Origin of the sequence: Achromobacter sp. Marseille-Q4954, from assembly GCF_943737025.1 — a bacterium.
In the GTDB taxonomy this organism is placed as follows: domain Bacteria; phylum Pseudomonadota; class Gammaproteobacteria; order Burkholderiales; family Burkholderiaceae_B; genus Achromobacter; species Achromobacter bronchisepticus_A.
Map to the genome: position 1 here is coordinate 855,369 of NZ_CALSFQ010000001.1, position 55,331 is coordinate 910,699.

Below are 55,331 nucleotides of genomic sequence, written 5' to 3' on the forward strand. Positions count from 1 at the left end.
CACCCGGCGGCGCTTCTCCGCCGCGGGCATGTCGTCCAGCATGCGCAGGCCCTCTCCCACCAGCTGGCCGATGGTCATGCGCGGGTCCAGCGAGGAATACGGATCCTGGAACACCATCTGGCAGTTCAGCCGGTAATCGCGCCAGGAGGCCGAACGGCGGTTCACGGCCTGGCCGCGGAACAGGATCTGGCCCGAAGTCGGCGCCAGCAATCCAGCGATGGCCCGTCCCAGCGTGGTCTTGCCCGAACCGGAGCCGCCCACCACCGCCACCACTTCGCGCGGCTTGACGTGCAGGTCGATGCCGTTGAGCGCGCGCTTGGCGCCGGTGCGCGAGAACAGCCGCTGATGGCCGGCGTAGTCGACCACCAGGCTCTTGACCTCGACGATGGGCGGCTCCTTGCCCAGCTGGCGCGCCGGCAGCCGGCGCGGCATGGCGTCCAGCAGCTTGCGGGTGTAGGGGTGCTGCGGCCGCTCCAGAATGCTGGCGGTGGCGCCTGTCTCCAGCACCTTGCCGTGCTGCATCACCACCATGCGCTCGGTGTAGCGCGCGACCATCGGCAGGTCGTGGCTGATCATCAGCACCGCCGTATGGTGTTCGCGGGTCAGGTCCACCATCAGCTCCAGCACGTCGCGCTGCACCACCGCGTCCAGCGCGGTGGTGGGCTCGTCGGCGATCAGGAGCGCGGGCTCCAGCAGCATCACGGACGCCAGCATCATGCGCTGGCGCATGCCCCCGGAGAACTCGTGCGGCCAGGCTTCCATCGCGCCCTTGGGATCGCGGATGCCCACCCGACGCAGCATTTCCAGGATGCGTTCGCGGCGCGCGGCGGCGGACAGGCCCTTGCGGTGCAGGCGCAGGCCCTCCTCCAGCTGGCGGCCGATGGGCATGGACGGATTCAGCGAGGTCATCGGCTCCTGGAACACCATGCCGATGCGCGCGCCGCGCAGCTTGCGCAGCGCGGCCGGGGACGCCTGCGTCACGTCCACGCCTTCGAACTTGATGGAGCCGCCGGCCACCACCAGCGGCGATGGCGTCAGGCCCATGATGGCGCGCGCGGCCTGCGTCTTACCGCTGCCGGATTCCCCGACGATGCCGACCATCTCGCCAGGCGCCACCTCGAAGGACACGCCGCTGACGATTTCGCGCCCGCCCGGGCCAACGGTCAGCGACAGATTCGATACGGATACCAATGCGCTCATTACACGCCCCTCATGCGGGGATCGAAGCGGTCACGCACCGCGTCGCCCAGCAGATTGATTCCCAGCAGCGCGAGCGCGATGGCCAGGCCGGGAAGTATGGATAGATAGGAAGCCTGCGCCATGAACGGCCTTGCGGCGGCCAGCATGTTGCCCCAGGTGGGCGCGGGAGGCGGCACGCCCAGGCCCAGGAAGGACAGCGCGCTTTCCGCCAGGATCACCCAGCCGAACATGGAAGTGGCCAGCACCGTCAGCGGCGCCACGCAATTGGGCAGCACGTGGCGGAACATGGTGTAAAGCTCGGAGTTGCCCAGCACGCGCGAGGATTCGATGAACTCCTTCTCGCGCAGCGACAGCACCGTGCCGCGCACGATGCGCGTCACCGAGGGCGTATAGGCCAGGCCCAGCGCCAGGATGATGCCGTACTTGTTGGCGCCTACTACTGCCAGCAGGCCCAGCGCCAGCAACAGCCCGGGAAAGGCCAGCAGCGCGTTGTTGAAGGCCATGATGATGCGGTCGGTCCAGCCCCGCACAAAGCCGGTCAGGGTGCCGACGATCGTGCCCGCGACGATGGCGAAGCTCACCGTCAGCAAACTGATCCAGACACTGCTGGAGGCGCCGGCCAGCAGGCGCGACAGCTCGTCACGGCCGAATTCGTCCGTGCCGAGCAGGAACTCGCCGCCCGGCGGCTTCAGGCGCGCCACGAAGTTGATCTTGAGCGGGTCATGCGGTGTCCAGAAGGCGCCCATGATGGCCGCCACCAGCATCAGCGCCACGATGACGCCGCCCAGTAGCGCGTTGGCTGCAATTCGCTTTTTCATTCGGCGGTCACTCTCGGGTCAAAGAGGGGATAGCAAAGGTCGATGAACAGGTTCACGATCACGTAGACCACGCCCACGAACAGCAGACAGCCCTGGATCACGGGGTAATCGCGGGCGAAGATGGAGTCCACCAGCAGACGTCCCAGGCCGGGGATGGTGAACACCGTCTCCACCACGGCGATGCCGCCCAGCAGGTTGCCCAGCACCAGGCCGATCAGCGTCCAGGTGGGACCGAAGGCATTGCGGAAGGCGTGGCGCATCAGCACCGCGGATTCCGACAGGCCCTTGGCCCGCGCATGGGTGATGTAGTCCAGCCGCAGCACTTCCAGCGTGCTGGCCCGCGCCATGCGCATCAGCACGCCGATCTCATGCAGGAACAGCGTCAGGATGGGCATGGCCAGGTACAACAGGCCGGCCTTCCAGTCTTCGCCGATGGACACGTAGCCCACCACCGGCAGCCATTGCAGCTTGAGGCCGAAAAAGATCAGCAGCAGCAGGCCCAGCCAGAAGGTCGGAATCGACACCAGCAGCGTGGCCGTGCCGACCAGGAACAGGTCGGGCGCCTTGTTCTGCTTCCAGGCGGCGATCATGCCGGCCGGCACCGCCACCAGCGCGGCGAACAGCACCGCCACCACCACCACGCGGCCGCTGATCAGGAAGCGGTCCCACACCAGCGGCAGCACCGGCTGGCCGGTATTGATGGACGAACCCAGGTCCCCGTGCAGCATGTTGCCGAACCAGATGCCGAACTGGGTAAGCCAGGTCTGGTCCAGCCCCAGCCGCTCCCGCAGGTCGGCCAGCGCGGCCGGCGTCGCCAGGTCGCCCAGCAGCAGTTGGGCTGGGTCGCCCGGGATGAGCCGGATCATCACGAACACCGCCACCGCCACAATCAGCAGCGTCGGTATGGCCATGACGATCCGGGATAGCGCGAAACGCAGCATGCCCCTCTCCTATTCCTGGTCGCGGACTCGCGGATGCCCGCAAGCGCCGCGTCCGCCGGTCTCAGTTGTCTTCATGCCGCAGCTTGCGCAGGGCGGCGGCCAGGAAGTCCTGCACCTGGCCCACGCACTTCAAGCCGTCATGCGGCACGTTTTCCACCACGTCCAGCACCGCGTTCACGCCCTGCGCTTCGAACGAACGGCGCAGCGACTCCAGGCGCTCCGGGCGGGTACTGCCGGCGGAGTTCGCGCCAGGCATGAAGAACTTGCCGCCTTCGCGATGGGTGATTTCCCAGGTTTCCAGGTCAGCCTTGCCCACGATCATGTGGACCGCCACCTGCTTGAGCGCTTCGATGTCGATGCGCTTGCCGAAACGGGCCTCGGCATCGCGCACGCCCACCCACCAATCCTGGCTGGGATCCAGCAACGTGACCGAGCCCGGCGCGCCGATCGACACGGCCCACAGGCTTTCGGGGTGCAGGTAGGCGAACCGGTTGACGAACTGGCCGCCGCCCGAATAGCCGAACAGGCCGAACTTCTTGAAGTCGCAGCCGAACTTCTCGCCCACTTCCGCCACCATGTCCAGCAGGATCTCGTCGTAGCGGATGTCGCCTTCGCGCAATTGCTTGAAACCGTCGCGGTTGCCGTCGCCCAGCGGGCTTACGGGGAACAGCGGGCACAGCACGATGCAGTCGTTCCAGCGGGCGAACTCCGCGAACGCGTCGCGGTATTCCACGAAGGCGCGGCCGGTGCCGTGCATGATCACCACCAGCTGCATGGGATGCCTGGCGCTGTCGATGTGCGGCGGGACATAGGTGCAGTAGGAAAAGCGCGGGTCGGAGCGGGCGGCGAAGACGGTGCTGTGGCCCAGGTCGTACATAGCCCGCGCGCGGGCGGCGTCGGGCTGGATGGCGGGTGCTGCGTTGGACTGCATGATTTCCTCGTTTCCATGGCCGCGGGGCCGATGGTCTATGCCGGTGGTCGAAATAATGATCACATAAATTGGCGCCAATTTTAGGCGCACGTATTCCGGCGCAACAAGGCAGGGGATTCCCTAGGAACGTAAAAAGGGAGCGCCGCGGCGCTCCCCTGGATGGCGCCGGCGCCCCCGCTCAGCGGGCCGGCGCCAGTCCGCCTCAGCCTTTCTTGAACAGCCGCTTGGCGAGGCTGACCGCCCCCAGCACCACGGCTCCGGCCACGATGCCGAACAAGGCATTGAGCAAGGTGGCCGTGAGCGCCTGCACCACCCCGCCCCCGCCCACCGCGGCGGCGGCCTGGTCGACCGCAGCCTGCACCGGCGCAATGCCGTGCGTCAGGATGGCGCCGCCCACCATGAACATGGCCGCGGTGCCGACCACCGAAAGGGTCTTCATCAGATAGGGCGCCGCACCCACGATGCGCCGGCCCAGCCAGGCCACCGCCTGGGACGATTTCTGGCTCAGGTATAGGCCCAGATCGTCCAGCTTGACGATGCCGGCCACCAGGCCGTAGACCCCAACCGTCATCGCGATGGCGATGACCGACAGCACCAGCACCTGCCGGGTAAAGTCGGCGCCCGCCACCGCCCCCAGGCTGATGACGATGATTTCCGCCGACAGGATGAAGTCCGTGCGTATCGCGCCTTTGATCTTGTCGCGCTCGAAGGCCACCATGTCGACCGTATCATCCTGCAGGGCCTGGGCGCGCGCGGCGTGGTTGCCTTCGTCCGAATCGCCGTGCGGCAGGAACTTGTGCGCCAGCTTCTCCACGCCTTCGTAGCAGAGAAAGGCCCCGCCCACCATCAGCAGGGGCGTCACGGCCCAGGGCGCGAAGGCGCTGATCAGCAGCGCCGCCGGCACCAGGATCAGCTTGTTGATGAAGGAGCCCTTGGCCACCGCCCAGACGACCGGCAGTTCCCGGTTGACCGGCACGCCCGTAACCTGCTGGGCGTTCAACGCCAGGTCGTCGCCCAGCACCCCGGCCGTTTTCTTGGCCGCGACCTTGGTCATGACGGACACGTCGTCCAATATGGTCGCGATATCGTCAAACAGTGCGAAGAAGCTGCTTCCCGCCATCAAGAATCCCCTGTGCCTCGAAAGGATTTTCGAGTGTACAGGCGGCCGGCGTCCGCCAAGCGTCGCCCGCCTGGCCGTTTTCACTTCTTTTCTGTCCGTAACCCCGATGGCGCGGCCGGGCAGCCCGGCCTACCCTGGCGGCTGGACCCGACTATTGCCCCCAGGAGGCCACATGCTTGCCTTGCGACCCAGCTGCGAACACTGCAATGCGGCGCTGCCGCCAGACTCCGCCGCCGCCCGCATATGCAGTTTTGAATGCACCTTCTGCGCCGCTTGCGCCGAAGGATTGCTGGGCAATGTCTGCCCCAATTGCGGCGGCGGCTTCGCGCCCCGGCCGGTCCGCCCCGCCAGCGACCGCAAGGGCGGCAACTTCCTGGGCAAGTACCCGGCCAGCACCGAGCGCAAGCATCGTCCGGTCGACCTGGCCGCGCACGACGCCTTGCGCCGCAGCCTGGACGGCGTTCCGCCGGAACGCCGCTAGCGGCTGCAACGCCCGAACGCGGGCGCTAGCTGTGCGCGTGCGCCGCCGGGCTGGCCGCGTTCTCGAACAGGATGTTGTTTTCCAGGTGGATGTGCGCCATCAGGTCTTCCTTGAAGGTACGCAATCCCAGGTACAGCGCCCGCCACGTGTTGCATGCGGCGCGCGGCAGCGTGATGTCGTGGGTCAGCGCCAGCAGCCGTTCCAGCGCCACGCCGTGGTCGTCGTGCTCGGCGCGCATGACCATGATGGGCATGCCGGCCATGGCGCCATGGCCGCGGGCCAGCATCGGGAACAGCACCTGTTCTTCCTTCTGCATATGGCTTTCCAGCTCCTGCTGCATCACGCGCAGGTGATCGGCCAGGCCGGTCGGGCAGTCAGGGCTGTCGGCGTGCACCTGCTCCACCTTCAGCGCCAACCGGATCAGCTCGGGCAATTGCTGGCGGTGCACCTCGTGGTAGCGCGCCAGGATATGGTCGACCAGTTCGGCCGGCGAGGCCAGCCCCCAATCCGTTTCGTGGGACGGGCTGCGCGCCAGCTCCATCAGGCGCGCCTCGATCTGCGCCGCGTCCAACGAACGCTCGGCCGCCGCCTCGGCCAGGCTTTTCTTGCCGCCACAGCAGAAGTCCAGCTGGTACTCATGAAACACCTGCGTGGCGCCGGGGATGCTGCGGGCCAACTGGCCCAGGGATTGCTCAACCATGCTCATCGCGTCTCTCCATAGTTCGTGACGGGTACTGGAAGCAATGCGAAATCCGTGCCAGGAAAAACTTGCTATTTATCAATGAATTGCAAATTAAAGGGTGAATATCACCCTGGCAGGTCGAGGTTTTATCCACCCCGAACGGTAAAATTCACCCCATGCAAAACCTCCTGCTCGCCGATCTGGTCGCCGACCTGCCCCCCGCCGTCCGCCTGCAGCGGCTGGTGTCCAGCCTGCGCACGCACTTCCGCTGCGGCGCGGTGGCGCTGCTGCAACTGGAGGAAGACCATCTACGCCCCATCGCGGTGGATGGCCTGACGCAAGACGCCCTGGGCCGCCGTTTCGCCGTGCAACAGCATCCGCGGTTGGCGGCCATCCTGGCGCGGCGCGGCGTCACCTGTTTCCACCACGACAGCACCCTGCCCGATCCCTATGACGGCCTGATCAACGGCATGGCTGGGGAACCGCTGCCGGTGCACGACTGCATGGGCACCAGCCTGCACATCGAGGGCCGCCCCTGGGGCGTGCTGACCCTGGACGCCCTGGAAGTCGGCACCTTCGACGCCGAGGCCCAGTCCGACCTGCGCGACTACATCGTGCTGCTGGAAGCCGCTTTGCGCACCACGCGCCTGGAAGCCGAAATCCGCGCGCTGCGCGTGGCGCGCGGCGCCGAACCGGCCGACAGCGCCGTCGCCGACAACAGCGAGATCCTGGGGCAAAGCGTAGCCATCGGCCGCCTGCTGCACGAAATCCAGGTGGTGGCGGATTCCGAGCTGCCCATCCTGCTGCTGGGCGAAACCGGCGTGGGCAAGGAACTGTTCGCGCATCGCGTGCATCGCCTCTCGCGCCGCCGCGACAAGCCGCTGGTGCACGTGAACTGCGCCGCCCTGCCCGAATCGCTGGCCGAAAGCGAACTGTTCGGCCACGCCAAGGGCGCCTTCTCGGGCGCCGTGGCCGACCGCCCCGGCCGCTTCGAGGCCGCCAACGGCGGCACGCTGTTTCTGGACGAAGTGGGCGAACTGCCGCTGCTGGTACAAGCCAAACTGCTGCGCACCTTGCAGAACGGCGAAATCCAGCGCCTGGGCGACGACCGGCCGCGCCGCGTCGACGTGCGCATCCTGGCCGCCACCAACCGCAGCCTGCGCGACCTGGTGCGGGTCGGTGATTTCCGCGCCGACCTCTATCACCGGCTATCGGTCTATCCCATCCCGATTCCGCCGCTGCGCGACCGCGGCAACGACGTGCTGCTGCTGGCGGGCCGCTACCTGGAACTGAACCGCGCGCGCCTGGGTTTGCGCAGCCTGCGGCTGTCGCCGGAGGCCGAGGACATGTTGCGCCGCTACCGCTGGCCCGGCAACGTGCGCGAACTGGAGCACGTCATCAGCCGCGCCGCCATCAAGGCCGTCAGCCACGGCGCCACGCGCAACGAGATCGTGACGCTGGGCGCCAAGCTGCTGGACCTGTCCGACGGCGACATGCCGCTGGCCGCGCCTCAGGAGGACGCCGACGCGCCCGCCGGTCCCGACCAGACGCTGCGCGAGGCCGTGGACGCCTGCCAGCGCCAGGCCATCCGCCGGGCGCTGGAGACGCACCAGGGCAACTGGGCCCATGCCGCGCGCGCCCTGGGCGTGGACTCCAGCAATCTGCACAAGCTGGCGCGGCGCATCGGGCTGAAGGGCTGATGCGCCTCGCGGGGCGTCGGCACTCCCCGCAGCCCTGCCCAGGCCAGACCGCTATTCGATCTTGATGCCGGTGTCCTGGATCAGTTTGCCCCAACGCTGCGATTCGGCCTGCACGCGCTGTTGAAATTCCTCCGGCGAGCTGGACACGATGTTGAAGCCGCCCTGCTCCATGCTGTCTTTGACCTGCGGGGTCGCCAGCGTGTCGCGCAGCGCCTGCTGCACACGCTTGCGCACCTCGGGCGGCAGGCCCGCCGGCGCCAGCATGCCGACCCAGGAATAGGCTTCGAAGCCGGGCACCAGCGTGGCGATGGGCGGCACATCCGGCAGCGCGGGCGCGGGCTGCGCCGTGCCGATCGCCAGCGCGTTCAGGCGCCCGCCCTGCACGAAGCCGACGATGGTCGGCAGGCTGGCGATCACCACGTCCACTTCGCCGCCCAGCACCGCGTTGAACATCGGTCCGCCGCCGCGGTAAGGCACGTGCGTCACCTTGATGTCCGTGCGCGCCGCCAGGGCGGCCAGGTTCAGGTGATTGGAGCCGCCCACGCCGGATGAGCCATAGTTCACCTGGCCCGGATGCGCGCGGGCATAGTCCAGAAATTGCTGCAGGGTGGTGATGCCGGTCTTCTTGGCCGTCAGCAGCACCGCGGGCATGGTGCCGATCAGGCTGATGTAATCAAAGGACTTGATCGTGTCGTACGAAAGATTCTTGTACAGCGAACCGTTGACGGCGTGCGAGTCGAACGCCAGCATCAGCGTGTAGCCGTCGGCCGGCGCGCGCGCCAGCTCGGCGGTGCCGATGGTGCCGGACGCGCCGCCCTTGTTGTCCACCACCACGGTCTGGCCCAGCTTCTGCGACAACACGGGCGCGATGTTGCGCGCCACGTAATCCACCGAACCGCCAGGCGGAAACGGCACGATCAGCCGCACCGGCCTGTCCGGATACCCCTGTCCCCATGCCGCGCCGGCGGTGGCGCAAAGCGCCGCCGCAGCGATGACGGAACGCCATCGTTGCTTCATCATGCCCAGTCTCCTTTGGTGGTATGCGGGCCGCTATGCTGCGGCCCTTATCGATTCACATCGACGACGATGCGGCCGCGTATCCTGCCCTCCAGCAACGGCGCGGCGGCGGCCGCGATTTCCGACAGGCCCAGCTCCTGCGTGTTGGCCTCCAGCATGCCGCGCGGCATTTCATCGGCCAGCCTGCGCCAGGCCTCAGCGCGCAGCGCCATGGGCGCATACACGCTGTCCACGCCGATCAGCGTCACCCCGCGCAGGATGAACGGGGCCACCGTGGCCGGCAGATCCATGCCCTGGGCGAGTCCGCAAGCCGCCACGGGCGCGCCGTACCGCATGCCGGCCAGCACATTGGCCAGCGTGTGGCTGCCGACGCAATCGACCGCCGCCGCCCAAGCCTCTTTCTGCAGCGGCTTGCCCGGCGCCGACAACGCGGCGCGGTCCAGGATGCCGCTGGCACCCAGGCCCCGCAGGTAGTCCGCTTCCTGTGGACGTCCGGTGCTCGCCGTGACCGTGTACCCCTTGCCCGCCAGCAGCGCGATCGCGACGGTGCCAACGCCGCCGTTGGCGCCTGTCACCAGCACCGGCCCGCCTTCCGGCGTGGCGTTGTGGCGTTCCAGCGCCATCACGCACAACATGGCCGTATATCCGGCCGTGCCGATGGCCATGGCCTGGCGGGCATCCAGACCCGCCGGCAAGGGCAGCAGCCAGTCGGCCGGCACCCGCACGGCTTGCGCCAATCCGCCCCAGCGCGTCTCGCCCAGGCCCCAGCCATTGAGCAGCACCGCGTCGCCCGGCTTGAAGCGCGGATCGGCGCTGCCGCGCACGGTACCGGCGAAATCGATGCCCGGCACCATGGGGAAACTGCGCACCACCGGCGACTTGCCGGTGATCGCCAGCGCGTCCTTATAGTTCAGCGACGAATACGCCACCTCCACCAGCACTTCGCCCTCGGGCAGCTCGTCTTGCACGATCTGCGTCAGGCGCGCCTGCGTGCCGCCGTCCTCGCCTCGCGTCAGCTTCAAGGCCTGATACGACATTCCTGCCTCCCTGTGCATCGTGGCGCCGGCCGCCGTGGCAGGCGCCGCCCCTGCGAACCGCAAAGCCAGGCCGGCCGCAATACGCTCGTTCATCATTTCGGTGGTGCCGTCGGCAAAGCACAAGGCCTTGGCCGCCAACAGCCTCCGTCCCATGCCCTGCGCCGGCAGCAAGCCGCTTGCGCCCAACGCCTGGATGCAGGCGGAAACGGCGTCCAGGCATTCCTCGCCGGCGTACTTCTTGGCCATGGCCGCGGCCGGGACCGCCTCGTCCGAACCGGCATCGATCAGGCCTGCCGCGCGGTCCGTCAACATGCGCAGGATCTGTAGCCGCATCGACACGTCCGCCAGCGACCAGCGCAAACCCTGCTGTTCGATGATGGGGCGGCCGAAAGCCTGGCGCGTGGACGCGTGGCGCACCGCCAGCCTCAACGCGCTGTCCAGCAGGCCCGCCGCCATCGCCGCGATGTGCGTGCGCGCCTTGTTCACGCCGGCCAGCGCCATTGGGAAACCCTGGCCCGGCGCATACAGCATGTCGCTGTCCTCGGCCGGATAGCCCTCCAGGCGGATGCCGGCGATGCCGGCCGCGCCCAGCCCCTCCAGCGCCACGCCCGTCAGGCGCTGGCATTGCCGCGCGCGCAGGTCGACGATGAAGCAGGCAATGCCGGCCGGCCCGCGCGCCGGATCGGTCTGCGCGAATACCAGCGCCAGTTCGCCGCCCGCGGCATTGGCCACCCAGGCCTTTTCGCCGTCCAGGATCCACCCGCCGCCATCCTGCCGCCGCGCCCGCGTGGCGATGGCGGCGAAATCGCTGCCCGCGCGCGGCTCCGACATGGCGGTGCCCCCGATCAGGTCGCCCGCCAGCAGCCCCGGCAGGTAACGCTCGCGCGCCGCGGCGCTGCCATGCTCGGCAATGCGCAAGGCCACGTTGTGCTGATTGATGAACGCGAAGGCGAAGGCGAAATCCGTCGCCGCCAAAGTCTCCGCCGCCCGGGCCCGCATGCGGTAGGACAGTCCCAGCCCGCCGTCACGCGCCGGGATCTCGATGCCGCCAAATCCGCGCCGGCAGGCATCGCGGATTTGCGTGCCGGCCCAATCCTGCGCGCCGCTGCCGGCTGCGGCCAGCGGCGCCACCGCCTCCTGCGCAAACGATGCCAGGCCGCGCAGCAGCGCGCGCTCGTCCTCTCCCAGGTCCGCGTCGCGATCGTGCTCTGCGGCGTTCATTGCAATGCTCCCGCCGTCCCGGCGTCAGTCCGGATCACGCCTGCCGCCTGCAAGGCGGCCAGGCTGGCGTCGTCATAACCCGCCATGGCGCGCAGCAACGCCTCGGTGTCCTGCCCCAGCGCCGGCGGATAATCCAGCCGCGGCTGGCCCGCGAACTTGAAGGGGTTGCCGAGCATGCGCACGGGCTCGCCGCCTTGCGGCCTGGCCACCTCTTCCACCATGCCGCGCGACGCCGCCAACGGATGCGCCAGCGCCTCGTCCACGCCCAGGACCAATGCGGCGGGCACACGCCGCGCCTCGAAGATATCCAGCCATTCCTGCGCACTGCGCGCGTCAATGGCGCCTGACAAGGCCTCGGTCAGCGCATCCACGTTGGCCACGCGCGCCGCGGGCGTGGCGTAGCGGGCATCCGTGGCCAGTTCCGGCAGCCCGATCGCAGCGCACAAAGCCTGCCAGAACGCATCGCCGCTGGGCGCCAAGGCGATCCAGCGCCCGTCCGACGTGCGGTAGATGTCGCTGGGCGCGATCATGCCGTGGCGCGCCCCGCTGGCGCGCGGCACGGGGCCGCCCTGCAGATAGCCCTGGGCCTGCCAGGTCAGCATGGCCATCTGCGCATCGAACAGCGACACCTGCACCTGCTCCCCCACACCGCTGGCCTGCGCCTGCACCAGCGCGGCGGCAACCCCCAGCGCAAGGTACAGCCCGCCCGCCAGATCCGCCACCTGATAACCGACGCGCACCGGCTTGCCGCCGGCCTCCCCCGTGATGCTCATCAAACCCGACATGGCCTGCAGCATCAGGTCGAACGCCGGCGCGCCCGCGTAGGGGCCGCGGTCGTCCAGCCCGATCAACTGGCCGACCACGATGCGCGGATTGATTGCGGCCAGCGAGTCGTGATCCAGTCCCAGCCGTGCCGGCACGTCCGAGGCGAAGCCATAGATCACCGCGTCCGCCTCGCGCACCAGATCCTGGAACGCCTGGCGGCCCAAAGGATGCTTCAGGTCCAGCGCCACGCTGCGCTTGCCCCGGTTCACCGACAGGAAGAACGGCGAATCCTGCGCGTCCGACACGGGGGGCACCGAGCGCGCGTAATCGCCGCCCACCGGTTCGACCTTGATGACCTCGGCGCCCAGTTGCGCCAGCAATTGGCCGGCGAACGGCCCGCCCAGCACCCACGTCAGATCCAGTATGACCTTGCCCTGCAGCATGCCTGCTCCCTTTCCGGTGAGTTAAATTCACAGCGTTCTCCGGCACGGCATCCGCCGCCCGATTTCCCGGTATGCAACCTTGCGGCGTATTCCAGCACGGGGCGGACGCCGGGGCCAGGCATCATTTCTAGCGACTGTTGTGAGGTAATTTCACAATGAAACCCAGACTGCCGCCGCTGACGTCCATCCGCGCCTTCGAATCGGTGGGCCGTCAGCTGAGCTTCACCCAGGCCGCGGACGAGCTGTCCGTCACGCATGGCGCCGTCAGCCATCAGATCAAGGCGCTGGAAGACTGGTTGGGTGTGAAGCTGTTCCGCCGTCTAGGCAAGAAGATCGAACTGACGGATCAGGGCCGGCTCTATCTGGACACCATCAGCCCGGCACTGGACGCCATCGCCTCGGCCTCGCGCAGCCTGCGTTCGCGCGAGGTGCTGCGAGTCAATGCCCTGCCCACCTTCACCATGCGCTGGCTGTTTCCCCGGCTGGCCCGGTTCCGTGAGCAATACCCCGAGGTGGAGGTGGAGATCTCCACCGGACTGGAGCCCTTCAGCCGCCTGCCCGCGAATCTGGACGTGGTGATCCGGCGCGAGGCCGAGCCCACCCCTGGCCTCTATAAGCGCCGCGTGCTGAACGAGAGCTTCTTTCCCGTATGCGCGCCCGGCCTGCTGCAACGGCTGCCGCTGGAACGCATCACCGACCTGTCGCGCCACACCTTCCTGCACTGCCGCGCACGGCGCAGCGCCTGGAACGACTGGCTGGCCAGCGTGCAGCACAGCCGGGTCGTGCCAGCCGAATCGCTGGAACTCGAACACCTGTACTTCGCCCTGCAGGCCGCGCTCGACGGCCTGGGCATGACCATAGGCTATTCATCGCTGGTGGCCAGCGACATCGAGGACGGCCGGCTGCTGGCGCCCTTCGGGCCGCTGACGGTACAGTCGCCGGGCTATTTCCTCATCATCCGCGAAGAGCGCCGCCACGACCGCTTGCTGAAGACCTTCTGCGACTGGCTGATGGTGGAAGGCGAGCGTTTCAACAAGCATATGGAGACGCTGGTGCCTGGCGGGTGACAGCCTCCAGCACGATATCCGCCACCAGCTTGCCGGCCTCCCATTGCGGCATGTGGCCGGCATCCGGCAACAGGTGCAGCGCGGTCCTGGCCGGTGCGTTCAGTGCGTGGCGCCAGGGGATGACGGCGTCGCGCCGGCCGTGGATCAACGTGCAGCGGCATTGCAGGCTGATCAGGTCCGCGGCGATGCTCAGTTGCTGCACGCCGTTCCAGCCCACTTCCCGGCATAACTCGATCAGGGGCTCGCGCCGCGCCTGCGTGCTCTGGCGCAAGGCATCGATGAAATTTCCCGACGGAGTCATGCCGGAGACGGTGAGCTTCTGCAGCTCGCGCTGCGCCGCCTCGTTGGTGCCGGCATGCGTCATGCCCGTCAGAAAGCTCTGGTCGATTTCAGTGCCCAGCCCGACCGGCGCGATCAGGACCAGGCTATCCACGGCCATGCCGGGGCGGGATGCCGCCCGGGCCGCCACCGCCGCGCCAAAAGAATGGCCGATCAGGTTCACGGGCCCGATGCACTGGGACGCCACCGTGTCGGCCACCGCATCGACGATATGTTCGAAGCGCGTGGCCTGCGAACGCGTGGCGCCATGGCAAGGCAGGTCCATCGCCAGCACGCGCAGTCCGGCGCGGCTGAGCGCATGCGCCAGGCTGGCCCAGGCGTCGCGGTCGCCGAACATGCCGTGGATCAACACCGCCGTCTGGCTACCCGGGCGCCCCCCTTCCCACACCGTGAACCGGACTTCGCCGTGGCGGGTGTTCGCCCAGGCCTCGCGCTTTTCTCCTGGCGCGCCGCGGGCCTGCATGCTGCCCTGTCCGCCGGCGCTTGCCTGACCGACATCCGCCACGGTCACGCGGCCGTTGGGCCCGGTCCCCGCCACTGCGTCCAGTGCGATGCCGCGCTCGGCCGCGACGCGGCGGGCGGCGGGGGTGGCGAACTTGCGGTCTACCGAAGGCTGCGCGACAGGATGCGCCAACGACGGCGAGGCCGCCGGCGTCCGCGCGGCAGGCGGCGCGGCTGGCGGCGCGACAACGGCCGCCGCGGCAACGGCCGCCGCAGCATCCGCAGGCTTTGCCGCCGCGGATTGCGCCGCCGCGCCGCCCGCGCTCGCCGCCACAGCCTCGCCTTCCATCTGTACCCGCGCGATCACTGTATCCGCGTTGACGAGGCCGTCCACCGCGACCAGATGTTCCACCATGACCCCGTCGTCGTGCGCGGGCACCTCGATGATGGATTTGTCGGTCTCGATTTCGACCAGCACGTCGCCCGTCTTGAAGGCCTGCCCAGGCGCCACGATCCAGGCGACCAGGCGGGCAGCGTCCAGGGCCTCGCCTGTCGGCGGGACGACCATATCCAGCGTTCTCGTCATGCTTGTTCCTTCGAAGATCGATGCGCGCCCCGGCAAGCGGAGTTGCGCCAGCGCAGCGTCAGGCCGCCGGATTCATGAACTGGATGAACTCCGTGATGGCGCCTTCCGGCTCCATCAGATAGAACACCTTGGTGCGCCCTTGCCGCATGACACGCGGCGAGGACACGCTTTCATAGCCGGCGCGCGTGGCCTGCTCGTATACGGCATCCACGTCCTCCACTTCGAAGGCCACGTGGCTGTAGCCGAAATCGCATTGGCGGCGGGGCTGCCTGTCGCCTTCCGGCGTGTAGTACTTGAACAGTTCCACCCGGTGTCCGCCATGGCGCAGCATGGCCCAGCGTATGGTCGCGCCCGGCAGGCCGACCACTTCGCCCAGCGCGGGTTCGCTGCGGTGGTCCATCTCGCCCTCCAGCTCGAAGCCGAGAAAGCCGGTATAGAAGTTGCGCGCGCGTTCGAAATCATTGACGCAGACGGCCGTGTGATGCGTGGCTAGCAGTTTGTCCTTGAGCATTTTTCTCTCCTATGGCGTCCGGTTCAGCGGGCGCCGCCGCGGCGGCTGTCCATGGATTTCAGGGCCATCTCCACGGCCTGCGCGTCCGCCAATGCGGCGCGCTCCAGCACCTTGGAGACCACGGGCGAGGAATTGGCGCCCGTAACGTGCACGATCTCGTGGTCCAGCCAGTCGAACAGCCTTGACTGCGCCTCGCTCGCCACCCGCGAGCCGATCGAGGTGCCGCGGGTAGTCTGCTCCACGATCATCAGCGCCTGCGTGCGCTTGACGCCGGCCGCGATGGTGTCCCAATCGATGCCCAGCGGATCCAGCGTGCGCAGGTCTATCACCTGGGCGTCGATGCCCGTACGTTCCGCCGCCTGGCAGCAGACCTCGACCATGACGCCGTAGGTCAGGATGGTGCAGCGTGCGCCCTCGCGCGCGACCCGGGCCCGGCCGATCGGCACGATGTAGTCCCAGTCCCCGGCGGGCACCTTGCCCAACGTCTTGAACAGGTCGTTGAATTCCACCATCAGGACCGGATCGTCGCAGCGCAGCGCGGCGTTGAGCAGGCCGATGTAGTCATAGGGACGCGATGGCGCCAGGATCCGCCACCCTGGATACTGGGCAAACAGGCCGCTGGCGTCCATGGAATGCTGCGAGCCATAGCCGGTGCCCGCCGTGACCCGGCTGCGCACCAGCACCGGCACTGCGAACTTGCCGCCGAACATGTGGCGCACCTTGGCGATCTGGTTGAACAGTTGGTCCGCGGCCACCAGCGCGAAGTCGGGATACATGATCTCCACCACGGGCCGCATGCCGTTCAACGCCGCGCCCAAGGCCAGGCCAGTGAAACCGTTCTCGCAGATGGGCGTGCCGATGAGGCGTTCCGGAAAGTGATCGCCTATGTCCTTGGTAGCGCCGGCCGTGCCGCCTTTCAGGCGATGCACATCCTCGCCCAGGATGAAGATGCCGTCGTCGCGCTGCATGTTCAGCAGCATGGCGCGCGAAATCACGTCCTGGAACTTGGCGTCCGCCAGGCTCGATGGCGTCTGCTCCTCCAGCTCGATGGCGCGTTGGCCCGCGAGTTCGCCCAGGTTGCCGCGGATACCGCTGTCCACGCTGGCCGGGTCCGGCCACAGTTCGGGCCGGATGCGTTGCGCTGCCTCGTCGCCGTAGTGCTCCAACAGCCGCCCTAGGGCGCCGTCTATCAGTTCGTCCGCACGGCGCTCCAGGCGGGTGAAGCCGGCATCGTCGATCAGGCCCAGCGATTTCAGCTGCGCGGGAAACATCGACATGGGATCGCGCGCGCCCCAGGCCTCTTCCTCGTCCTTGTCGCGGTAGCGGAACGCGCTGCCCTTGAGCGCGCCCGACTGGTGCAGGTAGCGGTAGGTCTGCGCTTCCAGCAGCACCGGCCCGCCGTCGCGGCGGATGATGGCCCGAGCTTCCTGCATGGCCAGGCGCGCAGCCACCACGTCCATGCCGTCGAACTCGATCGCCGGCACGCCCAGGGACAGGCCGCGCGCCGACAAGCGGGTTTCGCGCGTCTGTTCCGACACGTGGGTGGACACGGCGTACAGGTTGTTTTCCACGAAGAAAATGGTGGGAGCGTTGTAGAGCGCCGCAAGGTTCATGGCCTCGTAAGCCGCCCCGCTCTGCATGGCGCCGTCGCCGAAGAAGGCCACCGACACATGATCGCGCCCGCGCAGCTTGTCGGCAAAGGCGTAACCCACCGCATGCGACGGATTGCCGCCCACGATGGCGTTGGATCCATAGATGCCGGCCTCGGGATAGCGCAGATGCATGGAACCGCCGCGGCCGCCGCAATAACCCGGCGTCAGGCCCAGGATCTCGGCATAAGTCCGGTAGACCACCTCGCGGTGCGAATCCAGCGTTTCCGAGTCCAACGGCGAATAGTCCGCCGGTGTGGCGTGGTTCAGCGCCTTGGCAAGAAACTGGTGGTGCATGCGGTGGGTGCCGTTGATCTTGTCGGCCGACTCCAGCACCGACATGGCGCCCACGGCGGCGCCGTCCTGGCCGATGCTGGAATGCGCCGGACCATGCAGGATGCCGGCCACGCTCAGCTTCAGCAGCTTCTCTTCGAAGCGCCGGATCAGTATCAACTGCTCCAGCATGCGGACCATCTCGCGCGGCGCGATGGCCCCCGCATCCGCGGCGGTGGCGGTAAGCCGCCACCACGGCGTGTCGGTGTGCAGGGCGGCAAGCCGCGAGGGTTTCGCGGCAGGCGCCGCGCCTTCATTGATGTGCTTCATCTACGCTTCCCTTCAGTGAGCCGCGGCCAGGGCGGCATCCAGCGGTTCGGTTTCCTGCGCGCGCAGCAACTTCCAGATGTGCGTGCGCAGGTGCACGAATGCCTCCATGTCCATCACGTCCTCGATCCGCTCCATGCTGTCCCAGTCCTCGCGCTTGCGCACGTCGGCCACGTTGATGATTTCCTTGATCTGTCCCGGGCGGCCGGTCAGCACCACCACGCGGTCGGACAGATACACCGCTTCTTCCACGCTGTGGGTAATGAACAGCACGGTGCGCGGATTGAGGCGGGACAGCTTGACCAGTTCTTCCTGCATCACCACGCGGGTCTGGGCGTCCAGCGCACCGAAGGGCTCGTCCATCAGCAGCACGTCGGGATCCAGCGCGTAGCTGCGGGCGATGGCCACGCGCTGCTGCATCCCGCCGGACAGCTGGTGCGGATAGGCCTGCTCGTAGCCCGCCAGGCCCATCAGTTCGATGTAGCGCGCCACGGTCCGCGCCCGCGCCTCGCGCGAGGCGCCCTTGCACTTCAAGCCGAAGCCAATGTTCTCGGTCACGGTCTTCCAGGGAAACAGTGCAAACTGCTGGAACACGACGGCGCGGTCCGGTCCCGGTTCCTCGACTTCCTTGCCACCCACCCGCACGCTGCCGGCCGAGGGAAACTCCAGGCCGGCCGCCATGCGCATCAGCGTGGTCTTGCCGCAGCCGGACGGCCCGACGATCGAAACGAACTCCCTCTCGCCCACCTCGAAACTCACGTCATCCAGGGCCAGGAAGCTTTCCCCACCCCGGCTGAACGTGCGCTGCACCCGCTCGAAAGTAATCTGACTCATGCTTGCGTTCCTTTGTTGAGAGCCGCGGCCGCCGGCTTACCTGGCGACATCGGCGACGAAGGCCCTGAGCTTGGGATCGTCCTGGATCATCTGCAGATACTTGCCCGTGACCATGGTCTTGGGATCGGGGATCTTCTTGACCACGCCCACGGACACCATGAATTCCCCCACGCTGTTCCACCAGCCCACGATCTCCGAGGAGCCGCCCGGGCCCGGCGCAAACAACTTGGTCTGCTCCGCCAGGTCGAAAGCCGGACGGTCGCGCAATTCCTGCGCCAGGTACTTGTCGGGGAACTTCACGCCCACGCTGCCGAAGAAGGCCTTCAGATACGCCTGGGCCTCCTCGGGATGCGCGCGCTGCCAGGCCACCGCGCGCAGGTAGACCGCCAGGAAGCGGGCGACCTTGTCGGGATGCTTCTTGGCGAAGTCCGGCGTCGTGAACAGGTAGCTGTGGATAGGCATCTTCAGCTCGGCGCCGGTGCAGATCACCTTTGCGCCTATGGCCTCTTCCAGGATGTAGGTATTGGGAGCCCACACCGAGGAAATGTCGTACTTGCCGCTCATTACCGCGGCATTGATGTCGGGCGGCGACAGGTTCACGAAACGGTAGTCGTCGGGCTTGAGGCCGAACTTCTGCGACAGGCATTCCGTGGCGCCCCATTGGCCCGTGGAGTTGCTGGTGACGGGAATGGTCTTGCCCTTGAGCAGCGCCGGGTTCTTGAGATACTCGTCCGCCCGGTCCTTGGTGGCCATCAGCGTGATGATGGCGGCCTCGCCGTCGGCGATGCCTATGGTCTGCAAGCCATACTTCGACGCGCCCAGCAGCGACGGAATATTGCCCGCCCCGCCCACGTCCCATGATCCGGACGCGCCCGCCGCGATTTCGACCGCGCCGGAAGCGAAGGTCGAGATCTCAGGCTTCAGGCCCACCTCCTTCCACCACCCCTTCTCGCTGGCGATGTACCACTCCAGCGCCCACCGCTGCGGCTGCTGACCGATGCGGATGGTGAACAGTTCATCTCCCGCCGGCGCGGCCTGGGCCGCCGCCTGTCCGGGTCCCCCCAGCCAGCACCCGATCACGAGCGCTGCCAAGGCCTTGAGGCCTTTGTAGTGTTTCATCTGTCTCTCTCCAGTATGAAATGACGCTGCCTGCACTGCCTGCCTGTACTCCCTCCTTTGTTCCCGGGGTCAGCGCGACCAGTCGCGCTGCACCCTGCGCTGCAAGGCGCGCATGCCGTAGTCGATGCCTGCGCCTATCAGGCCGATGGTGATCATTCCGCTGATCACGATAGCGGGCTCCAGATTGCTGCCGCCCTGCACGATCATGTAGCCCAGCCCGGTCGAACCCACGATCAGTTCCGCGCCGATCAAGGACTGCCAGCCGAACCCCGCGCCGACGCGGATGCCAGCAACGATGTGCGCCAATGCGGCCGGCAGCAGGATTTCCGTCAGCGTCGTCCAGCGCCCCGCCCCCAGCATCTGGCCGGCCTCGATCAAGGCGCGGTCGATCTGCCTGGCGCCGCGATAGGCGTTCAGTACACAGGGCGCGAAGGCGCCGGCGAATATCACCAGCGTGGGCGACAGGAATCCGGTGCCGAACCAGAAGATCGCGAACGGCACCCAGGCGATCGGGGGAATGAAGCGGAAGGCTTCGAACACCGGCGCCACCGCCCAATCCAGCGCCTTGAAACGCCCCATGAACAAGCCCAACGGGACACCAAGCAGGACCGCGATGGAGAAGCTGATCAGGAATTTCTCCAGGCTGGCCAGCAGATGCATCTGCAGCACCGAGCCCGCATAAGGTTCGTGCGTGTGCTCGGCCATGCTGCGCAGCACCGTCAGCGGTCCAGGCAGGAAGGCCGGAGACACCAGGCCCAGCCCGGACAGCAATGCCCAACTGCCGAACAAGGTGGCGATGCCCAGCGCCGGCATCAGCCAGCGTTCCAGCACGCGGCGCGACACGAGGGCGCGCGCGCGGGACGGGCCGGCGCGGCTCAGGCTTTCCATGGCATCACCTTGCGTTCGACCTGCGCCAGCAGCGCCGACATCAGCATGCCCATGCTGGCCACGGCGGCCATGGCCACCACGATCATTCCCGAGTTCAGGTCGCGGGTAGCGATGATCAGCACATGGCCCAGGCCGACGAAAGAGCCAACCAGCTCGGCCGCCACCAGCACCATCCAGCAGGCCTGCAGCGAGGTCCTCAGGCCCGTGAAGATGGCGGGCAGCGCGCCTGGAACAATGACGTCCAGCAGCATCAGGCGGCCCGCCGCGCCATTGACGCGCGCCGCCTGGAGCAGCGTGTCGTCGATGTTGCGCACGCCGGTGTAGGTATTGATCACGGTCGGCGCGAAGGCTGCCAGCCAGATGACGAAGACCTTGGCGCTGGTGCCCAGCCCGAACCACAGGATGGTCAGCGGAATCCAGGCGATGGGCGCGATCGGCCGGACAATCTGGAACACCGGATTGACGTAGGCCTCGACCAGCCGGTTCTGCCCCATCAGGATGCCCAGCGGCACCCCCGTCAACGCCGCCGCTGCAAACCCGTACAGCACCAGTCCGGTGCTGGCCGCGATGTGCTGCAACAGCGTACCGTCGGCATAGCCTTCCCCAGCGATCTCCAGCAGGGCGTCCCAGGCGTCGGCGGGCGACGGCAGCTGCACCGGGCTCAACAACTCCAACGGCCCCGTGGCCAGGTACCAGGCCAGGAACAGCGCCGTGACCGACGCGCCGCTGACCAGCCAGCGCAGGGACAGGCGCCGGCGCACCGGCGCGGGCGGAGGGGCGGGTGGCCTGGCGACGGTCATGGCGGCGCTCCGGTCGAGCAGGGCCAGGGCGGCCGGAACGCCGCCGACGGCGGGCGGGGAAAGAGGATGGCGGGCCATGTCAATGCGTCCTCAGCACGATCTTTGCCGACGCCGCGCGTCCGCCATCGAGGTCGGAGAAAGCCCGCGCGCCCGCACCCAGCTCACGCTCCTCGATCCAGGACAGGTCGCCGAAAGCGCCGCGATGCAGCGCCTCTACTGTCGCGCGCAGGTCGGCGCTGGTGTACGTATAGGCGCCAATGAGGGTGATCTCGTCCAGCGTCAGGCGCCGCATGTCGATCTCGCTGGCCCAGTCCTGCAGGCCGATGTGCAGCATGACGCCGCCTGGCTGCACCGCGGCCAGCGCCGCGGCGCGCGTAAGCTTGCCGCCCACCGCGTCCACCACCAGTTCGTACGCGCCCGGTTCGGGCGCAGCCTCGCGCGGATCGAAGGCCATGCAGCCCGCATGCCGCTGCGCCGAGGCGCGCCGCAACGGATTGGTCTCGGCCAGGCTGACGCGGCAGCCCTGGCTGCGCAGCAGCAGCGCCGTCAGGAGGCCGATGGCGCCGCCGCCCACGACCAGCGCGCGGGCTTCGGCCAGCGGGCGGAACAGCGCCCGCTGCGCCAGCGCCAAGCCGTGCAAGGCCGTGGCCGCGGGCTCGGTCAGCGCGGCCGCGGCGGCCGGCATGTCCTGCGGCACGGGTATCAGGCAACGCTCCGGTATGGCCATGAACTCGGCGAACGCGCCGGGACGCGTCATGCCCACCATGCCGCGGTTGCGGCAAAGATTGTTGCGGCCCTGCACGCAGAAATCGCACTGGCCGCAGTGGATCAGCGGATTGCCGGTGACCCGCTGGCCCGCGCGGCTGCCGCCCACCAGCGTGCCGACGAACTCGTGGCCCAGGATCAGCGGCGGATTGCGGCGCGGATCATGCCCATGATAGGCGTGCATGTCCGAGCCGCAGATGCCCACGGCCTCGATGCGCAGCAGCGCATCACCGTCCGCTGGCGCGGGGTCGGGTTCATCGCGGTAAGTCAGCTGGCCGGGCGCGGTGTAGACAAGGGCTTTCATGGCGGGACTCCACGGAGATGCCGATCAGCGAGCCGAAAAGCCGCCGTCTATGAACAGGGTCTGCCCGGTGATGTAGGCCGACGCCTCGCTCGCCAGGAACACGGCCGCGCCGTACAGGTCCTCCAGCCGGCCGTTGCGACCGATCATGGTGCTGGCCGCCAGGGCCTGCACGCGGGCCGGGTCGCTCATCACGGGCGCGGTCAGCGGCGTCTCGAAGAAGCCCGGCGCGATCGCGTTGCAGGTAATTCCGTGGCGCGACCAGTACTCGGCGATGGCGCGGGTCAGCTGCATCAGGCCGCCCTTGGACGCGCCATAGGGCGCGCTGTCGGGAAAGGCGCGCACGCACTGCAGCGAGGTGATATTGACGATGCGGCCCCAGCCGCGTTCGCGCATGGCCGGCGCCAGCGCGCGGGTCAGCAGGAACGGCGCGGTCAGGTTGATCGCCAGCGAGCGGTCCCAGTCCTCGTCGGCCGTGTCCTCGAAGGGCTTGCGCACGTTGATGCCCGAGGCATTTACCAGGATGTCGGGCGCGCCGAACGGTTGGGCCGCGCGGGCGGCAAAGCCGCGCAACGCATCGCGGTCAGCCAGATCGCAGGACAAGGCGCGCGCCCGCAGGCCTTGCGCTTCGAATTCACCCGCGGCGCAAGCCAGCTCCTGCTCGCGCCGCGCCACCAGCACCACGCTGGCGCCGGCCCGCGCCAGCGCCAGGCCGATGGCCTTGCCTATGCCGGAACTGCCGCCGCTTACCAGCGCAACTCGGCCGTCCAGGTCGAACAGGCGGAACATGTCGTTCTGCATGATGGCTTCACTCCCGCACCGGTTCGCCAAGTTCGAAGGACTCTTTGGGAAAGTACTTGGCCAGGCGGTCGTCCGCTGTGCGCGCGTGCGCCTCCATGCCTTCCAGGCGCGAGATCCGCGCCGTCACCTGGGCGGTGTCGCGGCTGGCCTGGCGCGTCATGCGCTGCCAGGTGACGGTCTTGATGAACTTGTGCACCGAAAGGCCGCCCGAATAGCGCGCCGCGCCCTTGGTGGGCAGGATGTGGTTGGTGCCGCTGGCCTTGTCGCCGAACGCCACCGTGGTTTCCTCGCCCAGGAACAGCGAGCCATAGCAGGTCAGATGCCGGAACCACCAGTCCAGGTCCTCGCAATGGACCTCCAGGTGTTCGCTGGCATAGCGGTCGGAGACCTCGACCGCCTCATCGCGCGTATCGCACAGCACCACCTCGCCGTAGTCGCGCCAGGCGGCGCCGGCCGCGTCCCTTGCGGTAGGCGGCAGGGACGCGATCAGTTCGGGCACCCGCTTGAGCACGGCTTCGGCCAACTTGCGGTCGGTGGCGATCAGCCAGGCCGGCGATTCGTGCCCATGCTCGGCCTGCCCGACCAGGTCCGAGGCCACAATCGCCGGGTCCGCCGACGCGTCGGCGATGATGCAGACCTCCGAAGGCCCGGCGAATACGTCGATGCCCACGCTGCCGAACAGCATGCGCTTGGCCTCGGCCACGAACTTGTTGCCCGGTCCGACGATGATGTCGGCCGGCTTGCCGGTGAACAGGCCGTAGGCCATGGCGGCGATCGCTTGCACGCCCCCCAACGTCATCACGGCGTCCACGCCCGCCACCTGCATGGCGTACAGCACCTGCGGATGTATGCCCTCGCCGCGGTAGGGCGTGGAGCAGGCGATGACCATGGGCACGCCCGCCGCCTTGGCCGTGGCGATGCTCATGTAGGCCGAAGCGATGTGGGCGTAGCGCCCGGTAGGCACATAGCAGCCCGCCACATTGACCGGTATCAGGCGTTGGCCCGCGACCAGGCCGGGCGCGAGCTCCAATTCGAACTCGCGCACCGAAGCCATCTGCGCCTGCGCGAACTTGCGCACCTGGCCGGCGGCGAACTCGATGTCGCGCTTGATGCCGTCGGGAATGGACGCGGTGCGCCGCTCCATCTCTGCGCGGCCGACCAGAATTTCCCCCTCCCATTTATCCAGCCGCCGGGCGTAGTCGCGCACCGCGGCCTCGCCGCCCGACTTGATGTTCGCCAGCATCTCGGCTGCGACCTCACGCGCGGCGGCCTCATTGCCCTGGGGCTGCCTGGACGCGGATTTGAGCTTGCTTACTGCCATGGTATGGCCTCGCGGAAGAATGGATAAAGCTCAGTTGGTCTTGTTGGCGAAGGTCTTGAGCGCCGGCGTCAGCTCGACTCGCTTCATGTAGTCGTCCGTGATGTAGGCCTTGGGATCCGGCACCTCGGTGAGCGTGCCCACGCTCTTCAAGTAGCCAGACAGCGCCTCGTAGGCGTTGTCCAGTGTGGACTTGCCGCCGCTGCGCGACATCAGCTTGAGCTGTTCATCCAGCGTGAAGATCGGCCGTTCCAGCTCCTGCCCCAGGTAGCCGTCGTTGAGCTTGATGCCGTTGGCCTGGAACAGCTTGCGCAGGTAGCCCATGGCTTCCGCCTTGTTGTTCTTTTCGAAGCTGACGGCCCGCAGATATACCGCCAGGAACTTGGCGACCGCGTCCGGATTCTGCTGGGCGAATTCGCCGCGCGCCACCAGCGCGCCTGGAATCATCACGCCCGCGTCCTTGCCGCTGCACACGACTTCCGCGCCGATCTGTTCGTTGAGCGTGTAGAAATTGGGCGCCCAGGTGCCGGCCAGCATGCCGTTACCTCCGGTGTAGGCGGACACCAGTTGCGCCGGGGCCAGCGTCACCACGCTGACGTCGCTGCGCTGCATGCCCCATTTCTTCAGGCAGGCCATGGTGGCGTATTCGCCCGTCGAGTTCGGACTGAGGAGGATCTGCTTGCCCTTCACTTCCTTGGCCGCGTTGCTGCGCACGGCGGCGGCGTTTTCCTTGCGCGCCATCACGCCGTTGGCGGTCGATTCGTCATTGGTGACGCCGAGCGTCACGATGCCGTAGCGCTGCGCGCCCAGCACCGCGGGCGGCGACCCCGTTCCGCCCACGTCCCAGGACTTGGACGCGGCGCCGGCAATCTGCTGCGCCCCCGCGGGATACACCACGAACTCCGGCTTCAAGCCGGCTTCCGCCCACCAGTTCTTTTCCGTGGCGATGTAGATCGGTAGCGCCCAATAGGCAATCTGGTAGCTGACCTTGATGGGAGTCGGCGTCTGGGCCGACGCGGACGGGCTCAACAACAAGGCGCCCAGCGGCGCCAGGCACAGACCCAGGATGCGGGGGATTCTCGACATGCTTAGTCTCCGATAGTGGATTCCGGTCTGCATGCGCGAGCTGCCGCGACATTCCCCGGATAGCAGGCCCGGATCTGCGTCCGGGCTCGGTTTTTTGAAAGCGCATACAAAGAATAAGCGCGCAAGAATCCCGTTCAACCCCGAGAAAACCCTAGAGATAGACCGTAGCGTTTCAATAACTGTATATTCACACCATCAAATTTCTGAAAGCGCTTTCAAAAAATGAAGCGAAAATCCGCGCCCCTATCCGGGGACACCCTGAAGTCCATCGCCGTCGCTGGCGGCATCTCGTCGGCAACGTTGTCGCGGGTGTTGAACCACCCGGAAAAAGTGCGGCCCGACCTGCGCGCGCGCGCCATGGCCCTGCTGGCCGAGGCTGGCTACGTACCGCACGGCGCAGCCCGTTCGCTCGCTTCCCGCAAGACCCGCACCATGGGCGCCATCATCCCCACGGTGGACAGCGCCCTGTTCGCCAAGCTGGTCGACGGCATGCAGCAGGCGATCCACGAACACGGCTATCAGCTGCTGCTGGCCAGCACCAACTACAGCCCGGCGCGCGAAGCGGGCGAAGTGCGCGCGCTGATCGAGCGCGGCGTGGACGCCATGATGCTGGTCGGCCGCAGCCGCGACCCGGAACTCTACGAACTGCTGCACTCCAAGGGCATCCCCTTCGTCACCACCTGCCATTACGACGCCGCCGATCCCTGGCCCATGGTGGGCTGGGACAACGCCGCGGCTGCGCAACGCATCGCCGACTACCTGCTGGACATCGGCCACCGCCGCCTCGGCGTGATTGCCGGCATATCCAAGGACAACGACCGCGCCGCCGACCGCGTGGCCGGCTTCACACGCGCCCTGACGCGCCGCGGCATCGACCTGCCGCCGCAGTACGTCATCGAAAAGCCCTACACCGTGCCCGAAGCCCGCCGCGCCATGGCCACCCTGCTGCGCCTGCCCGAGCCGCCCACTGCGGTCATGTGCGGCAACGACATCCTGGCCTACGGCGCGCTGCAGGAATGCCTGTGGCAAAACCTGCGCGTGCCCGAGCAGATCTCGATCACGGGCTTCGACAACATCGAAATGGCCGCCCATTGCCGGCCCGGCATCACCACCCTGAACGTGCCGGCCTTCGAGCTGGGCCAGCGCGCCGCCAATATTCTGCTGGCAGCCGACGCCAACACGCCGCCCGAGAATGTCTGCATCGAACTGGAATTGATCGTCCGCGACACTACCGCGCCGCCGCGCAGCAGCACCAGTGCGCGGCTAGGCAGCTGACCACAACGGAGCAAGCCCCATGGAACACATCGAATCACCCCGCATTGCATTCCTGGGCCTGGGCGTCATGGGGAGCGCGATGCTGCGCAACCTGGCCGCGCAGGGGTATGCAGTATCAGGCTACGACGTCGTTCCCGCAGCCATGGAGCGCCTGGCCGACACCGGCTTCCGGCGGGCCGCCACGCCCTTGGACGCCGCGCGCGGCTGCGACGTGGCGATCACCATGCTGCCCACCTCGGCCCAGGTCCGCGACGCCTTGTTCGGCGCCGACGGCGCGGCGGCGGGCTTGAACCCGGGCGCCCTGGTCATCGAAATGAGCACCGGCGACGCGGTCGAGACCGACCGCATCGCCGCCGATCTCGCGGCCCTGGGCCTGCGTTGCATGGATGCGCCCGTGGGCCGCACGCCGCGCGAGGCGGCGCAGGGCAAGGCCTTGATCATGGCCGGCGGCGCGCAGGCCGACTTCGACCAGGCCGCGCCCATCTTCGCCGCCATGGCCAACGAAATCGTGCATGTGGGCGCTTTCGGTTCGGGCATCCGGCTCAAGCTGGTCAACAACTACATGTCCATGGTTGGCATGGTGCTGACGGGCGAAGCGCTGATGTTCGCCGCCAAGCTCGGACTGGACCGCGCCACCGTCGTCAAGGTGCTGTCCAACACCACTGCGGGGCGCGGGCAGCTCCTGACCAATTTCCCCGGCAAGGTACTGGCGGGCGACATCAGCCCCGACTTCCCCATGCGCATGGGCTACAAGGACATCAACCTGGCCATGAACCTGGCGGCCTCGGTGGGCGCGCCGCTGGGCCTGGGCGGCTACGCCCGCGAGATGTTCGCGCTTGCCAAGTCGTGGGGACGGCAGGAGCAGGACTGCACCGCCATGCTGCTGCTGCTCGAAGACGTGGCCCACCTGGACCGCGAGGCCGCGGGGTCCGGCCATGAGTGAACACATCGCAACCCTGCCCGCGCGGCGGCCGCGCGCATCACGCCGCCGCGTCACCGTGGGCGTGGCCGCCGTCGCCATCGCCTTTGCCGCCTGGTGGATCGTGTCGGCGCTGGGCCTGGTCAATGGCGCGCGCTTTCCCACCCCGCTCACCACCTGGCAGGCCGCGGTGCAGCTCTCGCGCGATTCGGGCTACGCCGGCGGCACGCTGTTCCAGCACATCGGCCACAGCCTGCGCCTGGTATTCCTGGGATTTCTGGTCGCGATCGGCACCGGCGTCCCGCTGGGCCTGCTGATGGGTTTCAGCAAGCGCATCGACGCCCTGGTCGGGCCGGTATTCTCGCTGCTGCGTCCGATTCCGCCGCTGGCCTGGATTCCGCTGGCCATCCTTTGGCTGGGCCTGGGGGATCCGGCGAAGATCTTCCTGATCTGGGTGTCTTCTTTCACGCCTGCCGTCATCAACACCTATGCAGGCGTGCGCAACATCGACCCCACGCTGATCGAGGCCGCGCGCGTGCACGGCGCGGGCAATCCGGTCCGCATGCTGCGCGAGGTCCTGATACCCGGTTCCATGCCCATGATCTTCACCGGCCTGCGGCTGTCGCTGCAGACCGCGTGGATGACGCTGGTGGCGGCGGAACTCATCGGCGCCTTCATCGGCCTGGGCAAGGTGCTGGACACCGCGGCGCTGGACATCCGGCCCGGCATGATCCTGTACGCCATGGTCTGGGTAGGCCTGCTGGGCGCGGTGATGACGCGCGGACTGGAATGGATCGAAAAGAGGGCCTTGCCATGGCTACGCTGACACGCACCTCGGGCGACCCGCCCGCCTTCACCTTCGGCTTGTCCTGCCTGGGGCTGGCCGGCTTCTTCCTGGCCTGGCACCTGCTGAGCGTGGCAGGCGTTTTCCCGCCCAATTACCTGCCTGGCCCGCTGACCGTGCTGCAGACCATCGCGCAGTACAGCAGCGAACCCTATTCCGGCGCCACGCTCTGGACGCACCTGGGCGCCAGCCTCTACCGCTTCGCCTGCGGCTTCCTGCTGGCCGCGGCGGTAGGCATACCGCTGGGTCTGCTGATGGGCTGGTACCGCTGGCTGGACGACGTAGTCAGTCCGTTCTTCGATGCGTTGCGCTTCGTGGCGCCCATCGCCTGGGTGCCGTTCGCCGGCCTGTGGTTCGGCACCGGCATCGGCGGACCCACCCTGATCATCTTCGCCGGCGCCTTTCCGCCCTGCCTGATCAGCGCCTATCGCGGCGCCAAGTTCGTCGACACGCGGCTGCTGGAAGCCTCGCGCACGCTGGGCGCCAGCGGCCCGCGCATCGTGGCCGAAGTGCTGCTGCCGGCCTCGTTGCCGTCCATCCTGGCCGGCCTGCGCGTCAGCGCCGGCATCGGCTGGCAATCGCTGGTGGGCGCGGAACTGATCGTGGTGGGCAACGGCATCGGCTACATGATGGTCCAGGGGCAGCTCAACGTCGCCACCAATATCGTCATGGCCGGCATGATCGCCATCGGCATCGTCGGCATCTGCATCGACGTTGCGCTGCGCATGTTTGAACAGCGCCTGAAGGCGCGCTGGGGACGCTGATGGACCACGCAATATCGGACTCGACCCTGTCGGTCATCGTCACGGGCGGCGCCAGCGGCATCGGCGCGGCGGTATGCAGGCGCGTGATCGAGGCAGGCGGCTACGCCGCAATCCTTGACCTCAACCAGGAAGCCGCGCACACGCTGGCGCGGGAACTGGGACCGCGCGCGGTGGCCGCCCCGGGCGACGTGCTGGACGAGGCCGGACTGCGGGCCACTCAGGAACGGCTTGCCGCCCTCTTGCCTACGGTCAACGGACTGGTGAACTGCGCCGGTATCGCCCAGGTTCCAACCGCCATCGAAGACTATCCGGTGGAGGCCTGGGCCCGTGTGGTGGATTCCCATCTGAAAGGCACCTATATCGCCTGCCGCGTATTCGGCAGCGCGATGGCCGAACGCGGACGCGGGGCGGTCGTCAACGTGGCGTCCGTGCTGTCGTTCCGCCCCGGCCCGGTGCTGGCCTACGGTCCGGCCAAGGCCGCCGTGGTCAATCTGACCGAAGCCCTCGCGGTGCACTGGGCGCGCCGCGGCTTGCGCGTCAACGCCATCGCGCCCGGCTGGACCGACACGCCCTTCCTGAAACCCAAGGAGCGGCAGGGGGAGCGGGACATGACGCCGATCCTGAACGCCACGCCGCTAGGCCGCCTGATGCAGCCGCGCGAGATAGCAGACGTCGTGTTCTTCCTGCTGTCGCCCGCGGCCGCGGTCGTCACCGGCGCCACCATCCCTTGCGACGGCGGCGTCATCGCCGGATCAGGGTGGGCGCCCTACGGGGGCTTGCCGCGAACTGCCTGAGCGTTGGGAGCGGCCCGGGCCCGCCCGGCGTTTCCCTTGGCAGGGCGCGCGCCGCTACACTACCCGCCGTCATGTTCAACGCCGCCTGTTTCGTCCATGCTTAGCCTTGCCACCGCAGGAGTATTCGCCGTCGGAGTCACCGTCATCCTGGCCATGCCAGGCCCGACCAATACCTTGCTGGCCGCAGCCGGCCTGCGCCTGGGTTTCGCGCGCGCGGCGCGGCTGACGATGGCCGAACTGGCCGGCTACATCGTGTCGATCTCGCTCTGGGGCCGCTTTCTTGAGCAGGCGGCGAAATCCTTGCCGTGGCTGCCGGCTTGCGTGCGCGCCGCCAGCAGCATCTACATCGCCTGCCTGGCCGTGCGCATGTGGCGCGCCGCCCGCGCCGTGCCGACGGTGGCTCGGCAGGTCATCGGCATGCGCACGCTGTTCACGGCCACCCTGCTCAATCCCAAGGGCATCCTCTTTGCCAGCGCGGTTTTTCCGCCGGCGGCGTTCTGGAGCCTGCCCGCCTACCTTGCAGCCATGGCGCTGTTCACCGCGCTGCTGGTGCCGATAGGCCTGGCCTGGGTGGCGTTCGGCGCGTCGCTGGGTGGCGCGAAAACACGCTGGATCGATCCGGCGCGGGCGCAGCGCGGGGCTTCCGTCATCCTGGGATTGTTCTCGCTGACCCTGGCCTGGACAGCGTTCCGCTAGCGCCGCGCGCGGGCGGAGGGAGTCGGAGCGCTAGGCATCTTGGCCCGCGGCCTCCAGCACCACGGCGCGGAACTCCTGCATCAGCGGCGACCAGGTGGCGCCGTGGCGCGTGACCAGTGCCATGCTGCGCCGCAAAGGACGGCCCAGCGCCACCGGCAACTCCGCAATGTCCGGCGCCAGCGCGCTGTGCGGCATCAGCGCCAACAAGTCCGAGCCTGCCAGCAAGGCCAGCGCGCCGCCCGAGAAATGCTGGACTTCCAGCGCCGCCGCGGGCTGCGCCAGGCCCGCCTCGGCATAGCGGGCCTGCAGCGCCTGACGCGCCACCGATCCCTGCATGGGCAGGATCCAGCGTTGGCCTTCCAGGTCGCGCAACGCCAGCTTGCGCCGCGACGCCAGCGGATGCTTGCGGCTGGCGGCCACGCACAGGCCGTCCTCGCGGATCGATTCCTGGTGCAGCGAACCCGGCACGTCGGCGTAGATCGGCGTCACCGCAAGGTCCAGCTTGCCGCCCGCCACCTGCTCGTTGAGATCGTCCGACTGGCCTTGCGTCAACTGCACCCGCAGCGCGGGCCGGCGCGGCAGCAGGCGGCGCAACGCCGGCATCACCACGCTGTCCACGGTAGCGCCGGTGGCGCCAATGCGCAGCAGTCCGGCCTCGCCCAGGCGCAGCTCCATCGCGTTGCGCACGGCGTCACGGTATTCCGCCCACAGCCGCTGCGCATGCTCGCGAAACGCCAGGCCCGCCGAGGTCAGGCGCAAGCCGCGCCCGCCGCGGTCCAGCAGCGCCAGTCCCGTGTCGGCTTCCAGCCGCTGCAAAGACTTGGACAGCGCCGGCTGACTGACGCCGCAGGCGGCTGCGGCGCGGTCCAGGTTGCCGTGTTCCACCACGGCCAGGAAATACTCGATGTCGCGCAAGGACAGATTCATAATCAACAGTTATGCATAGACACAGCTTCAGGAATATTAAGCCGGGCCCGCGCTCCTAGAATCCCTGGATAAACCCGCAGACAGGAGACGCAGCGCGTGGACAAGAAGCCCAATATCGTATTGATCGTGGCCGACAACCTGGGATGGGGCGAATTGGGCTGCTACGGCGGCGGCGCGCTGCGCGGCGCGCCCACCCCCAACATCGACCGGCTGGCCTCGGAAGGGCTGCTGCTGCAGAACTTCAACGTGGAAAGCGACTGCGTGCCTACGCGCTCGGCGCTCATGAGCGGCCGGCATCCCATCCGCACCGGTTGTTTGCAATCGGTGCCTCCCGGCCTGCCGCAAGGCCTGGCGCGCGATGAAATCACGCTGGCCCAGCAACTGTCGGGCCAGGGCTACGCCACCGCGCACTACGGCAAATGGCACCTGGGCGACATCCCCGGCCGCTATCCGTCCGACCGCGGCTTCGACGAGTGGTACGGCATCCCGCGCACCACGGACGAAAGCCAGTTCACCTCGTCCATCGGCTTCGATCCCTCGGTCGCCGACATCCCGCACATCATGCAGGGCCAGGCCGGCTCGCCTTCGGAAAACGTCAAGGTCTACGACCTGGAGACGCGCCGCGGCATCGACGCCGAACTGGTCGACCGGTCCATCGGCTTCATGCGCAAGCATGCCGAGGCCAGCCGCCCCTTCTTCCTATACCTGCCGCTGGTGCACCTGCACTTCCCCACCCTGCCGCACCCGGACTTCGCGGGCCGCACCGGCGCCGGCGACTTCGCCGACTCCATGGTGGAAATGGACCACCGCGTCGGCCAGATCGTGCAGGCGGTGGACGAGCTGAATCTGCGCGACGACACCGTGTTCATTTTCTGCAGCGACAACGGTCCGGAATTCCGCAAGCCCTACCGCGGCACCGCCGGCCCCTGGACCGGTACCTACCACACCGCCATGGAAGGCAGCCTGCGCGTGCCCTTCATGATCCGCTGGCCCGGCCGGGTCCAGCCCGGCCAGGTCTCCAACGAGATCGTCCACGTCACCGACCTGTACACCACGCTGTCGCGCATCGGCGGCGCGTCCATTCCGCAAGACCGGCCCATCGACGGCATAGACCAGACCGATTTCTTCACCGGCGCCAGCCCCGCCTCGCCGCGCGAGGGCTTCCTGTTCTACATCAAGAACGACCTGCGCGCGGTCAAATGGCGCGACTGGAAGCTGCACTTCTACTGGGAGCCCGAGGTCAACGAAGGCAAGGGCAAACTGGAGTCGCCGTACCTGTTCAACCTGAAGCAGGACCCCAAGGAAGAAAGCGACATCCTCATCTTCAACACCTGGGTGCTGGGTCCGATCCTGAAAATGGTGCAGTCCTTCAACCAGTCTTGCGCCGCGCATCCGAATACGCCGCCCGGCAAGCCGGACCCGAGCTGAGACGCGCGGCGGTCCGGGCAAAAAAACACAAAGGGGAAAACATGAAATTCGCTATCCGCTGCTGCGCGCTGCTGCTGGGCGCCGCGCTAACCGTCACCGCCAGCGCGGCAGACACCAAGCTGGAATGGCCTGGCAAGCAGATCACCTGGGTGATCGGCTTCGTGCCGGGCGGCACCGCCGACGTGCTGACCCGCATCGCCGCGCAGGAACTGGCGCGGCGCAGCGGCCTGAACGTCATCGTGGAAAACCGCCCCGGCGCGGCGGGCGCCATCGCCCTGCAGCTGGTGGCGCGCAGCAAGGCCAGCGACGGCTACTTGCTGACCGTGCCCGGCCCGCTGATCTACCCCACGCCCCAGCCCGAGATCGGCCGCGAGCTGGCGCCCGTCATCTTGATGGCTCAGGGTCCCATGGTCATCGTCGGCCCCGCCAAGGACGCCCGGGCATCCTTGCAGGACGTGCTGGCGGACGCCCGCCAGCGGCCCGAGGCCTGGAGCTACGGCAGCTCAGGCAACGGCACCTCGCAGAACCTGGCGGGCGAACTGCTCAACCAGTACGCCGGCACCCGTATCGTGCACGTGCCCTACAAGGGCGGCGGCCAGGCGGTGGCCGACGTGGCCGGTGGCCAGATCCCCCTGGCGATCCTGGGCTCGGCCCCGGTCATGCCGCAGATCAAGGCCGGCACGCTGAAAGCCTACGCCGTCACCACGCCCTACCGCCTGGACAGCCTGCCCGACGTGCCCACGGTGGAAGAGTCCGGCTTCAAAGGCTACGCCGCCACCCAATGGTTCTCGGTCGCGGCCAGCAAGGACATCCCGGCCGCGCAGCTCGATCAGGTCAACGCCGCGCTGCGCGCCGCCGTGGCCACGCCGGAGTTCAAGGCCGCCCTGGAAAATGCCGGCATGATCGCCGGCGGCGGCTCGCGGGATGAATTGCAGTCGTTCATCCAGGCGGATAGCGCCAAGTGGCAGAAGCTGATCGACAGCGGGGCGGTGAAGCTGGCGAATTGAGTACAGCAATGAATCGGAGTTCGTCCTGAAGTAACGTCAAGATCTTGATCGGCCCTCCTCAAAAATCTTAGAAGGTGGAGGGCGCCTGATCATTTCTTCTTGCAAAGCAATGGGAAGGCTTGAAAAGCTATATAGCTTAAGCTATAACCGTATGCGAACGCCGAATGTTCTCGATCAACTGGACCAAAACAGCGGTCAAGCAGTTAAGGAAAATCTCTCCCGTCGATCGAAGTCGAATCGTTGAGGAGGTCGCTGAACTGGAGCTGTTTCCCGCGTCGCGCAATGTCAAAGCACTGACCAATCACCAGTTTGGGTTTCGTCTACGTATAGGCCAGTATCGGGTGCTATTCGACGTTGCCGCGGTCGTCCGTATCATCGAGATCCAGGAAGTGAAACGGCGCGACGACCATACCTATTGAGCTGAGCACAAAAACGCCCCATGCGCCTGCATCCCACCATACTTGAATCGGACGGCAAGCCCGCATTCGTTGTCTTGCCCTATTCGGAGTATCTCGCCTTGACGGGTGCACCGGCAGCCATTGCCCGCCGGCCGCCGCGCATTCCCGCAGACGGTACGATTCCACATGAGGTCGTCACGCTCATGACCAGCAACGGCTGGAGCATCGTGCGCGCCTGGCGCGAATATCTGGGGATAACCCAAGTCGACATGGCGGCGCGCCTGGGCATACGTCAGCCCAGCTATGCGGCAATGGAATCCGCGAATGCGAACCCCAGGCGCAGCACCCGTGAGCGCCTCGCGACCGCCTTGGGGGTGCATTTCGACCAGATCGACGTGTAAACGCAAGGCGGCCTAGCAGCCCTGCCCTCAACTCATATACACGCCGCCATTGATCGCATAGTTAGCCCCCGTCACGAACGCCGCCTCATCCGACGCCAGCCAGGCGCACAGCCCCGCCAGATCCTTGGCGGTACCCAGCCGGCCCACCGGCACGCTTTCGACGATACGGTCCAGCAGGGCCGGCGGAAAGGCCTTCACGGTGTCGTCGGCGATGAAGCCCGGCGACGCCAGGTTGACGGTCACGCCGCGCGCCGCGACTTCCTGCGCCAGCGAACGGGTGAAGCCGATCACGGCGCCCTTGGCGGTGGCGTAGTTGATCTGTCCGATCTGGCCTTTCTCCGCGGCCACGGAGCCGATGTTGATGATGCGGCCCCAGCCGCGGTCGGCCATGCTGTCGACCACCTGCTTGGTGGTGTTGAACAGCGTGTCCAGATTGCTGCGCAGCACCGCCGACCAGTCCGCCTGGCTCATCTGGCGAAAGCGCATGTCCAGCATGGCGCCGGCATTGTTCACCAGCACGTCGATCTCGCCGACCTCGCGCCGCACCTTGGCGAAGGCCGCCTCGGTCGAGGCCCAATCGGTGGCGTCGCCCTCGGAGGCGACGAAATCGTAGCCCAGGGATTTCTGTTCCTTCAGCCAGTGGTCCTTGCGCGAGGAGCGCGGCCCGCAGCCTGCCACCACGCGATGTCCCGCGTTGTGCAGCGCCTGGCAGATCGCGGTGCCGGTGTGGCCCATACCGCTGGTGACGTAAGCAATGCGCAAAGCCATGTACTTCCCCTTTTGAAAAGACGGTATCGCGCCGCCGCTCAGCCCATCTGGCCGACCAGCGGGAACAGGCCGAACGCCAGCGCCGCGGCCAGCATCACCAGGCAGACCATCGTGGCCCACTTGAGCGAATAGCGCTGGTGGTCGCCGAAGTCCACGCCGGCCAGGCCGACCAGCAGGTAGGTCGACGGCACCAGCGGGCTCAGCAGGTGCACGGGCTGGCCGATCAACGAGGCGCGCGCCATCTCGACCGGCGAAATGCCGTAACCCTGGGCCGCTTCGCTCAGGATCGGCAGCACGCCGAAGTAGAAGGCGTCGTTGGACATGAAGAAGGTAAAGGGCAGGCTCACCAGCGCGGTAATGCCCGCCAGGTACGGACCCATGGCGTCCGGGATCACCGCCAGCAGGCTGCGCGACATGGCCTCGACCATGCCCGTGCCAGACAGGATGCCGGTGAAGATCCCGGCCGCGAAAATCAGCGACACCACCGACAGCACATTGCCCGCGTGCTGCGCAACGCGGCGGCGCTGTTCGGCCAGGTCCGGATAGTTGATGACCAGCGCAATGGCGAAGGCGATCATGAACAGCACCGGCAGCGGCAGCACGCCCATCACCAGGCTCACCATCAGCGCCAGCGTCAATCCGGCGTTCACCCACAGCAGCTTGGGGCGGCGCAGGTCCTGGTCGACCTCGATTTCGGGCAGGTTCTTGGGGCCGTCCTCGTCATAGCCGGCGTGCAGCGAAGCGCCGTCCGGCAGCGACAGCACGCCCAGGCGGCGGCGTTCGCGCAGGCCCAGGCAGAACGCCAGGATCAGAATGGCGACGATGGCCACGCCCATCACCGGCACCAGCGGCACGAAGATGTCGCCCGCGTCCACGTGCAAGGCGCTTGCGGCGCGCGCCGTCGGGCCGCCCCAGGGCGTCAGGTTCATGACGCCGCTGGCCAGCATCGCCAGACAGGTCATGGACAGCGCGTTCATCTTCAGGCGGCGGTACAGCGGCAGCATCGACGCCACCACGATCATGTAGGTGGTCGAACCGTCGCCGTCCAGCGAAATCACCAGCGCCAGCACGGTCGTGCCCACCACGATCTTCAGCGGATCGCCCTTCACCGCGCGCAGGATGCGGCCGACGATGGGGTCGAACAGGCCGGCGTCGATCATGACCCCGAAGTAGAGAATGGCGAACATCAGCATCACGCCGGTGGGCGCAATCTTGCGGATGCCGTCCAGCATCATCTTGTCGATGCCGGAGCCGAACCCGCCCAGCAGGGCGAAAATAATGGGGACAAGGATCAGCGCCACCAACGGCGACAGGCGCTTGGTCATGATCAGCGTCATGAACGTGATCACCATGCCGAAGCCAAGCAGGGTCAGAAGCATGAGGGTTATCTCCGGCTAGTCGTTGTTATGTGTAAGCGCGCCTCCGGCTGGGGAAGCGCGACCGCAAGACTAGAAATAAAAGCTGTCGGCAACCTGTCGTTTTTTTGAACGCGAGTGCGGTGTGAGGCCGCCCCAAGGCGGAAGGCGTCCCTCGGGGGCAGCAAGCGAGCGCGGCGAGTGCGGCGTGGGGGTCCATCCCTTCCGCCGCCGGGCCGCCCCAAGGCGGAAGGCGCCCCCTCGGGGGGCAGCAAGCGAGCGCAGCGAGTGCGGCGTGGGGGTCCATCCCTTCCGCCGCCGGGCCGCCCCAAGGCGGAAGGCGCCCCCTCGGGGGGCAGCAAGCGAGCGCAGCGAGTGCGGCGTGGGGGTCCATCCCTTCCGCCGCCGGGCCGCCCCAAGGCGGAAGGCGCCCCCTCGGGGGGCAGCAAGCGAGCGCAGCGAGTGCGGCGTGGGGGTCCATCCCTTCCGCCGCCGGGCCGCCCCAAGGCGGAAGGCGCCCCTAGGGGGCAGCAAGCGAGCGCAGCGAGTGCGGCGTGGGGGTCCATCCCTTCCGCCGCCGGGCCGCCCCAAGGCGGAAGGCGCCCCCTCGGGGGGCAGCAAGCGAGCGCAGCGAGTGCGGCGTGGGGGTCCCCACATCCCCCTCATGCGACAATCGCCCCTATGCGCATATTGGTGATCGAAGACGACGCGGACCTGGCCGACGCACTCGTGCGCCGGCTGCGCCGTCTCGGCCATGCGGTCGACTGCCAGAACGACGGCCTCAGCGCTGACGGCGTGCTGCAATACGAAACCTTCGACCTCGTCATCCTGGACATCGGCCTGCCCCGCATGTCGGGCTTCGACATCCTGCACCGCCTGCGCGACCGCGGCAGCAAGACGCCCGTGCTGGCGCTGACCGCCCGCATCGACATCGAAGACCGCGTCCACGCCCTGGATACCGGCGCCGACGACTACCTGGCCAAGCCCTTCGATTTCCGCGAACTGGAAGCCCGTTGCCGCGCCCTGCTGCGCCGTCCCAGCGCCCAGGCCGCCGGCGTGCTGCGCTTTGGCGAACTCGTCATCGACAGCGCCGCGCGCCAGGTCACGCTGGCCGGCCAGCGCATCGAACTGCCCAAGCGTGAATACAGCCTGCTGGAAATCCTGCTGGCCGGCATGAACCGCGCCGTCAGCAAGACCGAAATCGCCAACAAGCTGTTCGCGTTCGACGACGACGCCGCGCCCAACGCCATCGAGGTCTATATCGCCCGGCTGCGCCGCAAGCTCGAAGGTTCGCCGCTGCGCATCGAAACGCAGCGCGGCACCGGCTACCTCCTGACCGCCACCGATGACCACGACAGCTCCGCCGCGTCCGGCCCCGGCCGGGAGTGAATCCGCCAGGCCCGCCGCCGCGCAGGGCCGCATCTCGATCAAGCGCCGCCTGCTGGCCATGCTGCTGGCGCTGTTCTTCGCCGCCCTGGCCACGCTCTACCTGCTGGTGCGCGGCTACGCCAATCAGACTGCCGACACCACCTACGACCAGTTGCTGCGTGCCTCGGTGCTGTCCATCGCCGACAGCCTGCAGCTGGTGCAGGGCGAGTGGCGCATGGATATGCCCTACGCCTCGCTGGCGCTGCTGGAACAGGCGCCGCGCGACCGCGTGTTCTATCGCGTCGGCGACGCCGGCGGCGCGCTGATTTCCGGCTACGCGGATCTGCCCGCGCCGCCCGGCCGCGGCAACGACGGCTCTGCTTATTCGCCCCGGCTGTACGACGCCAGCTACCAGGGCGAACCGGTGCGCATCGCCTGGATGGAACGCAAGATCGCCGGTCCCCGCAATGCCGAGACCGCCCTCATCCAGGTCGCGCAGACCCGCGAAGCGCGCAACGCGCTGGCGGCGGGCATCTTGTGGCAAGGCACGCTGGCGCTGATCGGCTTTACCGCCGCGGCGCTTGCGCTGGCCTACTGGGGCCTGCTGCGGTCGCTGTCGCCCATCCGCCGCATCGAACGCGAACTGGCTGTCCGCAACGCGTCGGACCTGCATCCCATCGCCGCTCCCGTGCCCGAGGAACTCGACACGCTGGTGCACTCGCTTGACGGCTTCATGGCGCGCCTGTCGGAAAACCTCGACACCTTGCGCCTCTTCATCGCCGAGGCCGCCCATCAGCTGCGCACGCCGCTGGCCGCGCTGCACGCGCAGATGGAAGTGGCGCTGGACGAGGAGGACCCCGCCGAACAACGTCGCAGCCTGCTGGCCGTGCTGCGCAACGCCGAGAAACTCTCGCGCCTGGTGAACCAGCTGCTGAGCGACGCCAGCGTCATCCACCGCAGCAACGTGCGCCAGTTCCAGCCGGTGGACCTGGCCGAGCTGCTGCGCCAGGCGGTGTATGACACGGTCCCGCAAGCCGATCCCCAACCCGATGTGCGCCTGCATCTGCCCGTTACGGCGCCCGGCAGCCCCCCCACCGTGCTGGGCGACAGCCTGATGCTGCGCGAAGCCTTCAAGAACCTCATCGACAACGCCCTGCGCCACGGCGCCACGGAAGAAGGCCACATCGACGTGCGGCTGGAGCCGCAGGACGCAGGCTGGCGCATATCCGTATCCGACCAGGGTCCAGGCATTCCCCCGGCGCTGGCCAATGCCGCCTTCGAGCGCTTCGTGCGCGGCCCCAACCCGCGCGCGCCCGGCGCCGGGCTGGGCCTGTCCATCATCAAGCGCGTGGTCGACATCCATCAGGGCCGGCTGGCCCTGAGCAACCGCGTGGGCGGCGGCCTGGACGCCGTGGTCACGCTGCCGCCCCGACCCCATGAAGCTTGATCTCCTGAAACCCCTGCGCCTGCTGGCGGCGCTGGCCGCGCTGCTGCCCTTTGCTGCCGGCAACGCCGCGGAAACCAGCGCCGGCGGCCTGACGCTGGGACCCGCCGACAACAGGAACGTATTGGTCGTGCATGCCTCCAACAGCGTGCAGGTGTTCCGCGGCGTGCTGGAAGACTTCAGCAGGCTCAACCCCGGCCTGCGCCTGGAGTACACCGAGCTGTCCACGCAGGAGCTGTATGCCGGGACGGTCTCCCGCGCCACGCCGGCGGCCACCACCCGGTCCGGGCCCGACATCGTCATCAGCAGCGCCATGGACCTGCAGACCAAGCTGGTCAACGACGGCTACGCGCAACCCCACATCTCGCCGGAGACCCGCGCCCTGCCGGCCTGGGCCAACTGGCGCGACGAGGTCTTCAGCATCGGCACCGATCCCATCGTCATGGTCTACAACACCGGCAAGCTCGCGCCCGCGCGGGCGCCGCGCACCCGGCGCGAGCTGCTATCCCTGCTGCAGGCGCCGGACCAGCCCCTGGCCGGCGCCATCTCCACCTACGATGTCGAGGGCAGCGGCATCGGCTACCTGGCGGCCACGCAGGACACGCGGCTGGACAGCATGGCCGGCGCACTGCTGGCCGAACTGGGCCGCAACCGCGTCGCCGTGCATGCGTCCACCGAAGACGCGCTGGACAAGCTCGAACGCGGCGAGATCACGCTGGCCTACAACCTGCTGGAGTCCTATACCCGGCATCGAATCGACCAGGGCGCGCCGCTGGCCATCGTCTATCCGCAGGACTACACGCTGATGCTGTCGCGTTCCGCCATCATCCCCAAGCAGGCGCCGCGGGCGGATCTGGGCGCGATGTTCCTGGACTATCTGCTGTCGCCGCGGGGCCAGGAAATGGTCGCGCGGCAATCGGGCATGCGGCCGGTGGGCGCTTCGGCCAACCCGGAAGCGGGCGTGCGGCCGGTTGGACTGGGCGTAGGGCTGCTGGTGTATCTGGATGCGCTCAAGAAGCGGCATTTCCTGGATCTGTGGCGCGCGGCGATCCGTCCGCCCGGCGGCGGCGCGCAACCCTGACGCCGCCAGGCGGCGCATACTGGTAAGAATGCCCCGGTACGTCGATACCACCTCCGGATCCGGCCCCTCTTGTCCGGACGAAGCGCCTATTTTTTTCATCCGCCCCGGGATTTTACGAGGATAATTTCCTTGTGGCAGCGCCGCCGACAATCCAGGCAGGCCAACCTCCCCCACGCCGGCAAACCATGGCCGCGCAGCGCTCCCCCGATCTGGCCGGAGCCACCTCTACAACGATCTGTGATGCGTGACAGCGTTTGCGTCTGAACCAGAGTTGGAGGCACGAAATGGCTGAACACCAGATTGCCGTCCGGCGCGCGATCGAAGCCCTGGACCGTCTGGCGGATCCCGATCCGCCCTGGCGCGACATCCTGCTGACCGCCCGCGACATGGTGGGCGCGGACAGCGGCACCTTGATCGTCTTCGATGCCCGTCACAAGCTGCTGGACCTGTCCACCGTGAGCTTTCCCGAAGCCGCCGCCACGGACTACCGCAACCACTACTACAGCTGCGACATCGTCGAACAGGACTCGCGGCTGCTGCCCGTCGGCACTTGGCTGGATACCGCCAGCATGTGCGGCCACAAGCAGCTGCAGCGTTCCGAGTTCTACACGGACTTCATGCTCAAGCACCGCATGGCGCAAGTGCTGTGCCTGGTGATCGAATCCAGCGCCAAGCTGCGCGCCGCCATCGCCTTTCAACGCTCGACCGTGGACGACAAGGCCAGCGAACGGCTCCAGTCCGGCGACATCGCCCAGTACTTCCGCCTGCTGAAGAACCGGTTGGCCCAGCGCGAAAAGATGCTCGCCATCGGCTGGACAGCCATCGATAGCGCGCTCTCGGACGTGGGCGAGGCCGTGCTGCTGGTCAGCCGCGACGCGATGGTGAACATGAAGTCTGCCCTGGCCACGCGCTATCTGGACGACGGCCACGGCTGGAACGTGCGCGGCGGCAAGCTGCGCCATCCCGACGCCAAGATACAGGCCTTGTTCGACGCGTATTGCCAGGCGGTCGCGCGCGACGGCAAGGCGCGGTCGCTGGCGGCCGCCGCCGGATGGGGCGAATTGACCTGGATCGACATCAGCGCGGCCCCGCAAGCGCTGAGCCTGATCGGCAACCGCATGCTGCTGGTGCGCATGCGCAGAAAGAGCGCCTTCGCCCAACCCGACGTCGACAGGCTGGAAGCCGTGTTCGCCATCACGCACGCGGAAGCCGCGGTGCTGGCCGGACTTGCGATGGGACATAGCGTGGAGGAAGTCGCCACGCTGCGCCATGCCTCGGTGCTGACCGTGCGTAAACAGGTCGCATCCCTGCTCAACAAAATGGAATGCAACCGCCAGTCCGAACTGGTCAGGCTCGCCTCGCTGCTGTGAGCGTGCGCCGCCGGCACGACGTACCCAATATTGAGTATGTGGCGCCTACTCGCACCGTCCTACGATGAGCACGAAGGCATGAGGCCCGGACGTCCTCTCCGGCCCGAGTCGTAAACCTGGCAGCGCAAAGGCGCCAGGTGCGTGTCCGCGCGCGCCGCGGGCCGGGCCGGCCTGCCCAAGAAAAATACCAATGCGCCAATCCGGTAGCGCAGCTGTCCCTGCCCCGGGCTGCATTGCCGCAAGCCCCCATGGACACCGGTTTCCAATGCTGCGGTCACTCACGTCATCAGGAGCATTTCATGAAAACTGCCCTAACCGTCCGCGCCATGATCCCCGTCGTCCTGGCGGCCTGCGCCCTGCTCTCCGGCCCCGCCGTCGCGCAAACGGCCGTCGCCCCCACCACCGCTGCGCCCCCGTCGGACGTCCAACTCAGCCGCGATCAGGTCGAACGCGACCTGGCAGCCTGGAAGCAATCCGGCGTTGAAAGAAACTGGGACAGCGACAGCACCCCGGACATCAACAGCCCCGAATACGTCGCCGCCTACAGGAAGTATGTGGACACGGTCAGGCCGGCAAACTCCCCACAGATGCAGCAGCCGCAGGGCCAGAGCAAGTGGTGATGCGCCGCTATCCTGCCCGCGAGGGCGCACCGCCGCGCTCGCTGCCTGGCGAGCGGCCATAGTGCGCGCGGTACGCCCGATTGAATGTGGAAACTTCCTCGAATCCCCAGCTGGCGGCGATGTCCGCGATGGAGCGGCCAGGCTGGGTTTCGATGGCCTGGCGGCATTTCTCCAGCCGGCACTGCCGCACGTGGGCGCTAAAGCTCAAACCATGCTCGGCCATGATCTTGAACAGATAGCTGCGGGAGATGCCGAGCTCCTCGCTGGCCGAGACCGGCGTCAGGCCAGGGTCGGCCAGACGGCGCTGCACCAGCGCCAGAATGCGGTCCAGGACTTCATGGCGCACCCGTTCGGCGATCTGCGCGCCGGCATCCGCCCCTTCGAGCTGGGTCCGCGACAGCAGTTCGCTGCAATGCCTGACCATCAGCGCCTGCACCTGCTGCAACTCGTTTGCCGGCAATTCGCTGACCAGGCGCATGTAGCTGGCCAGCACCCGCCCCGCCCCTGAACTTCCGTCCAGCACCGGCGTGGCCAGCCGTCCGCGGCGGCCCAGTTGCGGCCGCAGGAGGCCTTCCGGGATTTCGATGCAGAACATGCGGAAATCGGTGCGGAAGTCGACTTCCCAGGGCGACGCGCAATCCACCACATAAACGTCGCCGGCCTGCGCGCGCATGGCGCTTCCGTCCTGCGAGACCAGAGCCTCGCCCGCACACAGCAAATTGGCGAAGAACGGAGATTGCGTGCGGGCCGAGAGACCGGCTGCGGACAGCCTGACCACATGGGACTGGGCAGTAATGGTCGAGCCGTGCAGATCCGGCAGCAACAGGCCGTCGATCTGGCCGCGAAAGCTGCGCGCGGCGTCGCGCTCGGGTTCGAGCGGCACGTAGGCATCGCAGATCGCATCGCGCCAATACGCGAACTGATCCTGCGGCGCTATGACATCGGTGGTGTGGTGGTAGGCCTGCGCGCTCATCTTGAGTACCGGATCATGCCGATGGGGCCGCCATCTTCTAGGGGATGGACGCTTTGCGCCACTGCCGTGGACGCTACGCGCTGGCAGGGCGAAGACTACCGGCCGATTATACGCACAGACCTATACCGCCGGACGCAGATCCAGGCCCCATCAGGAGACAAGAGATGTCCACGCCCGAACCGCTCGACGAGCGGATCGCAGCCTTTGAACGCGACGGCTTCGTGGTGCTGCCCGGGATCATCCCGCCCGAGCAGGTCAGCCAGCTGCAGGAAGCCCTGATCCGGATCGAGGCCGAGCACAACCTCGGTTATGCCCAGACCTCGTTCGAAGGCCGCAAGACGGTGCGCATCAACAACCTGCTGGTCTACGATCCGCGCTTCTGGGACGTGCCGCTGCAGCCCGACGTGCTGGGCCTGGCCGAACGCCTGCTGGACCGTGAGCTGCTGCTGTCGTCGCTGTGCTCGCTGACGCTGGCGCCAGGACAAGGCGCCCAGCCGTTGCACGAAGACACTCAGCAGCTGGCCTTGCCGCGCCCGCGCCCGCCGCTGGCGGTCAACGCCATCTGGGCCTTGAGCGATTTCACGGCCGAGAACGGCGCCACCCACATCGTGCCGGGCAGTCATCGCTACGATTCGTCGCCGCCCTATGGCGCGCAGGATATAGACACGGTGCAAGCCACCATGAAGGCAGGCAGCGTCATGCTGTTCGACAGCGCACTGTGGCACAAGGGCGGCGCCAACAACAGCAATGCGCGCCGCTACGCCCTGTCGTGCTACTACTGCGCCGGCTGGATGCGGCAACAGGAAAACCTGCAACTCGGCATTCCGGCCGAGGTGGCGCGAAGCTTTCCGCGCCGCCTGCAGGAATTGTGCGGCTACAGCATCTACAAGGGGCAGTACGGCCACATCGACAACGCCGACCCCATTACCCTGTTGGGCGGGGCAGGCCGGCCCACGGTATGGCAGGCCAGCGACGCCAAGGCCGCCCGCAAGGCCGCCGAGCGCAAGACATGAACTCCCCCGCCCTGCCCGCCGTCCCGGACTCGGTGATCCATCTGCTGCGCGACGCCGCCCGCGAAACGCCCGATCTGCCCGCGCTGTTCTTCGAAGGCGTACGCCTGAACTACGCGCAATACGCCGGCCTGGCCGGCGCATTGGCGCGCCGCCTGGGCGAGCGCGTGCGGCCCGGCGACCGGGTGGCGCTGCTGATGCAGAACTCGCTGGACCTGGCCGTCGCCACCTTTGCCGTGCACGCGCTGCGCGCGCAGGCCGTACCGTTGAATCCCGGCTACCGCGAACGCGAACTGGCCTACATGCTGCACGACGCCGCGCCTTGCATGCTGCTGCACGACGACAGCGTAAAGCTGGACCTGCACGCCCTGTGTCCCGGCCTGGATGCCGGCGCCATACTCCGTATAGGCAACGGCGCCGGCCTGCTGGAGATGCTGCCGCAGGCCTGCGCCCTGCCCGAAGACCTGCCCCGGCACGAAGACCTGGCCACGCTGCAATACACCGGCGGCACCACCGGACGCCCCAAGGGTGTGAACATCCTGCACCGGCAGATCGCCTACAACATCGCGCAGCGCGAAGCCTGGCTGCCGACGCGGCGCGAATCGGAGGTAGTGCTCTGCGTAATGCCGCTATTCCACGTGTCGGCGGTCGCCATGTCGCTCTACCTCAGCCTGCATGCCCGGGGCGAACTGGTGGTGATGCGGCGCTTCGATGCCGCCCGCACGATAGACGCCATCGCCGCCCATCGCGTCACGCTGCTGCCGGGCGCGCCTGCCATCTTCCACGACTTGCTGCTGAACCCCGCTCTCAGTCCGGAACGCATGGCCAGCCTGCGCGCCTGCTTCTCCGGCGCGGCGCCGCTGCCGCGCGAAACCCTGGCGCGCTTCGAGCAGCGCGCGGGGTGTCCCATCTACGAAGGCTACGGCATGAGCGAAGCCGGCCCTTGCCTGGCGTTCAACCCCATGCACCGCCCGTGCAAGCCAGGTTCCGTGGGTCTGCCGGTTCCGGGCGGCGAGCTGCAGGTGGTGGATCTGGACCATGGCGACCGGCCTCTGCCGCCCGGCCAGCCCGGCGAGATCCGCGTGCGCGGTCCGCACGTGATGGCCGGTTACCGCCAGCCCGCGCAGGCGCTGCGCGCGGGCTGGTTCTACACCGGCGACGTCGCGGTCCTGGATGACGAAGGCTATCTCCACCTGCAAGGCAGGCGGCACGACTGCATCAACGTGGGTGGTTTCAAGGTCTATCCGCTGGAAGTGGAGCAGGTGCTGCTGTCGCGCCCCGAGGTCGGCGAAGCCGCCGCCTTCGGCGTGGCCGACGAGCGGCTGGGACAGGTGGTGCACGCATGGGTCACGCCCGCGCCGGGCCAGCGCCTGGACCCCGACGCCCTGCAAGCCCATTGCGCCGCACATCTGGCCGGCTACAAAGTGCCGCGCCGCATAGGCGCGGCGGAAGCCCTGCCGCGCACCAGCATCGGCAAGCTCGCACGCGGCGCACTGGCCCCCGTGGCCGCGCCCGGTCCGATTTCGCAGTGACATTCAACACAAGGGGAGGAACATGAAGCAACTCGATCTGCAGGCGCTGCAACGCCAGCTCGCCGAAGAAGGTTACGCCGTCATTGAAAACGTGCTGGACGCCGCGCAACTGGAACAGGCGCGCGAGCGCGTCGCCAGCCTGATGGCCGCCGAACGCGCCGATCCGTTCCCGCTGGACGACGAACGGCACGAAGACGATGACGACATCCTGGCCTACTATAAGCGCCACTACACGGTGAGCGACATGGAAGCGCAGCGCATGGTGGCGCGCGTGCACCAGTACCGCCGCGACAACGAAAACACGCGCTGGCCGGTACCCATCAACAAAGTGTCGAAGAACTTCCTGCACTTGCCCACCCTGTTCGACGACGACAAGTCGCAACGCGTCTGGAACCTGCTGAACAAGGCGCCCGACATGATCCCGCTGATCGAGCACCCGGTGGTGCTGCCGATGGTGCGCAGCGTAATGGGCCAGGACTGCAACCTGCACGACTTCCAGGCCACCAGCATCGGCCCCGGCACGGGCGGCGGCGCCTGGCACGTGGACGCGCCGCTGGGCCAGATCGCCGAGCCGCTGCCGGAGTTTCCGCTGACGCTGCAGAACGTCTGGATGCTGGACGACTTCACCGCCGACAACGGCGCCACGCGCGTCATGCCGCGCAGCCACAAGCTGCGCAAGTCGCCGCCCTGGGGCAGCGGCCCGCTGGACGGCGAGGTCACGCTGACCGCGCCCGCCGGCTCGGTCGCCATCTGGCTGTCCAATACCTGGCACCGCTCCGGCCCGAACCATACCGACCGCGAGCGCCGCGCCATACTCTGCAACTACAACGTGTCCTGGCTGCGCGGCTTCGCCGACTTCACCAGCACCCTGCCCGCAGGCGTCGCGGCCGCGTTGTCCCACGATGCGCGCTATCTGCTGGGCTACGGCGCACGCGCGCCGTTGACGCGCTGACATGGGCGCCGCGACCTCGCCCCAGGCGCCAGCAACCGCGCCCCCGGCCATCCACGGCTACTGCGATCCCGCCTTCGAACCGGTACGCGCCGCGTTCGCGCGCAACTTCCAGGACGGCGGCGAGCTGGGCGCGTCCGTCGCCATCGAGGTCGACGGCAATCCGGTGGTCGACCTGTGGGCCGGATGGGCCGACACGGACCACAGCCGGCCCTGGCAACGCGACACCGTCTGTATCGTGTTCTCCAACACCAAGCCCGCCACGGCGCTCTGCGCCCACATGCTGGCCGAAGCCGGCGAACTGGACCTGGACGCGCCTGTCATCCGCTACTGGCCCGAATACGCCGCAGCGGGCAAGGCCGGCACCACCCCGCGCATGCTGCTCAACCACACCGCAGGCTTGCCCGCGCTGCGTGAACCCTTGCCCGCGGACGCCGCCTTCGACTGGGAAGGCATGGCTGGCCGGCTGGCCGCCGCCGCGCCTTTCTGGATCCCGGGCGAACGGGTGGCTTACCACGGCCTGACCTACGGCTGGCTGGTCGGCGAACTGGTGCGCAGGCTGGGCGGCAGCATGCCGGGCGAGTTTTTCCGCCGCCATATCGCGCAGCCGCTGGACCTGGACTTCTGGATAGGCCTGCCGGCAACCGAGGAAGCGCGGGTAGCGCCCATCGTGCCGCCGCCGGCGCCGCAAGCGCCGTTCAGTCCCTTCGAACAGTCACTGAAGGATGAGCCCGCAAGCCCCACCGCGCTATACGCCAAGAATACCGGCGGCTGGCGCCCTTCCGGCTTCAACAGCCGCGCGGGCCGTGCAGCCGGGCTGTGCGCGGCGGGCGGAATCGGCAATGCGCGCAGTCTGGCCCGCCTGTACGGCACGCTGGCGCTGGGCGGCGCGCGCGGCGGCGTGCGCCTGCTGCGCGAGGACACGCTGGCTGCGGCCGCCGCCCTGTCGGCGCGCACGGACGACGACGCCTGCCTGCGCGTGCCTACGCGCTACGCCAGCGGCTTCATGCGCCAGATGGACAACCGTGCACAGGGCCTGGACAGCGCCTGCTTCGGCAGCGAGGCCTACGGCCACACGGGCGCCGGCGGATCGTTGGCTTTCGCCTGGCCGCAGCGCCGGCTTTCCTTTGCCTACACCATGAACCGCATGGGCCGCACCGTGCTGCTCGATGAACGCGCGCACCGCCTGGTGCGCGCGACGCACGCGGCTCTGGGCGCGGGGCCGCCAGACTGACGCCAACGCGGCACACACTAATCACAAAAAATACTGGAGACAAATTCTCATGAGCACGAGCTTTCCCTATCGCCCCTCCGTCCTGCGGCATCTCTTCGCCGCCGCCGGCGCCACCCTGCTGGTCCACGGCGCCGCCATGGCCGCCGACCCGGTGAAGATCGGCTATCTGATTCCGCTATCGGGCAGCGCCACAGCCTCCATCGGCAAGGATATGTCGCGCGCCACGCATCTGGCCGTCAAGCACATCAACGACGCCGGCGGCATCAAGGCGCTGGGCGGGGCGCAATTGCAACTGGTCGAAGTGGACACCCGGGGCGACGCCAAGGTCGCCATGACCGAGGTCGAACGCCTGATTACCCGCGAGAAGACCCCGGTGCTGCTGGGCGCGTTCCAAAGCGGCGTGACCTTCCCCGCCACGGCCGTCGCGGAAAAGAATCGGGTGCCGTGGGTAGTGGACCTGGCTGCCAAGGCCGACATCACCGAGCGCGGCTTCAAGTACGTATTCCGTCCCACGCAGATCCCGGCCTCGGGCAATGCCGAGAGCATGGCCGACTTCATTCAATACGCGGGCAAGACCACCGGCAAGCCAGCCAAGACCGTCGCCATGGTCTATGAGAACACCGATTGGGGCCAGGACATGGCCAACACGCTGCGCGCCAAGTTCAAGGCAGCCGGCATCGATCTGGTGCTGGACGAGGGATACCCGCCCAACTCGCCCGACCTGCGTCCGCTGGTGCTGAAGATCAAGGGCAAGAAGCCTGATGTCGTCACCGTAACCTCCTATGGCGCCGACGCGGTGCAACTGCACAAGCTGCTGGCGCAAATGCGGGTCGGCTCGACCTACGTCGGCAGCGCGGCCGGCCAGATCGACAGCACCTTCATTCCGCTGGTCGGCAAGGAAATCGCCGGCAATGTCTACACCACCAACGGCTGGGCCGGCTACGAGTCGTCCATCACCACGCCGTTCGCCCAGAAGTTCTGGGACGATTTCGTCGCCGCCTACAAGGTCGATCCCAACGAACTGTCGGTCAGCGCCTACGCCGCGGTCTGGGTCATCAAGGACGCGCTGGAGCGCGCCGGCCGCGCCGATCCCGAGGCCATCCGCGACGCCCTGGCCCAGACCAGGATGCAAGGCACTGACCTGAACAAGCTGGTGGGCTATGACATCGTGATCGACGCCAAGGGCCAGAACCCCGAGAAGCGCTACGTCATGCAGCAGATCACGCCCGACGGCCAGTACCGCACCGTGTGGCCGGAAAACCTGGCTTCCAAGTCCTACAAGATGGTCTGGCCCGCCGCCCAGCCCTGACCGACCCGGCGCCGCCGCGCCACGCCCCGCGCGTGGCGCTGGCGCCCCGTTATCGCTAGGAGCTTCCCCTTGACCAATACCCTACTCCAGGCGCTGTTGGGCGGTATCGCCAGCGGTGCCGTCTACGGCCTGATCGCGCTAGGCCTCAGCCTGCAGTTCGGCGTCATGAAGATCATCAATTTCGCCCACGGCGCCTTTCTGATGATGTCCATGTACGTCTGCTTCGCGCTCACCAGCCATTTCGGCCTGCACCCGCTGGCCGCCATGCCGCTCACGGCGGCGGCGCTGTTCGTCGTCGGCTATGCCTGCCAGCGCTGGCTGCTCGACGGCATCTACCGCAAGGAAAACTCGCGCGAGCCGATCGGCGTGCTGATCTTCACCACCGGCCTGTGGATCTTCCTGGACAACGCCTTTCTGGCGCTGGCCGGTCCCGACAGCCGCACCATCGACGCGCCCTGGGCCAACGAGGTCTGGATGCCCGGCGACCTGATCTTTACCTATCCGCAGATCGCCGGCCTGTTCTTCGCCTGCCTGATCACGGCAGCCCTGGTGCTGTTCCTGCGTCACACGCGCACCGGCCGCGCCATCCGCGCCACCGGTCAGGACCGCGAAGCCGCCAGCGTGTTGGGCATAGACAGCGCCCGCGTCTACCGGCTGTCGTTCGCCATCGGCCTGCTGGTGCTGGGCGCGGCCGGTGCGCTGCTGCTGCCGCTCTATCCGGTCAACCCCTTCGTCGGCGACATCTTCGGCCTGCGCGCCTTCGTCATCGTCGTGCTGGGCGGCATCGGTTCGGTGGCCGGCGCGTTCTGGGGCGGCATCCTGGTCGGCGTGCTGGAATCGGTCGGCAGCCAGCTGATTCCCATCACTTACGCCGAGGCGCTCATCTTCCTGCTGTTTCTCGCCACCATGTATTTCCGGCCCAGCGGGCTGTTCGGCGTGGAGAACGAATAATGGCCAAGACCACAAAGACTTCGGCCGCCGGCATCGCCGCGCTGGGCCTGTTGGCGCTGCTGCCGCTGGCCAGCGGCAACCAATACCTGCTGTCGGTAGGCGCCATGACGCTGCTGTACGCCTATCTGGCGCTGTCGTGGAACATCCTGGGCGGCATTGCCGGCCAGCTCTCGCTGGGCCATGCCGCGTACTTCGGGCTGGGCGCCTATACCTCGACCTGGCTGTTCGTGAACCTGGGCATCAGCCCCTGGCTAGGCATGTGGGCCGGCGCCGCCGTGGCCATGGGAGCGGCGCTGATCGTGGGGTTGTCCTGCCTGCAATTGCGCGGCGCCTACTTCGCGCTGGCCACGATCGCCTCATGCATGGTGCTCAAGACCCTGGTGGAAAACGCCGATACCCTGCTGGGCGGGCCGCGCGGCATGGAGGTTACTTTGCTGCGCGACGCGCCGCTGTACTTCCAGCATACCGGCAAGGCCTATTACTACATTGTGGCGCTGGCCTTTACCATCGCCGCGTTGCTGATCAACCGCCACGTGCTGCGCAGCCGTTTCGGCTACTGCCTGACGGCCGTGCGCAACGACCAGGACGCGGCAATGGCGCTGGGCGTGCCCGTGCGCCGCTACAAGCTCACCGCGGCCATGCTGAGCGCGGCCATGACGGCACTGGGCGGCACCTTCTATGCACAGTTCGTGCTCTACATCAGCCCGGACAAGGTGTTCGGCGCCAATCTCAGCGTCGTCATTGCCGTGGTCTGCATCATCGGCGGACGCGGCACGCTCTGGGGGCCGGTGCTGGGCGCGCTGCTGTTGTTGCCTGGCGAAGAACTGGCGCGCTCGCTGACCGGGGGCATGGTGGGAGCCGACATGATGCTGTATGGCCTCTTGCTGATGATCGTTATCCGCTGGGAGCCGCGAGGACTGATGGCGATACTGTCCCGCCGCGCCAAAGCGCCTGTGCGCGCCGCCGGCGCGCCTGCCAAGGCGGCCGGCCCCGCAATGGGAAGCACGCGATGAACCTGCTCGAATTCCATAATGTCAGCCGCAATTTCGGCGGCGTACGAGCCTCCGACGAGGTCAGCTTCGCCGTCGGCGCCGACGAGATCGTCGGCCTGATCGGTCCCAACGGCGCCGGCAAGACCACGCTGTTCGCCATGGCCTCCGGCTTCGTGCCACCCAGCAGCGGCGACATCCGCTTCAACGGCGCCCGCATCAACGGCCAGGACCCAGCGCGCATCTGCGCCGCTGGACTCGCACGCACGTTCCAGATCGTGAAGCCATTCGGCGACATGACGGTGCTGGAGAACGCCATGATCGGCGCCTTTCTGCGCCACCGCGCGCCAGCCCAGGCCGAGGAAATCGCCCAAGCCGTGCTGGCCCGCGTCGGCCTGGCCGGACGCGAGCACCAAATCGCACGCACCCTCACCCTGTCTGGCCGCAAGCGCCTGGAAGTCGCAAAGGCCCTGGCTACCCAGCCTCGTCTGCTACTGCTGGACGAAGTGATGGCGGGCCTGACGCCGGTGGAGACCGAGGAAATGGTGGCGCTGATCCTGTCGTTGCGCGGCGACGGCATCAGCGTCCTGGTGATCGAACACAATATGAAAGCCATCATGCAACTATCCGACCGCATCGTCGTCATCCAGCAGGGGCGCAAGATCGCCGACGGTCTGCCGCAGCAGGTCGCCCGCGATCCGCAGGTGGTGCGCGCCTATCTCGGGGAGGCCGCCTGATGCTCGAAATCCGCCAATTGGACGCCGGCTACGGCGACGTACAGGTGCTGCGCGGCGTGGACCTGCACGTGGGCGAAGGCGAGATCGTCAGCCTGGTTGGCGCCAACGGCGCCGGCAAGAGCACGCTGATCCGCACCGTCATGGGCTCCCTGCCCGCGCTGGCCGGCGAGGTCCGCTTCCTGGGCGAGCGCATCAGCGGCCTGCCCGCGCACCTGGTGGCGCGCCTGGGCATGGCCCAGGTCATGGAAGGCCGCCGCCTGTTCGGCCACATGGACGTCGAGGACAATCTGCTGGTCGGCGCCGACGTGTTGCGCGACAAGCGCCGCAGCCGCGACAACCTGGACTGGGTCTATCAACTGTTCCCGCGCCTGCGAGAACGCCGCCGCCAGCTCGCCCGCTCGTTCAGCGGCGGCGAGCAGCAGATGCTGGCCATCGGCCGCGCGCTGATGACCTCGCCCAAGCTCCTGCTGCTGGACGAGCCGTCCATCGGACTGGCACCCATCATGGTCAAGGACATCTTCGACAAGCTGCCGCTCATCAACGCGCGCGGCATCACCATTCTGCTGGTGGAGCAGGACGTGCACCGCTCGCTCAGCATGGCCGCGCGCGGCTATGTGCTGGAACACGGCGAGATCGTCATGTCCGGGCCCGGCGCCGAACTCCTGGCCGATGAAGGACTGCGCCGCGCCTACCTGGGGGTGTGACCACGGGACGACGGCGCGCGGCTCAGAACGTCACTTTGACCGAGGGCGCGCTGCGCCGCGCCTCGCCGTGGAACACGGCCTCGATGTTGTTGCCATCCGGATCCAGCACGAAGGCGCCGTAATACCCCGGGTGGTAGTCCCGGAAACCCGGCGCGCCGTTGTCCTTGCCGCCATGGGCCAGCGCCGCCTTGTAGAAGGCATCGACCATGGCCTGGTCCTGCGCCTGGAACGCAAGATGATGGCGTCCGGTCAGTTGCCCCGCCGCGGCCTTGCTGTCGGGCGTGGACACGAACAACTCGTCGGCCCAGAAATAGCCGTCGCCCGTGCCGCCCATCGGTACCTTCAACGCATCGAAAACCGCTTGATAAAACCGCTGGCTGGCCGCCAGGTCCCGCACCACCAGCTGGATGTGGTCGATCAGCCGGCCGCGATGGATTTCATTGGTCTGCATGTGGCGCTCCTGTTGGATGGGGAGCCTTTGACTATACCTTTCGGCATGCGGCCCCGTCCGCGCCGGTTCAAGCCAGGTACGAAGCCACCTCGTCACGCGTGAGATAGCGCGTGAATGTCATGGACGGCTGCTGCGCCTCGTGCATGGCGCCGTTGAACCCGGACCAATTGCGTTTCATGCCTTCGTCCGTTTCCAGCGCGATCAGCACGCGTCTGCCGTGGCGTGAGGCGTTGTGGCGCAGCGCCGCCTCGCCCCACGCGTAGCGCATGGCGTCGATCAGCGCGCCATCGGCATAGGCGTCGGCCTGCAGCCATTGGAAATCAGCGGTATCGCCGTCCTGATCCGGTTCGCGCGGCGCGATCTCGCGCTTCACGCCCAGCGCCTGCGCATGCTCGCCGATGATGATCTGCAGCAACGTGAATGCGTGGAAGTTGTTGTTCACGGCATGCGCCCTGGCAATGAAGCCTGTCATGGAAGCCGGCAGCAGCACCACCAGTTCATCCTCGTAACCCAGCTGCGAGGCCAGCCACAGATAATGCAGATTCTCGAAGGGCAGGCTGTCGTTGCTGGTGGCCATGGGATGCAGCAGCGCCATCAATTCCGCGTCGGACACCAGGGCGGCGTGATTGCGGCGATCGCGCAGGACCATGGTCATCATCGGCAGCACCAGCAGGTCCGCCGCCTGGTGCAAGGCCTCCACCTCCCAGCGCCGGTCTTCGGGTACGTCGGCCATGCGCGACCTGGCGTCCTGCCAGGCCTGTCGGTCGGCCTCCTCCACCTCATCGTCGTCATCCTCGACCTCCTGCGCGCAATACGGACTCAGGGTGCGCAGCCACTGCCGCAGCAAGTCTTGCAGGACGGCAAAGAGCACCTCCGGATCGGCGCCATCCTCCACCAGCGAGCCGCACATCAAGGCCAACGCGGCGGCGCGACCGGGGTGCAGCGTCGGCAGCAGGTCGGCGCAGATCCGCAGACTGGCGTCGGCCTGCCCAGGTTCGCGGGCCCTGGCAAGAAAGGCGCTGACCTCGGGGCGCTGGAAGAACTGATCCAGCGGGTCCAGATCGTCGGCAGTGGTGACGGGAGTACGAAGCGCGGCGGCGAATGTCGTGTCGGAAGCAGTCATGGAGATGAGCGAACATGAAAGCGGCGGTGGACGCCGCGCGGCAGCCCGGAGTTTACTGAAGCTGCGCCGGACGCGTCTGCAGCAAGCTTTCAAGACGGGGCGAAACACCCCGTCGCCAGAATCCGGAAGATAGTGATCGCATGTGCATCGAGCGCCAGGTATTGATTTTTCCCCGCGACCTGCGACAATGAAATCACGCATTTTCATCTTGGCCGACAGTCCGTTCCTGGTCCCTGACCATCACCGCGCTCCGCAAGGCGCGATCAAAGGAGCCCACGATGCCGCCCATAATCCTCCCGGCATTCGCGTAGCGAGCCGACCCTCTCCTCACAAGACGCAGTCCAGCCGCGAACGTTCCGCCACGGCCGCATATCGCCCTGCGGACTGACGCGCCCGCGCTGCAGCAGCAAGCCATACATGGGCTCGCCCAAGCGAACACGGTCCGATAA

53 protein-coding genes and 1 pseudogene (1 of these 54 only partly in view) are annotated in these 55,331 nt (G+C 67.6%); 27 read left to right on the forward strand and 27 right to left on the reverse strand.

The genetic code is table 11. From position 1 onward, the window contains the following. The 5 genes from NGK62_RS03885 to NGK62_RS03905 form a co-directional block, all read right to left on the reverse strand. A protein-coding gene (locus NGK62_RS03885) for an ABC transporter ATP-binding protein (RefSeq protein WP_251877494.1) crosses the window boundary here: on the reverse strand, nucleotides 1–1,200 show its 5' portion. 456 nt of this gene lie to the left of the window's left edge; only the first 1,200 of its 1,656 coding nucleotides appear in the window; its start codon is at nucleotides 1,198–1,200; the stop codon falls past the left edge of the window. Beyond that, nucleotides 1,200–2,018: an ABC transporter permease gene (locus NGK62_RS03890; protein ID WP_059375034.1), complete on the reverse strand. Its 819-nt coding sequence runs from the start codon at nucleotides 2,016–2,018 to the stop codon at nucleotides 1,200–1,202. The genes NGK62_RS03885 and NGK62_RS03890 overlap by 1 nt, the downstream gene beginning before the upstream one ends. After that, the gene (locus NGK62_RS03895; protein ID WP_054450419.1) at nucleotides 2,015–2,959 is read right to left on the reverse strand and encodes an ABC transporter permease; all 945 of its coding nucleotides are present in this window, start codon (nucleotides 2,957–2,959) and stop codon (nucleotides 2,015–2,017) included. The genes NGK62_RS03890 and NGK62_RS03895 overlap by 4 nt, the downstream gene beginning before the upstream one ends. 61 nt (nucleotides 2,960–3,020) lie before the next feature. Further along, nucleotides 3,021–3,890: an alpha/beta hydrolase family protein gene (locus tag NGK62_RS03900; protein WP_251877496.1), complete on the reverse strand. Its 870-nt coding sequence runs from the start codon at nucleotides 3,888–3,890 to the stop codon at nucleotides 3,021–3,023. A 202-nt stretch (nucleotides 3,891–4,092) separates the two neighbouring features. Then, nucleotides 4,093–5,010 (reverse strand): DUF808 domain-containing protein, encoded by a 918-nt coding sequence (locus tag NGK62_RS03905; RefSeq protein WP_251877498.1) that lies wholly within the window; start codon nucleotides 5,008–5,010, stop codon nucleotides 4,093–4,095. Nucleotides 5,011–5,182: 172 nt separating this feature from the next. Here NGK62_RS03905 and NGK62_RS03910 point away from each other — a divergent pair, with 172 nt between their 5' ends. Beyond that, nucleotides 5,183–5,491: a DUF1272 domain-containing protein gene (locus tag NGK62_RS03910; protein ID WP_251877500.1), complete on the forward strand. Its 309-nt coding sequence runs from the start codon at nucleotides 5,183–5,185 to the stop codon at nucleotides 5,489–5,491. A 25-nt stretch (nucleotides 5,492–5,516) separates the two neighbouring features. Here the strand turns inward: NGK62_RS03910 and ytfE are convergent, their stop codons facing one another. Continuing rightward, entirely contained in the window at nucleotides 5,517–6,197 is a 681-nt protein-coding gene (gene ytfE, locus NGK62_RS03915; protein ID WP_059375052.1) for an iron-sulfur cluster repair protein YtfE, read from the reverse strand. A 152-nt stretch (nucleotides 6,198–6,349) separates the two neighbouring features. On the opposite strand from ytfE, the gene norR reads away from it, so the two are divergent. Further along, entirely contained in the window at nucleotides 6,350–7,873 is a 1,524-nt protein-coding gene (gene norR, locus NGK62_RS03920; protein ID WP_251877502.1) for a nitric oxide reductase transcriptional regulator NorR, read from the forward strand. 51 nt (nucleotides 7,874–7,924) lie between these two features. On the opposite strand, the gene NGK62_RS03925 is transcribed toward norR, so the two are convergent. From NGK62_RS03925 to NGK62_RS03940, 4 genes and pseudogenes are all read right to left on the reverse strand, one after another. Next, complete coding sequence (locus NGK62_RS03925) at nucleotides 7,925–8,893, reverse strand: tripartite tricarboxylate transporter substrate binding protein (RefSeq protein WP_251877504.1); 969 nt, start codon at nucleotides 8,891–8,893, stop codon at nucleotides 7,925–7,927. 44 nt (nucleotides 8,894–8,937) lie between these two features. Beyond that, nucleotides 8,938–9,945, reverse strand: coding sequence for an acrylyl-CoA reductase (NADPH) (gene acuI, locus NGK62_RS03930; protein WP_286012427.1), 1,008 nt, complete (start codon nucleotides 9,943–9,945; stop codon nucleotides 8,938–8,940). Between the two features lie 60 nt (nucleotides 9,946–10,005). Continuing rightward, nucleotides 10,006–11,148: pseudogene (locus tag NGK62_RS03935) on the reverse strand (acyl-CoA dehydrogenase family protein); the annotation flags it as partial. Continuing rightward, nucleotides 11,145–12,356, reverse strand: coding sequence for a CaiB/BaiF CoA transferase family protein (locus NGK62_RS03940; protein ID WP_251877506.1), 1,212 nt, complete (start codon nucleotides 12,354–12,356; stop codon nucleotides 11,145–11,147). The pseudogene NGK62_RS03935 and the gene NGK62_RS03940, both read right to left, overlap by 4 nt. Nucleotides 12,357–12,511: 155 nt before the next feature. Between NGK62_RS03940 and gcvA the strand changes: the two genes are divergently transcribed. Beyond that, complete coding sequence (gene gcvA / locus NGK62_RS03945) at nucleotides 12,512–13,423, forward strand: transcriptional regulator GcvA (protein ID WP_251877508.1); 912 nt, start codon at nucleotides 12,512–12,514, stop codon at nucleotides 13,421–13,423. On the opposite strand, the gene NGK62_RS03950 is transcribed toward gcvA, so the two are convergent. The 11 genes from NGK62_RS03950 to NGK62_RS04000 form a co-directional block, all read right to left on the reverse strand. Next, nucleotides 13,386–14,789 (reverse strand): alpha/beta fold hydrolase, encoded by a 1,404-nt coding sequence (locus tag NGK62_RS03950; protein ID WP_251877510.1) that lies wholly within the window; start codon nucleotides 14,787–14,789, stop codon nucleotides 13,386–13,388. The genes gcvA and NGK62_RS03950 overlap by 38 nt on opposite strands. Before the next feature lie 58 nt (nucleotides 14,790–14,847). Continuing rightward, nucleotides 14,848–15,300 carry a VOC family protein gene (locus NGK62_RS03955; protein ID WP_059375061.1) on the reverse strand — a complete coding sequence of 151 codons (453 nt, stop codon included), beginning with the start codon at nucleotides 15,298–15,300 and terminating at the stop codon, nucleotides 14,848–14,850. A 23-nt stretch (nucleotides 15,301–15,323) separates the two neighbouring features. Further along, nucleotides 15,324–17,552: an alpha-ketoacid dehydrogenase subunit alpha/beta gene (locus NGK62_RS03960; protein WP_251877512.1), complete on the reverse strand. Its 2,229-nt coding sequence runs from the start codon at nucleotides 17,550–17,552 to the stop codon at nucleotides 15,324–15,326. Nucleotides 17,553–17,564: 12 nt separating this feature from the next. After that, the gene (locus NGK62_RS03965; RefSeq protein ID WP_054450398.1) at nucleotides 17,565–18,383 is read right to left on the reverse strand and encodes an ABC transporter ATP-binding protein; all 819 of its coding nucleotides are present in this window, start codon (nucleotides 18,381–18,383) and stop codon (nucleotides 17,565–17,567) included. Between the two features lie 36 nt (nucleotides 18,384–18,419). Beyond that, nucleotides 18,420–19,502, reverse strand: coding sequence for an ABC transporter substrate-binding protein (locus NGK62_RS03970; protein WP_251877514.1), 1,083 nt, complete (start codon nucleotides 19,500–19,502; stop codon nucleotides 18,420–18,422). Between the two features lie 69 nt (nucleotides 19,503–19,571). After that, nucleotides 19,572–20,390 (reverse strand): ABC transporter permease, encoded by an 819-nt coding sequence (locus NGK62_RS03975; protein WP_118931813.1) that lies wholly within the window; start codon nucleotides 20,388–20,390, stop codon nucleotides 19,572–19,574. After that, nucleotides 20,378–21,268, reverse strand: a complete 891-nt coding sequence (locus NGK62_RS03980; protein ID WP_251877516.1) for an ABC transporter permease — start codon at nucleotides 21,266–21,268, stop codon at nucleotides 20,378–20,380. Before NGK62_RS03980 ends, NGK62_RS03975 begins: the two co-directional genes overlap by 13 nt. Before the next feature lies 1 nt (nucleotide 21,269). Beyond that, nucleotides 21,270–22,259, reverse strand: coding sequence for an alcohol dehydrogenase catalytic domain-containing protein (locus NGK62_RS03985; protein WP_251877518.1), 990 nt, complete (start codon nucleotides 22,257–22,259; stop codon nucleotides 21,270–21,272). Between the two features lie 24 nt (nucleotides 22,260–22,283). Further along, nucleotides 22,284–23,057, reverse strand: coding sequence for an SDR family NAD(P)-dependent oxidoreductase (locus NGK62_RS03990; RefSeq protein ID WP_059375074.1), 774 nt, complete (start codon nucleotides 23,055–23,057; stop codon nucleotides 22,284–22,286). A 7-nt stretch (nucleotides 23,058–23,064) separates the two neighbouring features. Beyond that, the gene (gene hpsN, locus NGK62_RS03995) at nucleotides 23,065–24,378 is read right to left on the reverse strand and encodes a sulfopropanediol 3-dehydrogenase (RefSeq protein ID WP_251877520.1); all 1,314 of its coding nucleotides are present in this window, start codon (nucleotides 24,376–24,378) and stop codon (nucleotides 23,065–23,067) included. A gap of 30 nt (nucleotides 24,379–24,408) precedes the next feature. Further along, nucleotides 24,409–25,461, reverse strand: a complete 1,053-nt coding sequence (locus tag NGK62_RS04000; RefSeq protein ID WP_251877522.1) for an ABC transporter substrate-binding protein — start codon at nucleotides 25,459–25,461, stop codon at nucleotides 24,409–24,411. 222 nt (nucleotides 25,462–25,683) lie between these two features. Between NGK62_RS04000 and NGK62_RS04005 the strand changes: the two genes are divergently transcribed. From NGK62_RS04005 to NGK62_RS04030, 6 genes are all read left to right on the forward strand, one after another. Next, nucleotides 25,684–26,736 (forward strand): LacI family DNA-binding transcriptional regulator, encoded by a 1,053-nt coding sequence (locus NGK62_RS04005; RefSeq protein ID WP_251877524.1) that lies wholly within the window; start codon nucleotides 25,684–25,686, stop codon nucleotides 26,734–26,736. Nucleotides 26,737–26,755: 19 nt separating this feature from the next. Further along, nucleotides 26,756–27,679, forward strand: coding sequence for an NAD(P)-dependent oxidoreductase (locus tag NGK62_RS04010; protein WP_059375085.1), 924 nt, complete (start codon nucleotides 26,756–26,758; stop codon nucleotides 27,677–27,679). Further along, nucleotides 27,672–28,481 carry an ABC transporter permease gene (locus NGK62_RS04015; RefSeq protein WP_059375089.1) on the forward strand — a complete coding sequence of 270 codons (810 nt, stop codon included), beginning with the start codon at nucleotides 27,672–27,674 and terminating at the stop codon, nucleotides 28,479–28,481. Before NGK62_RS04010 ends, NGK62_RS04015 begins: the two co-directional genes overlap by 8 nt. Further along, the gene (locus NGK62_RS04020; protein ID WP_059375092.1) at nucleotides 28,469–29,263 is read left to right on the forward strand and encodes an ABC transporter permease; all 795 of its coding nucleotides are present in this window, start codon (nucleotides 28,469–28,471) and stop codon (nucleotides 29,261–29,263) included. The genes NGK62_RS04015 and NGK62_RS04020 overlap by 13 nt, the downstream gene beginning before the upstream one ends. Beyond that, the gene (locus tag NGK62_RS04025) at nucleotides 29,263–30,057 is read left to right on the forward strand and encodes an SDR family NAD(P)-dependent oxidoreductase (protein WP_251877526.1); all 795 of its coding nucleotides are present in this window, start codon (nucleotides 29,263–29,265) and stop codon (nucleotides 30,055–30,057) included. The genes NGK62_RS04020 and NGK62_RS04025 overlap by 1 nt, the downstream gene beginning before the upstream one ends. Nucleotides 30,058–30,153: 96 nt before the next feature. Then, a complete protein-coding gene (locus tag NGK62_RS04030) occupies nucleotides 30,154–30,753 on the forward strand; it encodes a LysE family translocator (protein WP_251877528.1) in 600 nt (199 codons plus the stop codon). Nucleotides 30,754–30,783: 30 nt separating this feature from the next. Here NGK62_RS04030 and NGK62_RS04035 read toward each other — a convergent pair whose 3' ends face one another. Next, entirely contained in the window at nucleotides 30,784–31,680 is an 897-nt protein-coding gene (locus NGK62_RS04035) for a LysR family transcriptional regulator (protein ID WP_059375100.1), read from the reverse strand. Nucleotides 31,681–31,776: 96 nt separating this feature from the next. Between NGK62_RS04035 and NGK62_RS04040 the strand changes: the two genes are divergently transcribed. The 4 genes from NGK62_RS04040 (at nucleotide 31,777) to NGK62_RS04055 (ending at nucleotide 34,914) form a co-directional block, all read left to right on the forward strand. Continuing rightward, nucleotides 31,777–33,108, forward strand: coding sequence for an arylsulfatase (locus NGK62_RS04040; RefSeq protein ID WP_251877530.1), 1,332 nt, complete (start codon nucleotides 31,777–31,779; stop codon nucleotides 33,106–33,108). Nucleotides 33,109–33,149: 41 nt separating this feature from the next. Continuing rightward, complete coding sequence (locus NGK62_RS04045) at nucleotides 33,150–34,115, forward strand: Bug family tripartite tricarboxylate transporter substrate binding protein (protein ID WP_251877533.1); 966 nt, start codon at nucleotides 33,150–33,152, stop codon at nucleotides 34,113–34,115. Between the two features lie 164 nt (nucleotides 34,116–34,279). After that, nucleotides 34,280–34,534 carry a type II toxin-antitoxin system RelE family toxin gene (locus tag NGK62_RS04050; protein ID WP_059375107.1) on the forward strand — a complete coding sequence of 85 codons (255 nt, stop codon included), beginning with the start codon at nucleotides 34,280–34,282 and terminating at the stop codon, nucleotides 34,532–34,534. Between the two features lie 20 nt (nucleotides 34,535–34,554). Then, nucleotides 34,555–34,914, forward strand: a complete 360-nt coding sequence (locus NGK62_RS04055) for a helix-turn-helix domain-containing protein (RefSeq protein ID WP_059375110.1) — start codon at nucleotides 34,555–34,557, stop codon at nucleotides 34,912–34,914. Nucleotides 34,915–34,941: 27 nt separating this feature from the next. Here the strand turns inward: NGK62_RS04055 and NGK62_RS04060 are convergent, their stop codons facing one another. Together NGK62_RS04060 and NGK62_RS04065 are read right to left on the reverse strand one after the other, a co-directional pair. Continuing rightward, nucleotides 34,942–35,682, reverse strand: a complete 741-nt coding sequence (locus NGK62_RS04060) for an SDR family oxidoreductase (RefSeq protein ID WP_054450373.1) — start codon at nucleotides 35,680–35,682, stop codon at nucleotides 34,942–34,944. Between the two features lie 38 nt (nucleotides 35,683–35,720). Beyond that, nucleotides 35,721–37,061, reverse strand: coding sequence for a CitMHS family transporter (locus NGK62_RS04065; RefSeq protein ID WP_059375112.1), 1,341 nt, complete (start codon nucleotides 37,059–37,061; stop codon nucleotides 35,721–35,723). A gap of 657 nt (nucleotides 37,062–37,718) precedes the next feature. On the opposite strand from NGK62_RS04065, the gene NGK62_RS04070 reads away from it, so the two are divergent. The 5 genes from NGK62_RS04070 to NGK62_RS04090 all read left to right on the forward strand — a co-directional run bounded on the left by NGK62_RS04070 (nucleotide 37,719) and on the right by NGK62_RS04090 (nucleotide 42,920). After that, nucleotides 37,719–38,426 (forward strand): response regulator transcription factor, encoded by a 708-nt coding sequence (locus NGK62_RS04070; RefSeq protein WP_118931804.1) that lies wholly within the window; start codon nucleotides 37,719–37,721, stop codon nucleotides 38,424–38,426. Continuing rightward, nucleotides 38,383–39,852 (forward strand): sensor histidine kinase, encoded by a 1,470-nt coding sequence (locus NGK62_RS04075; protein WP_251877535.1) that lies wholly within the window; start codon nucleotides 38,383–38,385, stop codon nucleotides 39,850–39,852. The genes NGK62_RS04070 and NGK62_RS04075 overlap by 44 nt, the downstream gene beginning before the upstream one ends. Further along, complete coding sequence (locus tag NGK62_RS04080) at nucleotides 39,842–40,930, forward strand: ABC transporter substrate-binding protein (RefSeq protein WP_251877537.1); 1,089 nt, start codon at nucleotides 39,842–39,844, stop codon at nucleotides 40,928–40,930. Before NGK62_RS04075 ends, NGK62_RS04080 begins: the two co-directional genes overlap by 11 nt. A gap of 284 nt (nucleotides 40,931–41,214) precedes the next feature. Further along, nucleotides 41,215–42,300, forward strand: a complete 1,086-nt coding sequence (locus NGK62_RS04085; RefSeq protein ID WP_059375123.1) for a helix-turn-helix transcriptional regulator — start codon at nucleotides 41,215–41,217, stop codon at nucleotides 42,298–42,300. Nucleotides 42,301–42,599: 299 nt separating this feature from the next. Next, complete coding sequence (locus tag NGK62_RS04090) at nucleotides 42,600–42,920, forward strand: DUF4148 domain-containing protein (protein WP_059375125.1); 321 nt, start codon at nucleotides 42,600–42,602, stop codon at nucleotides 42,918–42,920. Nucleotides 42,921–42,927: 7 nt separating this feature from the next. Here the strand turns inward: NGK62_RS04090 and NGK62_RS04095 are convergent, their stop codons facing one another. Next, on the reverse strand, nucleotides 42,928–43,893 hold the full coding sequence (locus tag NGK62_RS04095) for an AraC-like ligand-binding domain-containing protein (RefSeq protein WP_059375126.1): 966 nt from the start codon (nucleotides 43,891–43,893) through the stop codon (nucleotides 42,928–42,930). Nucleotides 43,894–44,057: 164 nt separating this feature from the next. On the opposite strand from NGK62_RS04095, the gene NGK62_RS04100 reads away from it, so the two are divergent. From NGK62_RS04100 to NGK62_RS04140, 9 genes are all read left to right on the forward strand, one after another. After that, nucleotides 44,058–44,906 (forward strand): phytanoyl-CoA dioxygenase family protein, encoded by an 849-nt coding sequence (locus NGK62_RS04100; protein ID WP_118931801.1) that lies wholly within the window; start codon nucleotides 44,058–44,060, stop codon nucleotides 44,904–44,906. Beyond that, on the forward strand, nucleotides 44,903–46,435 hold the full coding sequence (locus NGK62_RS04105) for a class I adenylate-forming enzyme family protein (protein WP_165867784.1): 1,533 nt from the start codon (nucleotides 44,903–44,905) through the stop codon (nucleotides 46,433–46,435). Before NGK62_RS04100 ends, NGK62_RS04105 begins: the two co-directional genes overlap by 4 nt. Before the next feature lie 22 nt (nucleotides 46,436–46,457). After that, nucleotides 46,458–47,387 carry a phytanoyl-CoA dioxygenase family protein gene (locus tag NGK62_RS04110; RefSeq protein WP_059375132.1) on the forward strand — a complete coding sequence of 310 codons (930 nt, stop codon included), beginning with the start codon at nucleotides 46,458–46,460 and terminating at the stop codon, nucleotides 47,385–47,387. Between the two features lies 1 nt (nucleotide 47,388). After that, complete coding sequence (locus NGK62_RS04115) at nucleotides 47,389–48,618, forward strand: serine hydrolase domain-containing protein (RefSeq protein ID WP_118931799.1); 1,230 nt, start codon at nucleotides 47,389–47,391, stop codon at nucleotides 48,616–48,618. A gap of 49 nt (nucleotides 48,619–48,667) precedes the next feature. Then, nucleotides 48,668–49,927, forward strand: a complete 1,260-nt coding sequence (locus NGK62_RS04120) for an ABC transporter substrate-binding protein (protein ID WP_059375137.1) — start codon at nucleotides 48,668–48,670, stop codon at nucleotides 49,925–49,927. Between the two features lie 69 nt (nucleotides 49,928–49,996). After that, nucleotides 49,997–50,878, forward strand: a complete 882-nt coding sequence (locus tag NGK62_RS04125) for a branched-chain amino acid ABC transporter permease (RefSeq protein WP_059375141.1) — start codon at nucleotides 49,997–49,999, stop codon at nucleotides 50,876–50,878. Next, on the forward strand, nucleotides 50,878–51,891 hold the full coding sequence (locus NGK62_RS04130; RefSeq protein WP_059375144.1) for a branched-chain amino acid ABC transporter permease: 1,014 nt from the start codon (nucleotides 50,878–50,880) through the stop codon (nucleotides 51,889–51,891). The genes NGK62_RS04125 and NGK62_RS04130 overlap by 1 nt, the downstream gene beginning before the upstream one ends. Then, nucleotides 51,888–52,604, forward strand: coding sequence for an ABC transporter ATP-binding protein (locus tag NGK62_RS04135; protein ID WP_059375147.1), 717 nt, complete (start codon nucleotides 51,888–51,890; stop codon nucleotides 52,602–52,604). The genes NGK62_RS04130 and NGK62_RS04135 overlap by 4 nt, the downstream gene beginning before the upstream one ends. After that, nucleotides 52,604–53,308: an ABC transporter ATP-binding protein gene (locus tag NGK62_RS04140; RefSeq protein ID WP_059375149.1), complete on the forward strand. Its 705-nt coding sequence runs from the start codon at nucleotides 52,604–52,606 to the stop codon at nucleotides 53,306–53,308. The genes NGK62_RS04135 and NGK62_RS04140 overlap by 1 nt, the downstream gene beginning before the upstream one ends. Before the next feature lie 22 nt (nucleotides 53,309–53,330). Here NGK62_RS04140 and NGK62_RS04145 read toward each other — a convergent pair whose 3' ends face one another. Together NGK62_RS04145 and NGK62_RS04150 are read right to left on the reverse strand one after the other, a co-directional pair. After that, nucleotides 53,331–53,759: a VOC family protein gene (locus tag NGK62_RS04145; protein ID WP_059375152.1), complete on the reverse strand. Its 429-nt coding sequence runs from the start codon at nucleotides 53,757–53,759 to the stop codon at nucleotides 53,331–53,333. Nucleotides 53,760–53,826: 67 nt separating this feature from the next. Then, entirely contained in the window at nucleotides 53,827–54,882 is a 1,056-nt protein-coding gene (locus NGK62_RS04150; protein ID WP_251877539.1) for a hypothetical protein, read from the reverse strand. Nucleotides 54,883–55,331 lie beyond the last annotated feature (449 nt).

Bases quoted from the DNA above. Each gene is read 5' to 3' on its own strand.
- NGK62_RS03990 (WP_059375074.1), bottom strand. From the start codon at position 23,057: ATGCAGAACGACATGTTCCGCCTGTTCGACCTGGACGGCCGAGTTGCG.
- NGK62_RS04015 (WP_059375089.1), top strand. From the start codon at position 27,672: ATGAGTGAACACATCGCAACCCTGCCCGCGCGGCGGCCGCGCGCATCA.
- NGK62_RS04115 (WP_118931799.1), top strand. From the start codon at position 47,389: ATGGGCGCCGCGACCTCGCCCCAGGCGCCAGCAACCGCGCCCCCGGCC.
- NGK62_RS04110 (WP_059375132.1), top strand. From the start codon at position 46,458: ATGAAGCAACTCGATCTGCAGGCGCTGCAACGCCAGCTCGCCGAAGAA.
- NGK62_RS04020 (WP_059375092.1), top strand. From the start codon at position 28,469: ATGGCTACGCTGACACGCACCTCGGGCGACCCGCCCGCCTTCACCTTC.
- NGK62_RS03890 (WP_059375034.1), bottom strand. From the start codon at position 2,018: ATGAAAAAGCGAATTGCAGCCAACGCGCTACTGGGCGGCGTCATCGTG.
- NGK62_RS04055 (WP_059375110.1), top strand. From the start codon at position 34,555: ATGCGCCTGCATCCCACCATACTTGAATCGGACGGCAAGCCCGCATTC.
- NGK62_RS04075 (WP_251877535.1), top strand. From the start codon at position 38,383: ATGACCACGACAGCTCCGCCGCGTCCGGCCCCGGCCGGGAGTGAATCC.
- NGK62_RS03980 (WP_251877516.1), bottom strand. From the start codon at position 21,268: ATGGCCCGCCATCCTCTTTCCCCGCCCGCCGTCGGCGGCGTTCCGGCC.
- NGK62_RS03970 (WP_251877514.1), bottom strand. From the start codon at position 19,502: ATGAAACACTACAAAGGCCTCAAGGCCTTGGCAGCGCTCGTGATCGGG.
- NGK62_RS04100 (WP_118931801.1), top strand. From the start codon at position 44,058: ATGTCCACGCCCGAACCGCTCGACGAGCGGATCGCAGCCTTTGAACGC.
- NGK62_RS03910 (WP_251877500.1), top strand. From the start codon at position 5,183: ATGCTTGCCTTGCGACCCAGCTGCGAACACTGCAATGCGGCGCTGCCG.
- NGK62_RS03895 (WP_054450419.1), bottom strand. From the start codon at position 2,959: ATGCTGCGTTTCGCGCTATCCCGGATCGTCATGGCCATACCGACGCTG.
- NGK62_RS04135 (WP_059375147.1), top strand. From the start codon at position 51,888: ATGAACCTGCTCGAATTCCATAATGTCAGCCGCAATTTCGGCGGCGTA.
- NGK62_RS03955 (WP_059375061.1), bottom strand. From the start codon at position 15,300: ATGCTCAAGGACAAACTGCTAGCCACGCATCACACGGCCGTCTGCGTC.
- NGK62_RS04105 (WP_165867784.1), top strand. From the start codon at position 44,903: ATGAACTCCCCCGCCCTGCCCGCCGTCCCGGACTCGGTGATCCATCTG.
- NGK62_RS04095 (WP_059375126.1), bottom strand. From the start codon at position 43,893: ATGAGCGCGCAGGCCTACCACCACACCACCGATGTCATAGCGCCGCAG.
- NGK62_RS04025 (WP_251877526.1), top strand. From the start codon at position 29,263: ATGGACCACGCAATATCGGACTCGACCCTGTCGGTCATCGTCACGGGC.
- NGK62_RS04030 (WP_251877528.1), top strand. From the start codon at position 30,154: ATGCTTAGCCTTGCCACCGCAGGAGTATTCGCCGTCGGAGTCACCGTC.
- NGK62_RS03940 (WP_251877506.1), bottom strand. From the start codon at position 12,356: ATGCTGCAGGGCAAGGTCATACTGGATCTGACGTGGGTGCTGGGCGGG.
- NGK62_RS04050 (WP_059375107.1), top strand. From the start codon at position 34,280: ATGTTCTCGATCAACTGGACCAAAACAGCGGTCAAGCAGTTAAGGAAA.
- NGK62_RS04005 (WP_251877524.1), top strand. From the start codon at position 25,684: ATGAAGCGAAAATCCGCGCCCCTATCCGGGGACACCCTGAAGTCCATC.
- hpsN (WP_251877520.1), bottom strand. From the start codon at position 24,378: ATGGCAGTAAGCAAGCTCAAATCCGCGTCCAGGCAGCCCCAGGGCAAT.
- NGK62_RS04010 (WP_059375085.1), top strand. From the start codon at position 26,756: ATGGAACACATCGAATCACCCCGCATTGCATTCCTGGGCCTGGGCGTC.
- norR (WP_251877502.1), top strand. From the start codon at position 6,350: ATGCAAAACCTCCTGCTCGCCGATCTGGTCGCCGACCTGCCCCCCGCC.
- NGK62_RS03985 (WP_251877518.1), bottom strand. From the start codon at position 22,259: ATGAAAGCCCTTGTCTACACCGCGCCCGGCCAGCTGACTTACCGCGAT.
- NGK62_RS04130 (WP_059375144.1), top strand. From the start codon at position 50,878: ATGGCCAAGACCACAAAGACTTCGGCCGCCGGCATCGCCGCGCTGGGC.
- NGK62_RS03960 (WP_251877512.1), bottom strand. From the start codon at position 17,552: ATGAAGCACATCAATGAAGGCGCGGCGCCTGCCGCGAAACCCTCGCGG.
- NGK62_RS03905 (WP_251877498.1), bottom strand. From the start codon at position 5,010: ATGGCGGGAAGCAGCTTCTTCGCACTGTTTGACGATATCGCGACCATA.
- NGK62_RS03965 (WP_054450398.1), bottom strand. From the start codon at position 18,383: ATGAGTCAGATTACTTTCGAGCGGGTGCAGCGCACGTTCAGCCGGGGT.
- NGK62_RS04090 (WP_059375125.1), top strand. From the start codon at position 42,600: ATGAAAACTGCCCTAACCGTCCGCGCCATGATCCCCGTCGTCCTGGCG.
- acuI (WP_286012427.1), bottom strand. From the start codon at position 9,945: ATGCACAGGGAGGCAGGAATGTCGTATCAGGCCTTGAAGCTGACGCGA.
- NGK62_RS04065 (WP_059375112.1), bottom strand. From the start codon at position 37,061: ATGCTTCTGACCCTGCTTGGCTTCGGCATGGTGATCACGTTCATGACG.
- NGK62_RS04085 (WP_059375123.1), top strand. From the start codon at position 41,215: ATGGCTGAACACCAGATTGCCGTCCGGCGCGCGATCGAAGCCCTGGAC.
- NGK62_RS04120 (WP_059375137.1), top strand. From the start codon at position 48,668: ATGAGCACGAGCTTTCCCTATCGCCCCTCCGTCCTGCGGCATCTCTTC.
- NGK62_RS03975 (WP_118931813.1), bottom strand. From the start codon at position 20,390: ATGGAAAGCCTGAGCCGCGCCGGCCCGTCCCGCGCGCGCGCCCTCGTG.
- NGK62_RS04045 (WP_251877533.1), top strand. From the start codon at position 33,150: ATGAAATTCGCTATCCGCTGCTGCGCGCTGCTGCTGGGCGCCGCGCTA.
- ytfE (WP_059375052.1), bottom strand. From the start codon at position 6,197: ATGAGCATGGTTGAGCAATCCCTGGGCCAGTTGGCCCGCAGCATCCCC.
- NGK62_RS04035 (WP_059375100.1), bottom strand. From the start codon at position 31,680: ATGAATCTGTCCTTGCGCGACATCGAGTATTTCCTGGCCGTGGTGGAA.
- NGK62_RS04000 (WP_251877522.1), bottom strand. From the start codon at position 25,461: ATGTCGAGAATCCCCCGCATCCTGGGTCTGTGCCTGGCGCCGCTGGGC.
- gcvA (WP_251877508.1), top strand. From the start codon at position 12,512: ATGAAACCCAGACTGCCGCCGCTGACGTCCATCCGCGCCTTCGAATCG.
- NGK62_RS03925 (WP_251877504.1), bottom strand. From the start codon at position 8,893: ATGATGAAGCAACGATGGCGTTCCGTCATCGCTGCGGCGGCGCTTTGC.
- NGK62_RS04150 (WP_251877539.1), bottom strand. From the start codon at position 54,882: ATGACTGCTTCCGACACGACATTCGCCGCCGCGCTTCGTACTCCCGTC.
- NGK62_RS04070 (WP_118931804.1), top strand. From the start codon at position 37,719: ATGCGCATATTGGTGATCGAAGACGACGCGGACCTGGCCGACGCACTC.
- NGK62_RS04080 (WP_251877537.1), top strand. From the start codon at position 39,842: ATGAAGCTTGATCTCCTGAAACCCCTGCGCCTGCTGGCGGCGCTGGCC.
- NGK62_RS04145 (WP_059375152.1), bottom strand. From the start codon at position 53,759: ATGCAGACCAATGAAATCCATCGCGGCCGGCTGATCGACCACATCCAG.
- NGK62_RS03950 (WP_251877510.1), bottom strand. From the start codon at position 14,789: ATGACGAGAACGCTGGATATGGTCGTCCCGCCGACAGGCGAGGCCCTG.
- NGK62_RS04060 (WP_054450373.1), bottom strand. From the start codon at position 35,682: ATGGCTTTGCGCATTGCTTACGTCACCAGCGGTATGGGCCACACCGGC.
- NGK62_RS03900 (WP_251877496.1), bottom strand. From the start codon at position 3,890: ATGCAGTCCAACGCAGCACCCGCCATCCAGCCCGACGCCGCCCGCGCG.
- NGK62_RS04140 (WP_059375149.1), top strand. From the start codon at position 52,604: ATGCTCGAAATCCGCCAATTGGACGCCGGCTACGGCGACGTACAGGTG.